This is a genomic window from Streptomyces bikiniensis, assembly GCF_000716625.1.
In the GTDB taxonomy this organism is placed as follows: Bacteria; Actinomycetota; Actinomycetes; order Streptomycetales; family Streptomycetaceae; genus Streptomyces; species Streptomyces bikiniensis.
In genome coordinates this window covers 57,672-114,542 of record NZ_JNXJ01000015.1, presented here as the reverse complement: position 1 = coordinate 114,542, position 56,871 = coordinate 57,672, and the positions used below count along the sequence as shown (strand labels likewise).

Annotated in this window: 49 protein-coding genes and 2 pseudogenes (2 of these 51 running past the window's edge); 27 read left to right on the top strand and 24 right to left on the bottom strand. The window is 74.9% G+C overall.

Going from position 1 to position 56,871, the window contains the following annotated elements; genetic code table 11:
- Positions 1–291, bottom strand: partial view of an RrF2 family transcriptional regulator gene (locus tag OO47_RS13830; protein ID WP_030213461.1) — the 5' portion only. Its footprint begins 165 nt before the window's first position; only the first 291 of its 456 coding nucleotides appear in the window; its start codon is at positions 289–291; the stop codon falls past the left edge of the window.
- Between the two features lie 483 nt (positions 292–774).
- On the opposite strand from OO47_RS13830, the gene OO47_RS13825 reads away from it, so the two are divergent.
- The 3 genes from OO47_RS13825 to OO47_RS13815 all read left to right on the top strand — a co-directional run bounded on the left by OO47_RS13825 (position 775) and on the right by OO47_RS13815 (position 4,636).
- The gene (locus tag OO47_RS13825; RefSeq protein WP_030213457.1) at positions 775–1,635 is read left to right on the top strand and encodes a glutathione S-transferase C-terminal domain-containing protein; all 861 of its coding nucleotides are present in this window, start codon (positions 775–777) and stop codon (positions 1,633–1,635) included.
- A gap of 145 nt (positions 1,636–1,780) precedes the next feature.
- The gene (locus OO47_RS13820; RefSeq protein WP_030213455.1) at positions 1,781–2,023 is read left to right on the top strand and encodes a DUF5133 domain-containing protein; all 243 of its coding nucleotides are present in this window, start codon (positions 1,781–1,783) and stop codon (positions 2,021–2,023) included.
- A gap of 225 nt (positions 2,024–2,248) precedes the next feature.
- Positions 2,249–4,636: an ATP-binding cassette domain-containing protein gene (locus OO47_RS13815; protein ID WP_030213452.1), complete on the top strand. Its 2,388-nt coding sequence runs from the start codon at positions 2,249–2,251 to the stop codon at positions 4,634–4,636.
- A gap of 77 nt (positions 4,637–4,713) precedes the next feature.
- Here the strand turns inward: OO47_RS13815 and OO47_RS13810 are convergent, their stop codons facing one another.
- A complete protein-coding gene (locus OO47_RS13810; RefSeq protein ID WP_030213448.1) occupies positions 4,714–6,243 on the bottom strand; it encodes a D-alanyl-D-alanine carboxypeptidase family protein in 1,530 nt (509 codons plus the stop codon).
- Positions 6,244–6,724: 481 nt separating this feature from the next.
- Here OO47_RS13810 and OO47_RS13805 point away from each other — a divergent pair, with 481 nt between their 5' ends.
- Positions 6,725–7,930 carry a cytochrome P450 family protein gene (locus OO47_RS13805; protein WP_030213445.1) on the top strand — a complete coding sequence of 402 codons (1,206 nt, stop codon included), beginning with the start codon at positions 6,725–6,727 and terminating at the stop codon, positions 7,928–7,930.
- 36 nt (positions 7,931–7,966) lie between these two features.
- On the opposite strand, the gene OO47_RS13800 is transcribed toward OO47_RS13805, so the two are convergent.
- The 5 genes from OO47_RS13800 to OO47_RS13780 form a co-directional block, all read right to left on the bottom strand.
- Entirely contained in the window at positions 7,967–8,212 is a 246-nt protein-coding gene (locus tag OO47_RS13800; protein WP_030213442.1) for a hypothetical protein, read from the bottom strand.
- A gap of 103 nt (positions 8,213–8,315) precedes the next feature.
- Positions 8,316–8,792: an NUDIX domain-containing protein gene (locus OO47_RS13795; protein WP_030213439.1), complete on the bottom strand. Its 477-nt coding sequence runs from the start codon at positions 8,790–8,792 to the stop codon at positions 8,316–8,318.
- Positions 8,793–8,924: 132 nt separating this feature from the next.
- Positions 8,925–10,160 carry an FAD-dependent oxidoreductase gene (locus OO47_RS13790; protein WP_030213432.1) on the bottom strand — a complete coding sequence of 412 codons (1,236 nt, stop codon included), beginning with the start codon at positions 10,158–10,160 and terminating at the stop codon, positions 8,925–8,927.
- Between the two features lie 26 nt (positions 10,161–10,186).
- Positions 10,187–11,656 carry an FAD-dependent oxidoreductase gene (locus OO47_RS13785; RefSeq protein ID WP_051715971.1) on the bottom strand — a complete coding sequence of 490 codons (1,470 nt, stop codon included), beginning with the start codon at positions 11,654–11,656 and terminating at the stop codon, positions 10,187–10,189.
- Positions 11,657–11,667: 11 nt separating this feature from the next.
- Positions 11,668–13,152, bottom strand: coding sequence for an FGGY family carbohydrate kinase (locus OO47_RS13780; RefSeq protein ID WP_030213428.1), 1,485 nt, complete (start codon positions 13,150–13,152; stop codon positions 11,668–11,670).
- 304 nt (positions 13,153–13,456) lie between these two features.
- Between OO47_RS13780 and OO47_RS13775 the strand changes: the two genes are divergently transcribed.
- Positions 13,457–14,431 carry a hypothetical protein gene (locus OO47_RS13775; protein ID WP_030213426.1) on the top strand — a complete coding sequence of 325 codons (975 nt, stop codon included), beginning with the start codon at positions 13,457–13,459 and terminating at the stop codon, positions 14,429–14,431.
- Between the two features lie 64 nt (positions 14,432–14,495).
- Positions 14,496–16,028, top strand: a complete 1,533-nt coding sequence (locus tag OO47_RS13770; RefSeq protein ID WP_030213424.1) for an amino acid permease — start codon at positions 14,496–14,498, stop codon at positions 16,026–16,028.
- A gap of 153 nt (positions 16,029–16,181) precedes the next feature.
- Here the strand turns inward: OO47_RS13770 and OO47_RS13765 are convergent, their stop codons facing one another.
- The gene (locus OO47_RS13765) at positions 16,182–16,937 is read right to left on the bottom strand and encodes a GntR family transcriptional regulator (RefSeq protein ID WP_030213422.1); all 756 of its coding nucleotides are present in this window, start codon (positions 16,935–16,937) and stop codon (positions 16,182–16,184) included.
- Positions 16,938–17,120: 183 nt separating this feature from the next.
- Here OO47_RS13765 and OO47_RS13760 point away from each other — a divergent pair, with 183 nt between their 5' ends.
- Positions 17,121–18,461, top strand: coding sequence for a DUF2252 domain-containing protein (locus OO47_RS13760; protein ID WP_030213416.1), 1,341 nt, complete (start codon positions 17,121–17,123; stop codon positions 18,459–18,461).
- 131 nt (positions 18,462–18,592) lie between these two features.
- Here OO47_RS13760 and OO47_RS13755 read toward each other — a convergent pair whose 3' ends face one another.
- From OO47_RS13755 to dhaK, 6 genes are all read right to left on the bottom strand, one after another.
- Positions 18,593–19,984, bottom strand: coding sequence for an NAD(P)/FAD-dependent oxidoreductase (locus OO47_RS13755; protein WP_030213414.1), 1,392 nt, complete (start codon positions 19,982–19,984; stop codon positions 18,593–18,595).
- A 68-nt stretch (positions 19,985–20,052) separates the two neighbouring features.
- Positions 20,053–20,592: a PadR family transcriptional regulator gene (locus tag OO47_RS13750; RefSeq protein WP_030213407.1), complete on the bottom strand. Its 540-nt coding sequence runs from the start codon at positions 20,590–20,592 to the stop codon at positions 20,053–20,055.
- A gap of 78 nt (positions 20,593–20,670) precedes the next feature.
- Positions 20,671–22,686, bottom strand: coding sequence for an NADPH-dependent 2,4-dienoyl-CoA reductase (locus OO47_RS13745; protein ID WP_030213405.1), 2,016 nt, complete (start codon positions 22,684–22,686; stop codon positions 20,671–20,673).
- Positions 22,687–22,892: 206 nt separating this feature from the next.
- Positions 22,893–23,312 (bottom strand): PTS-dependent dihydroxyacetone kinase phosphotransferase subunit DhaM, encoded by a 420-nt coding sequence (locus OO47_RS13740; protein WP_030213398.1) that lies wholly within the window; start codon positions 23,310–23,312, stop codon positions 22,893–22,895.
- A gap of 5 nt (positions 23,313–23,317) precedes the next feature.
- On the bottom strand, positions 23,318–23,941 hold the full coding sequence (dhaL, locus tag OO47_RS13735) for a dihydroxyacetone kinase subunit DhaL (protein WP_030213396.1): 624 nt from the start codon (positions 23,939–23,941) through the stop codon (positions 23,318–23,320).
- A gap of 46 nt (positions 23,942–23,987) precedes the next feature.
- Entirely contained in the window at positions 23,988–24,980 is a 993-nt protein-coding gene (dhaK, locus tag OO47_RS13730; RefSeq protein ID WP_030213395.1) for a dihydroxyacetone kinase subunit DhaK, read from the bottom strand.
- Between the two features lie 350 nt (positions 24,981–25,330).
- On the opposite strand from dhaK, the gene OO47_RS13725 reads away from it, so the two are divergent.
- The 4 genes from OO47_RS13725 (at position 25,331) to OO47_RS13710 (ending at position 27,757) form a co-directional block, all read left to right on the top strand.
- Positions 25,331–26,422 (top strand): MerR family transcriptional regulator, encoded by a 1,092-nt coding sequence (locus OO47_RS13725; protein ID WP_033209050.1) that lies wholly within the window; start codon positions 25,331–25,333, stop codon positions 26,420–26,422.
- Between the two features lie 20 nt (positions 26,423–26,442).
- Complete coding sequence (locus OO47_RS13720; protein ID WP_030213387.1) at positions 26,443–26,952, top strand: hypothetical protein; 510 nt, start codon at positions 26,443–26,445, stop codon at positions 26,950–26,952.
- 149 nt (positions 26,953–27,101) lie between these two features.
- Positions 27,102–27,380 (top strand): hypothetical protein, encoded by a 279-nt coding sequence (locus OO47_RS13715; RefSeq protein ID WP_234323166.1) that lies wholly within the window; start codon positions 27,102–27,104, stop codon positions 27,378–27,380.
- A 41-nt stretch (positions 27,381–27,421) separates the two neighbouring features.
- Positions 27,422–27,757: a YnfA family protein gene (locus OO47_RS13710; RefSeq protein ID WP_030213383.1), complete on the top strand. Its 336-nt coding sequence runs from the start codon at positions 27,422–27,424 to the stop codon at positions 27,755–27,757.
- Between the two features lie 174 nt (positions 27,758–27,931).
- On the opposite strand, the gene OO47_RS13705 is transcribed toward OO47_RS13710, so the two are convergent.
- Positions 27,932–28,564, bottom strand: coding sequence for a sigma-70 family RNA polymerase sigma factor (locus OO47_RS13705; RefSeq protein ID WP_033209048.1), 633 nt, complete (start codon positions 28,562–28,564; stop codon positions 27,932–27,934).
- A gap of 150 nt (positions 28,565–28,714) precedes the next feature.
- Positions 28,715–29,428, bottom strand: a complete 714-nt coding sequence (locus OO47_RS13700) for a hypothetical protein (protein ID WP_030213379.1) — start codon at positions 29,426–29,428, stop codon at positions 28,715–28,717.
- A 185-nt stretch (positions 29,429–29,613) separates the two neighbouring features.
- Between OO47_RS13700 and OO47_RS13695 the strand changes: the two genes are divergently transcribed.
- From OO47_RS13695 to OO47_RS33355, 8 genes and pseudogenes are all read left to right on the top strand, one after another.
- A complete protein-coding gene (locus OO47_RS13695) occupies positions 29,614–30,819 on the top strand; it encodes an AMP-binding protein (protein ID WP_078489640.1) in 1,206 nt (401 codons plus the stop codon).
- Positions 30,820–30,978: 159 nt separating this feature from the next.
- Entirely contained in the window at positions 30,979–31,416 is a 438-nt protein-coding gene (locus OO47_RS38590) for a hypothetical protein (protein ID WP_030213375.1), read from the top strand.
- 179 nt (positions 31,417–31,595) lie between these two features.
- A pseudogene (locus OO47_RS37750) lies at positions 31,596–32,020 on the top strand (hypothetical protein); the annotation flags it as partial.
- Positions 31,951–32,369: pseudogene (locus tag OO47_RS13685) on the top strand (ATP-binding cassette domain-containing protein); the annotation flags it as partial. The pseudogenes OO47_RS37750 and OO47_RS13685, both read left to right, overlap by 70 nt.
- A 400-nt stretch (positions 32,370–32,769) precedes the next feature.
- Positions 32,770–36,027: an RICIN domain-containing protein gene (locus OO47_RS13680; protein WP_030213366.1), complete on the top strand. Its 3,258-nt coding sequence runs from the start codon at positions 32,770–32,772 to the stop codon at positions 36,025–36,027.
- 109 nt (positions 36,028–36,136) lie between these two features.
- Complete coding sequence (locus OO47_RS37240) at positions 36,137–36,307, top strand: hypothetical protein (protein ID WP_167345334.1); 171 nt, start codon at positions 36,137–36,139, stop codon at positions 36,305–36,307.
- 39 nt (positions 36,308–36,346) lie between these two features.
- On the top strand, positions 36,347–37,186 hold the full coding sequence (locus OO47_RS13670) for a transposase family protein (RefSeq protein ID WP_030213360.1): 840 nt from the start codon (positions 36,347–36,349) through the stop codon (positions 37,184–37,186).
- A 166-nt stretch (positions 37,187–37,352) separates the two neighbouring features.
- Positions 37,353–37,532: a type 1 glutamine amidotransferase family protein gene (locus OO47_RS33355; RefSeq protein ID WP_030213359.1), complete on the top strand. Its 180-nt coding sequence runs from the start codon at positions 37,353–37,355 to the stop codon at positions 37,530–37,532.
- Positions 37,533–37,536: 4 nt separating this feature from the next.
- Here the strand turns inward: OO47_RS33355 and OO47_RS13660 are convergent, their stop codons facing one another.
- From OO47_RS13660 to OO47_RS13630, 7 genes are all read right to left on the bottom strand, one after another.
- The gene (locus tag OO47_RS13660) at positions 37,537–38,580 is read right to left on the bottom strand and encodes a Trm112 family protein (RefSeq protein WP_234323165.1); all 1,044 of its coding nucleotides are present in this window, start codon (positions 38,578–38,580) and stop codon (positions 37,537–37,539) included.
- 4 nt (positions 38,581–38,584) lie between these two features.
- Entirely contained in the window at positions 38,585–39,418 is an 834-nt protein-coding gene (locus OO47_RS13655; protein ID WP_078489639.1) for a class I SAM-dependent methyltransferase, read from the bottom strand.
- 113 nt (positions 39,419–39,531) lie between these two features.
- A complete protein-coding gene (locus OO47_RS13650; RefSeq protein ID WP_030213345.1) occupies positions 39,532–40,839 on the bottom strand; it encodes a condensation protein in 1,308 nt (435 codons plus the stop codon).
- 61 nt (positions 40,840–40,900) lie between these two features.
- On the bottom strand, positions 40,901–45,157 hold the full coding sequence (locus OO47_RS13645; protein WP_199812301.1) for an alpha-(1->3)-arabinofuranosyltransferase domain-containing protein: 4,257 nt from the start codon (positions 45,155–45,157) through the stop codon (positions 40,901–40,903).
- Positions 45,154–45,873: a class I SAM-dependent methyltransferase gene (locus tag OO47_RS13640; protein ID WP_030213340.1), complete on the bottom strand. Its 720-nt coding sequence runs from the start codon at positions 45,871–45,873 to the stop codon at positions 45,154–45,156. Before OO47_RS13640 ends, OO47_RS13645 begins: the two co-directional genes overlap by 4 nt.
- Positions 45,870–47,072: a glycosyltransferase family 4 protein gene (locus OO47_RS13635; RefSeq protein WP_030213338.1), complete on the bottom strand. Its 1,203-nt coding sequence runs from the start codon at positions 47,070–47,072 to the stop codon at positions 45,870–45,872. Before OO47_RS13635 ends, OO47_RS13640 begins: the two co-directional genes overlap by 4 nt.
- A gap of 293 nt (positions 47,073–47,365) precedes the next feature.
- A complete protein-coding gene (locus tag OO47_RS13630) occupies positions 47,366–48,319 on the bottom strand; it encodes a DUF3068 domain-containing protein (protein ID WP_030213333.1) in 954 nt (317 codons plus the stop codon).
- Between the two features lie 180 nt (positions 48,320–48,499).
- Here OO47_RS13630 and OO47_RS37235 point away from each other — a divergent pair, with 180 nt between their 5' ends.
- Together OO47_RS37235 and OO47_RS13625 are read left to right on the top strand one after the other, a co-directional pair.
- On the top strand, positions 48,500–48,652 hold the full coding sequence (locus OO47_RS37235; RefSeq protein ID WP_167345333.1) for a hypothetical protein: 153 nt from the start codon (positions 48,500–48,502) through the stop codon (positions 48,650–48,652).
- A complete protein-coding gene (locus tag OO47_RS13625) occupies positions 48,649–49,863 on the top strand; it encodes a PucR family transcriptional regulator (RefSeq protein WP_030213329.1) in 1,215 nt (404 codons plus the stop codon). The genes OO47_RS37235 and OO47_RS13625 overlap by 4 nt, the downstream gene beginning before the upstream one ends.
- Before the next feature lie 70 nt (positions 49,864–49,933).
- Here the strand turns inward: OO47_RS13625 and OO47_RS13620 are convergent, their stop codons facing one another.
- A complete protein-coding gene (locus OO47_RS13620; RefSeq protein ID WP_234323164.1) occupies positions 49,934–51,127 on the bottom strand; it encodes a PucR family transcriptional regulator in 1,194 nt (397 codons plus the stop codon).
- Positions 51,128–51,272: 145 nt separating this feature from the next.
- Here OO47_RS13620 and OO47_RS13615 point away from each other — a divergent pair, with 145 nt between their 5' ends.
- From OO47_RS13615 to OO47_RS13590, 6 genes are all read left to right on the top strand, one after another.
- Positions 51,273–52,760, top strand: a complete 1,488-nt coding sequence (locus OO47_RS13615) for a long-chain-fatty-acid--CoA ligase (protein WP_030213322.1) — start codon at positions 51,273–51,275, stop codon at positions 52,758–52,760.
- Positions 52,761–52,912: 152 nt separating this feature from the next.
- A complete protein-coding gene (locus OO47_RS13610) occupies positions 52,913–53,371 on the top strand; it encodes a DUF6325 family protein (protein WP_234323163.1) in 459 nt (152 codons plus the stop codon).
- Positions 53,372–53,408: 37 nt separating this feature from the next.
- Complete coding sequence (locus OO47_RS13605) at positions 53,409–53,717, top strand: SHOCT domain-containing protein (protein WP_030213316.1); 309 nt, start codon at positions 53,409–53,411, stop codon at positions 53,715–53,717.
- Between the two features lie 23 nt (positions 53,718–53,740).
- The gene (locus OO47_RS13600; protein ID WP_051715968.1) at positions 53,741–55,003 is read left to right on the top strand and encodes a DUF2254 family protein; all 1,263 of its coding nucleotides are present in this window, start codon (positions 53,741–53,743) and stop codon (positions 55,001–55,003) included.
- A 199-nt stretch (positions 55,004–55,202) separates the two neighbouring features.
- Entirely contained in the window at positions 55,203–56,036 is an 834-nt protein-coding gene (locus OO47_RS13595) for a class II glutamine amidotransferase (RefSeq protein WP_030213309.1), read from the top strand.
- 140 nt (positions 56,037–56,176) lie between these two features.
- Positions 56,177–56,871, top strand: partial view of a cation:proton antiporter gene (locus OO47_RS13590; RefSeq protein ID WP_033209043.1) — the 5' portion only. 517 nt of this gene lie beyond the right edge of the window; only the first 695 of its 1,212 coding nucleotides appear in the window; it begins with the start codon at positions 56,177–56,179; its stop codon lies off the right edge, out of view.

Below are 56,871 nucleotides of genomic sequence, written 5' to 3'. Positions count from 1 at the left end.
CTCCGGCGGCCGCTCCCCGCGCACCGAGACCAGCGGGCCGTCCACGCAGCGGATGACCTCCGCGACCGAGATCGTCTCGGCGGGCCTGGCCAGCCAGTACCCGCCGTTGCCGCCGCGCTGGCTCTGCACCAGGCCGCCCTTGCGCATGTCCCCGAGGATGCCCTCCAGGAACTTGTGCGAGATGCCCTGGTCCTCCGCGATGGCCTCGGCCTTCAGCGGGCCCGCGTCCCGGGCGGCGGCGAGCTGGAGGGCGGCACGCACCGCGTAGTCGGCCCTGGCTGAAATGCGCATGCGCGCATTATTCCGTACGGTCGTGACGGATCCGCCCGTCCGCGGGACGCGCCGTACCGCGGGCCGCACCGCCCGTCGCGGACGCGCCGTACCGCGCCGTGAGACGAGTCGTCCCGCACTCTTGACGCCGCCCGTGACCGGTCGGACACTCGGGGACGGGAAAACCGAGCGAACGGGTAGGAAACCATGGGGCGCACCGGCCGGAGGGACACCGCATCCGCCGCGCCCCTGCCGCGCTCCCTGCCCCTGACGTCCCGCCGCCACATCGACCTGCTGCGGGTCTGCAGCGCCGCGTAGCCGCCGCCTCCCGGGCGGCCCGCGCCACCGCCGCCCACCGGGCTCCTCGCCGCGGCCGTCCGTCTCCTCCTGCACGCACCCTCCGCCGCACCGGGCCCCGTTCGGCCCGCGCCGTCGCCGAGCCGCCGCGACCGGCGCCGCCGCCCGCCGCCCCGATCCGGCACCGAGCACCCTCCAGGGAGAAGCATGTCCGTCGTCCCGTCCTCGCTGCTGCCCGCCTCCGCCCTGCCCGCCTTCCGCGGTCGCATCGGCCGCGACGTGCGCAGCGGCCACTACGCCGTACCGCACCGCTACCGCCTCCACGTCGCCCCCTCCGGTCCCGGCTGTCTGGGCATCGCCCTCACCCACGGCCTGCTCGGACTCGACGACACCCTCCCGCTCACGGTCCTGCCCGACACCCCCGACGCGCCCGACGGCGGATACGCGGTCCTTCGCCCGCTGTACGAGGCCAGCGCCCACCTCTACGACGGCCCCGCCTCCGCACCCGTCCTCAGCGACGGCTGGACCGGCCGCATCGTCACCACCCACGTCCCCGACATCCTCCGGGACCTCGCCCTGCGCTTCCGCGGCGACGGCCCCGACCTGCTGCCGGAGGAGCACCGCGCCGAGATCGACGCCGTGGCCGAGCTGTGCGGGCGGAGCGTCAACCGGGCCGCCCAGCGGGCCGGCGAACTCGGACTGGACGACGGGGCCGCCCACCGCGAACCCCTCGGCGTCCTCTTCGCCGCGCTCGACTCCCTGGAGGACCGCCTCGCCCGCCGGCCGTACGTCCTCGGCGACGGACCGACCCTCGCCGACGTGCACGTCTGGATCACCCTCGTCCAGCTCGACACCGTCCACCGCTGGCACCTGGACGCCGCCGCCATGGACCGGGTCGCCGCCCACCCCGCCCTCTGGGCGTACGCCCAACGCCTCGCCGCGCGGCCCGAGTTCGCCCGCCACCTCGACATCGACGCCGTCCTGCGCCGCCACCGCGCCCACTGCCGGGGCCGCGAGGCGGCGGGCGCGGGGATCCGCATCGTCGACTGGTCGGCCGCCCCGCGCTGACGGCCCGGGAACGGGGTCCGGGGAGCACGCCCCCCGGACCCCGGCACCTCGGCGCCCTCCCCCGTCGTCACCCACCGTGTCCGCGCGGGTCGCGGGCGTGGCCGACGGCCGCCAGTATGGAGCGACGCAGGAACAGGAGGACGCCATGCTGCTGCCCGACAGGAACACGGTCGACCGGTTGCTCCGGCACTACCGCGCCCAGGAGCGGACCGTGCTCGCCCGGCCGTGCGACCTGTCGGCCCGCCGGCGCTTCGAGGACACGGCGTACACCCTCTGCGTCCTGATGGGGGAGCGCAGCGCCCGCGCGGCGGTCCGCGCCGCCGAGCGGTACGTGACCGGGAACCGCGCCCCGGCCCGGCCGGCCCTGGAGGGCCTGCCCGGAGCCTGAACCGCCCGGCCGCCCGACCCGCTCCCCGGCCCCGGACCTCCGCGCACCGCCGGGGGAGCCCTTGAGGACCACCGGAGGACCGCTCCGGCGCCACCGGAAGAGATCAGGAATCGAGAAGCGTCGGCACCGTGCCCCCCATTAGCGTGACAGCCACGGGCATCGCGGCCCCTCCCGGGCCGGACGCGATGACCACCCTTTCGGCCCCGCGCGACAGCTGGAGACACGATGAGCAAGGCCCCCAGGCCGGACGAGCAGACGTCCGCGCCGCACGCCGCCGACCGGCACGACCTGATCCGTGTGCACGGAGCGCGCGAGAACAACCTCAAGGACGTCAGCATCGAGATCCCGAAGCGCCGCCTCACGGTCTTCACCGGCGTCTCGGGCTCGGGCAAGAGCTCCCTCGTCTTCGACACGGTCGCCGCCGAGTCGCAGCGGCTGATCAATGAGACCTACAGCTCCTTCGTCCAGGGCTTCATGCCGACCCTGGCCCGGCCCGAGGTCGACGTCCTCGAAGGCCTCACCACCGCGATCATCGTGGACCAGCAGCGCCTCGGCGCCGACCCGCGCTCCACCGTCGGCACCGCCACCGACGCCAACGCGATGCTCCGCATCCTCTTCAGCCGGCTCGGCACGCCCCGCATCGGCCCGCCCAGCGCGTACTCCTTCAACGTCCCCTCCGTGCGGGCGAGCGGCGCGATCACCGTCGAGAAGGGCGCCAAGAAGGCCGTCAAGGCGACCTTCGAACGCACCGGCGGCATGTGTACGCGCTGCGAGGGCCGGGGCACGGTCTCCGACATCGACCTCACCCAGCTCTACGACGACTCCAAGTCCCTGGACGAGGGCGCGCTCACCATCCCCGGCTACACCACCGGCGGCTGGAACTACCGCCTCTACACCGAGTCCGGCCTCGTCGACCCGGCCAAGCCGATCCGCTCGTACACGAAGAAGGAGCTGGACGCCTTCCTCCACCACGAGCCGACCCGGATGAAGATCGCGGGCATCAACATGACCTACGAAGGTCTGGTCCCCCGCATCCAGAAGTCCTTCCTCGCCAAGGACAAGGAGGGCATGCAGCCCCACATCCGGGCGTTCGTGGAGCGGGCCGTCACCTTCACCACCTGCCCCGAGTGCGACGGCACCCGGCTCGCCGAGGGCGCCCGCGCCTCGAAGATCGGGAAGGTCAGCATCGCCGACGCCTGCGCGATGCAGATCAGCGACCTGGCCGCCTGGGTCCGCGGCCTGGACGAGCCCTCGGTGGCCCCGCTGCTCACCGCCCTCCAGCTGACCCTCGACTCGTTCGTGGAGATCGGCCTCGGCTACCTCTCCCTCGACCGCCCGGCGGGCACCCTCTCGGGCGGCGAGGCGCAGCGCGTCAAGATGATCCGCCACCTCGGCTCCTCGCTCACCGACGTCACCTACGTCTTCGACGAGCCCACCGTCGGCCTGCACCCCCACGACATCCGGCGGATGAACGACCTCCTGCTCCAGCTGCGCGACAAGGGGAACACGGTCCTCGTCGTCGAGCACAAGCCCGAGGCGATCGCCATCGCCGACCACGTCGTGGACCTCGGCCCCGGCGCCGGCACGGCCGGCGGCACCGTCTGCTTCGAGGGCACCGTCGAGGGACTGCGGGCCTCCGGCACCGTCACCGGCCGCCACCTGGACGACCGCGCCGCCCTCAAGGGCACGGTGCGCGAACCCACCGGGGCCCTGGAGATCCGCGGCGCCTCCGCGCACAACCTGCGCGACGTCGACGTGGACGTCCCCCTCGGGGTCCTCACCGTCGTCACCGGCGTCGCCGGCTCCGGCAAGAGCTCCCTCGTGCACGGCTCGCTCCCCGCCGGCGAGGAGGTGGTCTCCGTCGACCAGAGCCCCATCCGCGGCTCCCGACGCAGCAACCCCGCTACGTACACCGGTCTGCTCGACCCGATCCGCAAGGCCTTCGCCAAGGCCAACGGCGTCAAGCCGGCCCTCTTCAGCGCCAACTCCGAGGGCGCCTGCCCCACCTGCAACGGCGCCGGCGTCCTCTACACCGACCTCGGCATGATGGCCGGCACCTCCTCCACCTGCGAGGACTGCGAGGGCAAGCGGTTCCAGGCCTCCGTGCTCGAATACCTCCTCGGCGGCCGGGACATCAGCGAGGTCCTCGCGATGTCCGTGACCGAGGCCGAGGAGTTCTTCGCCTCCGGCGAGGCCGCCACCCCGGCCGCGCGGCGGATCCTCGCCCGGCTCACCGACGTCGGCCTCGGCTACCTGACCCTCGGCCAGCCGCTCACCACGCTCTCCGGAGGTGAGCGGCAGCGGCTGAAGCTGGCCACCCATATGGGAGAGAAGGGCGGGATCTACGTCCTGGACGAGCCGACCACCGGCCTCCACCTCGCCGACGTCGAGCAGCTCCTCGGCCTCCTCGACCGGTTGGTGGACTCCGGCAAGTCCGTCATCGTCGTGGAGCACCACCAGGCGGTCATGGCGCACGCCGACTGGATCATCGACCTCGGCCCCGGCGCCGGCCACGACGGCGGCCGGATCGTCTTCGAGGGCACGCCCGCCGACCTGGTCGCCGCCCGCTCCACCCTTACGGGGGAGCACCTCGCGGAGTACGTCGGGGCCTGACCGAGGGGCGGGGCGCGCGGCGCCGACCGGGCCGGGGCGAGCGGCCCTCGTTCCGGTGGCTCCCGCCCCGGCGGCCCTCACTCCTGCGCGGAGCCACCCGCGCCCGCCCGGCGCCGCCATCCCCACAGCCCGAGCGCCGCCGCGCAGGCCGCGCCGATCAGGCCCAGCGGGAGCCCGGCCGACGCGCCCGGGGAAGCCGCCGCAGACGCGTCCTTCCCGAGGGCGGCCGTTCCGGGGGCCTCCCCGACCGGGGCGCCCTGCGCGGGACCGTCCGGTCCCGACGAACCCGCTGCCGCGGCGCCCCGCACGGGAGAACCCGACGCCGGAGCACTCCGGTCCGGGGCGCCCCCGGCGGAAGCGCCCTTCGCAGGGGTGCCCTTCGCGGGGGATTCCCCGGGCCGGGCCTTCCCGGCGGGCCCGGCCCCCGCCGCCTCCGCCCGGGCCGCCGCCGCGGCCCCGTCCCGTCCGTCACGGGCCGCCGCCACGGCACGGGCGTCCGGCTCGGCCTCCGTCCGCTCCGGCAGCAGCGACCCCACCGGCCGGACGCGCCCGGCCGCCTCGAAGCCCCAGTCGAGCAGCGAACGCGCCTCCTCGTACACGGCGTACCCGCCGCCCTCCTGCGGGTTCATCACCGACACGACGAGGGTCCGGTCGCCCCGCTTGGCGGCGGAGACCAGCGTGTTGCCCGCGTTGCTCGTGTAGCCGTTCTTGATGCCGATGAGCCCCGGGTAGCGCTCCACCCCGTTCTCGCCGGTCAGGAGCCGGTTGGTGTTGGCGATGCCGTACGACCACGAGCCCGCCGGGAAGTCCGCGTACCGCGTCGAGCAGTACCGGGTGAACACGGGGTCCTGGAGCCCGGCCCGCCCGAAGACCGCCAGGTCGTACGCGGAGGACACCTGCCCCGGCGCGTCGTAACCGTCCGGGGAGACCACGTGGGTGTCGTCCGCCCCCAGGGAGCGGGCCTTCTCCTGCATCTTCCGGGCCATCGCGTCCCAGCCGCCGTTCATCGCGGCGAGCACGTGCACCGCGTCGTTCCCGGAGCTGAGGAAGACGCCGTTCCACAGGTCCGAGACCTTGTACGTGTACCCCTCCTTGATCCCGACCAGGCTGCTGCCCGCCCCGATGCCGGTCAGCTCGGAATCGGCCACGGTGTGCTGCTCGGACGGATCGTGGTGGGGGAGCGCGGTGAGGGCGAACAGCGTCTTGAGCGTGCTGGCCGGCGGCAGCTTCCGGTGCGCGTCCCGGGCGGCCAGCACCTCGCCCGTGGTCGCGTCCGCGACCACCCACGACAGCGCGGAGGCCGAGGGCAGCCGGGGCGCGCCCGCCAGCGGCTGCACCTGCACGCCCCGCCGGTCGAGCCGGGCCGGGTCGACGGAGCGGCGCGCGGGCGGGGCGGGCTCCCCGACGGCGGAGGCCGGGAGACCGGGCGAGAGGAAGGACGCGGAGGTGACGGAGGGGGCGAACGAGACGACGGAGGAGACGGAGGAGGCGGAGGAGACGGACGGGGCCGTGGGGGCGGGGGAGGCGACGGCCGCCGGAACGGGCAGCACGAACAGCAGGGCCGCGGAACCGGCGGCAGCGTGACGGACAGCTGACGTGACGATCATTCGGCCACCGTAGGGAGGAGGTGACGAACCCGCAGATCGAAGTGCGCCGACCGGGGGAGCGGGTGTGGCGTACGGCGGCGCGTCGTGCGCCGACCGGGTGGTCCCGGGCCGCCACCGGACGCCCGGGCTCCACCGGTGACGCACCCTCACACCCGTACCGGAGCACCCCCGTTCCGTACGGGAGCCCCCGCGTCCCGGCGCACCGCCGCCCCCGTCCGGCCGTCCGGCAGCCCGGCCGGACGGTCCGCCGCGCCGCCCAACCCCGTACGCGGGCGACGGCGTTGACCGTAGGATCCGACCACTCGCGTGCCGCACCGGCCCGTCTCCGCAGACAGGAGCTCCTTCCGTGGACACTGCCCGTACCGAGAACGCCGCCCGTACCGAGGACCCCGCCGACACCGCGAACGCCTCCCCTACCCCACCCAACGCGAACGCGCCGCACTCCACCGCCCCCGCTCCCGCCGACCGGGCGCCCCACCGCATGGACCCGGCGGGCGGCTGCCCGCACGCGGACAACGCGCGGCTGCTCGCCGGGGGCGCCGTGACCCCGGTGGTCCTGCCGGGCGAGGTCGAGGGCATGGCGGTCCTGGGCCACGACGCGCTGCGCGAGTTCCTCGCCCACCCCGACGTCGCCAAGGACGCCCGGCACTTCACCGCCCTCGCCGAGGGCCGCATACCCGAGGGCTGGCCGCTGCGGACCTTCGCCACCGTCCCCGGCATGACCACCGCGGACGGCGCCGACCACCGACGGCTGCGCACCCTGGTCAGCAGCGCCTTCACCGCCCGCCGGGTCGAGCAGCTCCGCCCGCGCGTCGAAGCGGTCACCGCCGGACTCCTCGACGGACTCGCCGGAGCCGCCGAGGCCGGGGACGGCGTCGCCGACCTGCGCCGGCACTACGCGCTGCCGCTGCCGCTCGGCGTCATCTGCGAACTCCTCGGCGTCGACCCGGCCCACCAGGACCGGCTGCACCACCTCTCCGGCCTGGTCGTCGCCACCGACACCGAGCCCGCGCGGGCCGTCGCCGCCAACCGGGAACTCGTCGAACTCCTGGCCTCCGTCGTCACCGCCAAGGCCGCCGCCCCCGGCGACGACCTCACCAGCGCGCTCATCGCCGCCCACGGCGAGGACGGCGACCGGCTCAGCGGGCCCGAGCTCATCGGCACACTCCTCCTGGTGATCGTCGCGGGCCACGAGACCACCCTGAACCTGATCACCAACGCCGTCCGGGCCCTCTGTGCCCACCGCGACCAGCTCGCCCTGGTGGTCGAGGGCAGCGCGACCTGGGCGGACGTGGTGGAGGAGACCCTGCGCTGGGACAGCCCGGTCAGCTACTTCCCGTTCCGCTACCCGACCCGGGACCTCACCGTCGACGGCACCCTCGTCCCCAAGGGCACCCCCGTCCTGGCCGGCTACTCGGCGGCGGGCCGCGACACGAGGGCCCACGGCCCGGACGCCGACCGCTTCGACATCACCCGCACCACGAGGGCGAAGCACCTCTCCCTCGGCCACGGTCCCCACTACTGCCTGGGCGCCCCGCTCGCCCGCCTGGAGGCCACGACCGCCCTGGAAGCGCTCTTCACCCGCTTCCCCGACCTGGACCAGGCCGTCCCGGAGGCGGACCTGACCCGCCACGCCGGCTTCGTCGGCAACAGTGTCCGCACCCTCCCGGTCCGCCTGGTCCGCTGACCTCCCGGCGCGACACCGGCCCGCCCGGCGGGGACCTCAGACCGCCCGCCCCCACGCCGGCGGGGAGAAGGTCCGCAGGGAGGAGACGACGCGCAGCAGCCGGTCCTCGTTCCCGGCGAGGCCGGCCGCGCGGAGCGCCTCGTCGGCCTCCGCCATCGGACGGGTGAGCATCGCCCCCGCGTACGGGGCGAGCCGCGGGTCCGCCAGCACGGCCCGGGTGGATTCGAGCAGCCGCAGATACGCCTGGGCCGCCGCGCGCTCGTCGGCGGTGATCGTGGTCATGTCGGGCTCCCTCTCGACAGTTCGGCTCCCGCCACCCTCTCGCACGCCTCTGACAATCCGGTTCAGCCCCGCCCGCCGAGGTGGGCCGCTCCGGCGGTCCGGTTCAGCCCCGTCCGCCGAGGTGGGCCGCCAGCCGTTCCAGGAAGACCTGCTGCCCCACGACGAGCAGCGGGGCCGCCGCCTCCGGGGCGAACCAGCCGACCCGGTCGATCTCCGGGAACTCCTCCAGACGGCCGGAGCGGGGCGGCCACTCCAGGGTGAAGGTGCCCGGCACGATCCGCTCCGGATCCAGGTCGCCCTCGACGGCCCAGGCGGTGACGAGCTTTCCGTTGCGCTGGCGGCTCTCCCCGAGGTCGATCCAGTCGCCCTCGGGGGCGGCGAGGCCCAGCTCCTCCCGGAACTCCCGGCGGGCCGCCGCGTCGGGCGCCTCGTCCGGCTCGTACTCCCCCTTGGGGAGGGACCAGGCGCCCTCCTCGCGGGACGCCCAGAGGGGCCCGCCCATATGGCCGATGAGAACCTCGGCGCCACCGTCCGCCGTCCGGCGGAACACCAGGAGACCCGCGCTGCGTTTGACCGGCATGGCGCCCAGTGTGGCCGAAGGCCCCCGTCCGCGCAGCCCGCAGGGGAGCCCCCGAAGGTGTGCCCCGGCGCACGCCCGCCGACGCCTCACGCCTCCGGCCGAGGCCCCGCGCCCCACTCCTCCTCCGGCGTCTCAGGCCTCCGCCCCGACCGTCACGGGCCCGCCGGCCGGGTCCACCCCGCGCGTCCAGCCGGGGCCGAGACGTACGGAACGCCAGGGCACGAGCGTGGCGGGCAGCCGCTCCCGGCGCAGCGGCGCGCCGTCCTGCGCGACGGTCAGGACCGGCCGTACGAGACGGCTCTCCGCCCGTACGAGGAGGGGCGCGGCCCCCGGGCCGAGGAGGCCGGGCGCCACCCACCGCAGCGGCCCCACCGTCGTGACCGGCACCGTACCCGTGGTTCGGGGAAGGCCGCCGAGGTGGTCGAGCACCGCGTCGGCCACCGCCCGCCCCTCGGCGGCGGCCACCGGGGCGGGCTCCCCGCCGTGCAGCAGGTCGCCGGCCGCGAAGACCCCCGGAGCGGCGGTACGGAGGGCGCCGTCCGTCACCGGGCCCCGCGTGCCCGGCGCGAGCGGCAGCCCGCGGGCACGGGCGAGCTCGTGGTCCGGGACCCAGTCGCCGGTGAGGACCACCGTGTCGCACCGCAGGACGGACGTTCGGCCGTCCCGCCCCCGGACCGCCACCCCGGTCGGCCGGCCGCGTCCGAGCAGCTCCGTCACGACGGTGCCGGTGAGCAGCGGCACGGGCCCGAACCCGGTCGGTACGAAGGGGAGTCCGGTGACGACCGCCGTCACCGCCACCCCGGCCGACCGCAGCGTCCGCACCGCGCTCCGGGCCACCGGATCGCCGCCGACGACCACCGCCCGCCGCCCCACGTACTCCCGCCCCACGAGCTCCCGGCCCGCATGCCCCTTCCGGCCCCCGAACAGCTCGACCGTCCGCTGGAGTTCCCCCGTGGTCAGCACCCCGGCGGGCCGGGTCCCCGGGAGGAGCCGGGCGCTGCGGGGCCGTTCGCGCGCCCCGGTGGCGAGGACCACCGCCCGCGCCCCGATCCGTTCGAGCCCGGCCGGGGAGGTGACGTCCAGGGCGAGCGGTCCGGCCCAGCCCGTGGCCGAGGCGCCGGTACGGACGACGGCTCCGGCCCGCAGCGCCTCCCGCACCGCGCGCCGCGCGTAGCCCGGTCCGTCCAGGGGCCGTCCCCGCGCGTCCGCGCCGAACCCCGGGCGCGCGCAGTGGCGCGGGGCCCCGCCCGCGGCCGGCTCCCGTTCCAGGACCTCGACGCGGCCCGCGCCCGCCGCCGCGAGCCGGGCGGCCGCGGCGAGCCCGGCGGGCCCGGCGCCCACGACGAGCACGTCGACCGTACGGTCCACCGTCCGCTCGCCCCCCTCCGTACGGTTCACCGGCCGTCTCCTCCGTCCTTGCGCGTCGGGGGGCCCGCCTCCTCGAACAGCGCCCGCACCTCCGCGCCGCAGAAGTTCCCCTGGCAGCGGCCGCCCCGGGCGCGGGTCCTGCGCCGCAGCCCGTCGAGGCCGCCCGGCGGGATCGTGGAGGCGAGCGCGGCCCGGATCTCGCCCCGGGTGACCCGCTCGCAGTGGCAGACGACCGCCCCGAAATCGGGGTTCCGGGCGATGAGTTCCGCGTCCCGGTACGGGCGGGGGAAGGCCTCCCCGAGGTTCGGCACGCGGACCGGGGCGAGCGGCCGTTCCGGTCCGGGGTCGAGCCCGCAGTCGGTCAGGAGGCCGAGCACGTGCTCGGCGATCGCCAGGGAGGCGCTGAGCCCGGTGGAGCGGATCCCGCCCACCGTGACGTACCGCAGGGCGGGGTGCGCGGCGATCCGGTAGTCCTCCTGTCCGGTGGCGGCCCGCAGCCCCGCGTAGACGGCCGTGACCTCCTCGTCGAGCAGCGCGGGCAGGACCCGGCCGCCCTGTTCGAGGAGCCCCGCGATCCCCTCCGCCGTGGTGCCGGTCGCCGTCTTGTCGTCCAGGTCCTCGGCGGTGGGCCCGAGCATGACGTTCCCGTACACGGTGGGGGAGACGAGCACGCCCTTGCCGAGCGGTCCCGGCACGGGGAGCAGGACGTGCCGGACCAGGGCGCGGGCGAACTTGTCGAAGACGAGCAGCTGGCCCCGGCGCGGGGTGACGGTGAAGTCCTCGCGTCCGACCAGGGCGTCGAAGGCGTCGGCGTACAGCCCGCAGGCGTTGACGAGGAGCCGGGTCCGGAGCGTGCCGCGCCGGGTGGTGAGCCGGTGGTGCGGATCGCCCGGACGCACTTCCTCCACCCGGCAGTTCAGGTGCAGGTCCACTCCGGAGCGGACGGCCTGCGTGGCGTACGCGAGGACGGTCGTCCACGGGCAGACGATCGACTCGCCCGGCACGTCGAGCGCGGCGAGCGCCCCGGGCCCCAAGTGGGGCTCGCGCGAGGCCAGCTCGCCGGCGCCGATGATCCGGGTGCCGTGGTGTCCGTTGCGCCCGGCCTTCCCGGCGAGGCCGGGGAGCGCGTCGCGCTGCTGCTCGTCCCGGGCGACGAGCAGGGCGCCGAGCGGCTCCACGGGGACACCGGTCTCCCGCGCGTACGCGGTGAGCAGCCGGTGGCCCTCGCGGACGAGCCGCGCCTCCAGGGTGCCGGGAACGGCGTCGAAACCGGTGTGCAGAATGGCCGTGTTGGCCTTCGAGGTGCCGTCGCCCACGTCGTTCGCGGCCTCCACGAGGGCGATCCGCAGCGGGTGGCGGGCGAGCGCGCGGGCGATCGCGGTCCCGACGACCCCGGCGCCGACGACCACGACGTCGTACGCGGCGTCCCCGCCGGAGGGGAGCGGCCCCGCCCGGGTGACCTCCCCGGGGGCCGCCGCCCGCGCGCTCCCTGTCACTGGCACGACCCTCACTCGCCCCCGGCCCCGGTACCGGCCCCGCCCCCGTCCGTCTCCGCCCCCGGTCGTTCCAGCAGCGCCGCGACCTCCGCGCGGAACCGGGCGAGGCGCGTCCCCGCCTCGTCGGCGGAGATCCGGGGTTCGTACACCACCGACGGCTTCCACTCCGGTACGGCCTCCCGGAGCGCGAGCCCCGGGAAGCGGCCGAGACGGGCGACCGCGCCGACCCCGAGGGCCGTGGCGTCGGGCAGGGCGGAGACCTCGACCGGCCGTTGCAGCAGGTCCGCCTGGGTCTGCATGAGCAGTGCGCTCCGGGTCAGGCCGCCGTCGGCGCGCAGCGAGGTCAGCGGCGCGCCCCGGTCGGCCGCCGCGGCCGAGGCCAGCTCCACGACCTGGGCGGCGATGCCCTCGCACAGGGCCCGGACCAGGTGCCCGGGCCCCGTGTCCAGGCCGAGGCCGGTGAGCGAGCCGCGCACGTCGCCCCGCCACCAGGGCGCGGCGAGCCCCGCGAACGCGGGGACGAACGTGACGCCGCCGCTGTCCGGGACCGCGCCGCCGACCGCGTCGAGCTCCCCGGCCCCGCCGATCACCCCGAGGTCGGTGAGCCAGCGCACGGCCGAGGCCACCGTGTACACCTGGCCGTCCAGGCAGTGGGTGACGCGCCCGCCGAGCCGCCAGGCGACGCAGCTCACCAGGCCCGAGGCCGCCCGCGACGACCCCGGACCGGTCTGCGCGAGCAGGAAGGCCCCCGTGCCGTACGTGCACTTGGCGGCGGCCGGGTCGTCGGCGCTCTGCGCGAGCAGCGCCGCCTGCTGGTCCACCAGGAGCCCGGTGAGGGGGAGCGGCGGGCCGAAGGCGCTCGTGGTGCCCACGGGCTCGTCGCAGTCCACGACCCGGGGCAGCGGCTCGTCGCCGAGCCCGTACAGGTCGAGGGCGGTCCGCGACCAGGCGGCCGTGCCGAGGTCGAGGAGCCCGGTGCGCCCGGCGGTCGCCGCGTCGGTGGCGAAGGCGCCGGTGAGCCGGTGCACGAGCCAGGCGTCGCTGGTGGTGACGGCGCCCGCGCCGGTGGCGTGGCGGCGGATCCAGGCCATCTTCGGCGCGGCGAAGTACGGGTCCACCGGGAGGCCGGTCAGGCGGCGCAACTCCTCCGCGTGCGGGGCGAGTTCCGCGCAGATCCCGGCCGCCCTGCGGTCCTGCCAGACGAGCGCGTCGGTGAGCGGTCCGCCGGTGGCGGGGTCCCAGGCGAGCACGGTCTCGCCCTGGTTGGCGAGGCCCACGGCCACGACCGGGACGCCCGCGTCGGCGAGCGCCGCCCGTCCGGCGTCGACCACGGAGTCGTACAGCTCGCGCGGGTCGACCTCGACCAGGCCGCCCGGCAGGTACCGGGGCCGGACCGGGACCGTGCCGCTGCCGAGGACACCGCGTTCCGGACAGAGGACGAGGGCCTTCGTGCCCGACGTGCCCTGGTCGACGGCGAGTACCGGGCCGCCCGTCATCCTGCCGCTCCCGTCCGTGGTCCCGTTCGGTGATCGTCCGGTCACCGAAAAGGGCCAGGGTGCCGCCGCCGGGGAGCCGCGTCAAGCCGCGCCGGCCGACCCCGTCAGGTCCACCGTGCTACCTGACGGTAAGTCAAATTCAGTCGTTGGCTGAATAGTTGCTGTCGAAGAAGAAAGTGGACCGGTCAAGTCCAGAGCGCTCTATAGTGATCGCCGATCAACGGGCTGTACACCCCCCGAGGGAGTGACCACCCCTTACCACCCACCGAGGAACCATGCCACCCACACCACGCCCCGCCCCCTGATGGCCGGCCGAGGCTTCCGGCCCGTCTACCATCCGGCGGGCCACGACCACGCCCTGCGCCACGCCCTCCAGGACTTACGCACCGGCCGCTGGGCCGCCATGGCGCGGCTGCTCGACGAGACCTCCGACTGGAACGCCTGGACCCGGCGCACCCAGGTCCTCGCCGCCGTCGCCGCCGGCACCGACGTCGTCCGCACCTGGCGCGCCGAGCAGCCCGGGAGCCCCGCCGCGGCCGTGATGCACAGCCGCGTCGCCGTCGAGCGGGCCGTACGCGCCCACCGCTCCGGCCACGCCCGCGCCGGACAGCTCTGCCAGGAGGCCAGGACCGCCTGCCACGAGGCCGGCGACCACTCGCCCGCCGACCCGGTGCCCTGGGTGGGACTGCTCGCCCTCGCCGCCCTCGACGGCCCCCAGCGCCTCCCCGAGCACCGGGCCGCCCCGCCGGCCCCCATGCTGCCGTCCGGCCCCTGGGGCCTGCTCGCCGAGTCGGAGAAGCGCCACCCGCACAACCGCGAGGCGCACCACCGCATGCTCCAGTTCGTCTACGCCCGGCGCACCGGACCGCTCTCCGAAGCCGTCAACTACTCCCACTGGGCCGTCTCCTCGGCGCCCGTCGGCTCCGCCCTGCACGCCCTCCCGCTCTACGTGCGCGTCGAGCGCTACCGGCGCGAGCGCGGCCACGAGCGCGCCCTCGACCTCCACTGGGTCGCCGAGGACGCCGTGCGCGAGGCCCGGCAGGCCCTGGACACCTGGTTCTTCTTCTGCGCGGTCGACGAGGCCTCCCTGCTCGACCTCAACCACCTGGCGCACGCCCTCTTCGGCGCCCTCCGCTTCGCCGACGCGGCCCGGGTCTTCGAGGCGCTCGGCCCGTACTACACGACGCTGCCGTGGGCCTACCGGACCGCCCGTCCGGACGACCGCGCCCTCGCCGAAGAGGTCTTCCTGCGGGCCCGCGACCGCTGTCTCGGCGACTGAGGCCCCGGCCCGCCCCCGCCGCCTCTCCCCGTACCTTCCGCCCGCCCCCGTCCCCGGAGGAACCATGTCCCGCACCGACGCCCCGACCGACGCGATACGCAAGCCACCGCCCGTCCAGGACGAGGAGGAGCGGCTGAGAGAACTCGGCTACCAGCCCGTCCTCGCCCGCCGCATGGGCGGCTTCGGCAACTTCGCGATCAGCTTCTCGGTGATCTCGATCCTCTCCGGCTGCATGACCCTCTACGGCTTCGGCCTGGGGACCGGCGGTCCCGCCGTCATGCTCTGGGGCTGGGCCGGCGTCGGCCTCTTCGTCCTCTGCGTGGGCCTCGCCCTCGCCGAGGTCACCAGCGCCTACCCGACCTCCGGCGCCCTCTACTACATGGCCGACCGGCTCGGCGGACGCCGCTGGGGCTGGTACACCGGCTGGCTGAACCTCCTCGGCCTGCTCGGCGCCATCGCCGGCATCGACTACGGCGCCGCCCTCTTCACCGGGGCCTTCCTCAACCTCCAGTGGGGCTTCCAGCCCACCGCCGGCTCCACCTTCCTCATCTTCCTGGCGATCCTGCTGCTCCACGCCGTCCTCAACCTCTTCGGCGTCCGCCTGGTCAGCGTGCTCAACTCCATCAGCGTGTGGTGGCACCTGGCCGGCGTCGCGGTCATCGTCGGCGCCCTCGCGATCATCCCGGAGCGCCACCAGTCCGCCGAGTTCGTCTTCACCGAGTTCGTCAACGACACCGGCTGGGCCAACCCCTTCTACGTCGCCGCCATCGGCCTGCTCCTGGCCCAGTACACCTTCAGCGGCTACGACGCCTCCGCCCACCTCTCCGAGGAGACCTCGAACGCCTCCGTCGCCGCCGCCAAGGGCATCGTGCGGGCCATCTGGGTCTCCTGGCTCGCCGGCTTCGCCCTGCTCACGGGACTGACCTTCGCGATCCAGGACTACGCCGCCACGCAGAACAGCGCCACCGGCGTCCCGCCCGCCCAGATCCTCCTGGACGCGCTCGGCACCGGCGGGGCCACCGCCCTGCTGCTCGTCGTGATCGTCGCCCAGCTCTTCTGCGGCAACGCCGAGGTGGCGGCGGCGAGCCGGATGGTCTTCGCCTTCAGCCGGGACAACGCCCTGCCGGGCTCGGCGCTCTGGCGGAAGGTCAGCACCCGCACCCAGACCCCCGTACCGGCCGTCTGGCTCTCGGTCGGCGTGGCCGCGCTCATCGCCGTGCCCTCGCTGTACTCGGCCACCGCCTACGGAGCCGTGACCGCCATCAACGTCATCGGCATCACGCCCGCCTACGCCATCCCGGTCTACCTGCGGCTGCGCGCCGGGAAGCGGTTCACCCCCGGCCCGTGGAACCTGGGCCGCTGGAGCAGGCCGATCGGCTGGACCGCCGTCGTCTGGGTGGCGTTCGTGACCGTCCTCTTCTGCCTGCCGCAGAAGTCGCCGGTGACGGTCGACACCATGAACTACGCCGTCATCGCCCTCGCCGTCGTCCTCGTCCTGGCCAGCGTCTGGTGGTACGTCGCCCGCCGCTCGTACGGCACGCCGACCGCGTACGGCACGGCGCGCGAGGAGGCGGACATCGCGGAGGGGATCGTCTAGGGCCTGTCCGGTCACGATCCGCCGGACAGGCCCTGGGGCGCGTCCGGTCGTACGGGAATCTCCGGACGCGCCCTGGGACCCCGTACGGAGTGCTCCCGTACGGAAACGCCCGGGTCGGCCCGTCGCCGCCCGGGCGCCCCCGTGCCCGGGTCCTCAGGCGCTGAACTCGTAGGTCCAGGCCGCCGAGCGGGCCGTGACATCGATGTCCGTGATCTCCAGGGCGCGCCCGTGCTGGTCGCTGACCACCCGGTGGACGAGCAGCCGGGGCGCGCCGCCGGCCGCCGTCCCGGGACCGGTCGGCACGCCCACCGACTCCCGGTGGACGACCCGCAGCCCCGCCTGGTGCATCCAGTGGTAGAGGAGCCGCAGATCGGGCTGCTGCCGGCAGTCCCGGCCCCGCCGGTAGCGGGCCAGCTGGGGGATCTCGGCGAGCGCCGACCGGGAGAACCACGACACCGCCCGCTGGAGCGCCGAGCCCCGCGGGTCGAGCACCACGTGCCGGTGGACGAGCGTCGGCTCGCCGGGGGCGAGCAGGAGGCGCGGGGCGAGCGGGACGGGCGGCGGCTCCCAGGCGAGCGAGGCCCGCACCAGCGTCCCCGCCGCGCGGGGCCCGCCGGGGAAGGTCGGCCGGTGGACCCTGGGGGCGGGGACCTCGGCGCGCGGCTCGGTCCCCGGTCCGGCGGCGAAGGTGCCGCGCCGGTCGGTGACGACGAGCCCCTCCTCGCGGAGGAGCTGGAGAGCGCTGCGCACGGTCTGCCGGTTGACGTGGTGGCGCTGGGACAGCGAACGCTCCGAAGGGAGCCGGCTGCCGGGGGAGATGCGCCGCTGGGCGAGATCCTCACGCAGGGCGGCGGCGACCCGGAGGTAGAGCGGCGCTTCCGCCGCCGCTCCGGAATCGGGCTCGGCCATGATCAACCCTCTCTTTGCTCAGCGTGACCGCATGGGCCGTATGGGTGATCAATTCCTATCATTGGTCTAAACCATTTTGCCAGTCCTGTCGGAAAGAGTGGCCGAAACGCGCGTTGCGCCTTGTAATGAGGTTCCAGGTGACGGGGCCGAGTCCGCCCCGGCGGAAGAGGCGGGTGAGGCCGGATGACGACGCCGTCGGAACGCGCCGCACGGGGCAGGGCGGCCCGCAAACGCGTCCCCCGGTCCTCCCACGGCCGCTGGATACCCAGCTCCCAGCGCCCCGACCCGCTGGAGGTCCTGGAGCGCCAGGCCCGGGACCGGCTGCCCGACCTCGTCCCTCTCCGGTACGGCAGGATGGCGGCCTCCCCCTTCGCGTTCCTGCGCGGCGCCGCGGCCGTCATGGCCGCCGACCTCGGCGCCCAGTCCGACACCGGCCTCACCGTCCAGCTCTGCGGCGACGCCCACCTCCTCAACTTCGGCGTCTACGCCTCACCCGAACGGACGCTCCTCTTCGACGTGAACGACTTCGACGAGACCCTCCCCGGCCCCTTCGAATGGGACGTGAAGCGGCTCGCCGCGAGCATCACCGTCGCCGCCCTCCAGAACGGCGGCACCGGGCCCAAGGCCCGCCGCGCCGCCCTCGTCGCCGTCGAGTCCTACCGCGCCTCCATGCGCCGCCTCGCCGGCCTCGGGGAACTCGCCGTCTGGTACGAGCGCATCGCCGCCGACGACCTCCTGGCCCTGGTCCACCGGAGCGACCGCGCCCGCCTGGAGAACCGGCTCGCCCGCGCCCGCCGCCGCACCAGCCTCCAGGCCTTCACCAAGCTCACCGAGGCGGACGGGACCGGGCACCGGCACCTCGTCGAGGACCCGCCGCTCCTCGAACGCACCACGGACATCGACCGGATCACCCTCGGCAAGGTCTTCAGCGACTACCGCAGCTCCCTCGCCGAGGAGCGGCGGCTGCTCCTCGACCGCTACCGCTTCCTCGACGCGGCCCGCAAGGTCGTCGGGGTCGGCAGCGTCGGCACCCGCTGCTTCGTCCTCCTCCTGGAGGGCCGGGACGAGGGCGACCCGCTCATCCTCCAGATCAAGGAGGCCGGTCCCTCCGTCCTGGAGGAGTACCTGGCGCCGACCGCCTACCCCCACCAGGGGCAGCGGGTCGTCTGCGGACAGCGGCTCATCCAGGCCGCCAGCGACATCTTCCTCGGCTGGATGACCGGCCCCGAGCAGCGCCACTTCTACTGGCGCCAACTGCGCGACATGAAGGGCTCCGCCGAGGTGGAGACCATGTCCCCGGCCATGCTGAGGGACTACGCGCGGCTCTGCGGCCGGGCCCTGGCCCGCGCCCACGCCCGCTCCGGCGACCGCGTCGCCATCGCCGCCTACCTCGGCGGCTCGGACGTCTTCGACCGCGCCGTCGCCGACTTCGCGCTCGCCTACGCCCACCAGAACGCCGACGACTACGCGGCGCTCGGCGCGGCCATCGCCGCCGGCGTGATCACGGCGGCCCCGGGTGCCTGAAGCGGCGGCCGGAGACGTGTGAAGCGGCGGCCCCGGGCGCCCGGACCGACCGGTGATTCCGGGCGCCCGGGACCGGTCGGCGGCTTCCACCGCCTGCCGGTCCCGGCCGCCCGGAGCCTCGCCCGGAAGGGCTATGCCTCGCGCCGCAGCGGCGGCTCGGCCGGCGTCTCGACGGGCGGTCCGAAGAGCACCGCCCGCGCCACCGACGGAGAGAACAGGGAGGTCAGGGGCGCGGTCAGGTTGAACACCGCGCGGAACGCCGCCCCCACGGCCGGATCGCCCGCCGCCCGCTGCTGCACCCGGCCCAGGTACCAGCCGACCGCGCGGTCCAGCGGACCCGGGCTCGCCGCGTCCCCCGTGGCCCCGGGCATCTTCTTGTCGGCGCCCGCCGAGATGTCCCAGGCCTGCCGCGAGGCGTCCAGGAGCGCCCGCTGCACCACCCGGGTCGTCGGCGTCCGCCCCGGGTCGGCGAGGGCCCGGCGCAGCGCGACCGCGCTGAGCGCGGCGACCGCCATGCCCTGCCCGTAGATCGGGTTGAAGGCGCACAGCGCGTCGCCGGTGGCGAGGAATCCGGCCGGCCGGCGCCCCGGACGGTCGTACCGGCGCCGGACGTTGGCGGTCTTCCGGAAGCCGTACACCGGGGACTCCGGCTCCGCCCGGGCCAGCCAGTCGCCGATCACCGGGTGCGGCAGCCGCTTGGCGTACTCCTCGAACGCGCCCTCCTCGACGGGCGGTTCGTCGCCGCGCAGCCCGGAGAGGGTGACCAGGTGCCGCCCGTCGCCGAGCGGCAGCACCACACCGCCGTACACCTGCGAGGGGTTCGGTACGACGTAGTAGCCGAGCGCGTCCGTGTCCGGGCCGCCGACCGGGGACCCGTAGACCCGGGTGGCGTACGCCAGGCCCGTCTCGAGGGTCTCCTCGTGCGGCGCCTCCGCACCGATGCCCGCCAGCCAGTCCGCGGCCTTCGTGGACCGCCCGGAGGCGTCCACCACGAGATCGGCCGCCAGGGTGCGGGTCTCCTTGTCCACCCCCGCGCCGCGCTCCCGCAGCCGTACGCCCCGCACGCGCGAGGAGTCCCCGGTCAGACCTACGGTCTCGACGCCCTCGACCAGTTCGACCCGCGGATCCGCGAGCACCCGCTGCCGCACCAGCCACTCCAGTTGCGCGCGGGGGCCGGTGAAGAAGTGCGCGGTCGCGGCCGAGCGGCGGAACCACCTGCCGTTCTGCCACTGGACCATGTCCCGCGGAATGCCCACCTTCGGCGCGCCGAGCTTCCCCAGCTCGTCCGTGAAGCCGGGCAGCAGCTCGTCGAGCGCCTGCTGCCCGCCCTCGATGAGCACGTGGAGGTGCCGGCCCTGCGGCACGCCGGGCCTCGCCTCCGGCCCCTCGGGGAGGCGGTCGCGCTCGACGACCGTCACCTTCTCCGCGTGCTCGGCGAGGACCCGCGCGGCAAGCAGCCCGGCGAGGCTTCCTCCGATGACCACCGCGTGACGTGTCGTGCGGTGCCCCAAGTCGTCGGCCATACCCGCCCTTTCGTTCGTGGAACCGGCGGCCCCCAGTATCGCCCGGCACCGGCCCCCGCCCGCCGGGGCTACTCCCCCCGATCCAGTTCCGCAAGGGCGCCGGTCAGCCATTCCACCCAGAACCGCTCCAGGTCGATCCCGCCCCGCAGGACGAGGTGGCGCAGCCGGTCCGGCTCGGCCCTCCGCCGCTCCGCCGGGAAGTCCCGGTCCTCGATCGCGAGGTACTCCTCCAACTGCTCGCGGTGCAGCGCGAGATGGCGTTCCAGCTCGGCCCGGAGCCCCGACGCGCCGACCATCGCGGCCGCCCGCATCCGCAGCAGCAGGGCGGACCGCATCGGCTTGGGGTCCTCGGGCCTGGCGACCCAGTCGCTCAGCTCGGCGCGGCCCGCGGGCAGCACCTCGTACTCCTTCCGCTGTCCCCGGACGGGCACCGGGGCGGGCAGGGCGCGGATGTGGCCCGCCTGCTCCAGCCTTCCCAGCTCGCGGTAGATCTGCTGGTGCGTGGCCGACCAGAAGTAGCCGATCGACTTGTCGAAGCGACGCGTCAGTTCGAGCCCGGAGGACGGCTTCTCGAGCAGGGCGGTGAGGATGGCGTGCGGGAGGGACATGCTCGCATCCTAGGTTCGGGGCCCGCCGTGATCACCGCGTCCGCGGCGGTCGCGGGAACGGTGGTCACGGCGGTGCGGTCACAGGGTGGCGGCGAGGCGGGTGCCCTGGTCGATGGCCCGCTTGGCGTCCAGCTCGGCGGCGACGTCCGCGCCGCCGATGAGGTGCGCCGTGCGACCGGCCGCCACCAGCTCCTCGTACAGGTCCCGCCGCGGCTCCTGGCCCGCGCAGAGCACGACCGTGTCGACCGGGAGCACCTGCGACTCGCCGCCGATCGTGACGTGCAGGCCCTCGTCGTCGATCCGGTCGTACGTCACGCCCGCCACCATGGCCACGCCGCGGTGCTTGAGCTCGGTGCGGTGGATCCACCCGGTGGTCTTGCCGAGACCGGCGCCGACCTTGGTCTCCTTGCGCTGGAGCAGGTGCACCCGGCGCGGGGGAGCGGCCCGCTCGGGCGTCCGCAGCCCGCCCCGGTTCTCGTACGAGGTGTCGACGCCCCACTGGCGGAAGTACGTCTCGGGGTCCTGGCTCGCGCCCTCCCCGCCGTCCGTGAGGAACTCCGCGACGTCGAAGCCGATGCCGCCGGCGCCGATGACCGCGACCCGCTCGCCGACCGGCGCGCCGTCCCGCAGCACGTCCAGGTAGCTGACGACGCTCGGGTGGTCCACGCCCTCGATGGCGGGGGTGCGCGGGGAGACGCCGGTGGCGACCACGACCTCGTCGTAGCCGTCGAGGTCGGCCGCCGCGACCGGGGTGTTCAGGCGCACCTCGACCCCGCGCTCGGCGAGCTGGACGCGGAAGTACCGCAGGGTCTCCTCGAACTCGTCCTTGCCCGGTACCCGCTTGGCGACGTTGAGCTGGCCGCCGATCTCGGCGGCGGCGTCGAAGAGGGTGACCGCGTGGCCGCGCTCGGCCGCCGACACCGCGCAGGCGAGCCCGGCCGGGCCCGCGCCGACGACCGCGATCCGCTTGGCGCGGCGGGTGGGGGAGAGGACCAGCTCGGTCTCGTGGCAGGCGCGCGGGTTCACCAGGCAGGAGGTGATCTTCAGGCTGAAGGTGTGGTCCAGACAGGCCTGGTTGCAGCCGATGCAGGTGTTGATGGTGTCGGCGCGGCCGGCCGTGGCCTTGGCGACGAAGTCCGGGTCGGCGAGGAACGGGCGGGCCAGGGAGACCAGATCGGCGCGTCCGTCGGCGAGGATCTCCTCGGCGACCTCGGGGGTGTTGATGCGGTTGCTGGTGACGAGCGGGACGGAGACCTCGCCCATCAGCCTCTTCGTCACCCAGGTGTAGGCGCCGCGCGGCACGGAGGTGGCGATGGTGGGGATGCGCGCCTCGTGCCAGCCGATGCCGGTGTTGATGATCGTGGCGCCCGCCGCCTCGATCTCCTTGGCGAGCCGGACGACCTCCTCCAGGGTGGAGCCGCCGGGGACGAGGTCCAGCATCGAGAGGCGGTAGACCAGGATGAAGTCCTCGCCGACGCGCTCGCGGATCCGACGGACGATCTCCAGCGGGAAGCGGACGCGGTTCTCGTACGGGCCGCCCCAGCGGTCGGTGCGGTGGTTGGTCGCGGCGGCGACGAACTCGTTGATGAGGTAGCCCTCGGAGCCCATCACCTCGACGCCGTCGTACCCGGCCTCCTTGGCGAGCCCGGCGCAGCGGACGTAGTCCTCGACCGTCTGCTCCACCTCGGCGTCGGTCAGCTCGTTCGGCACGAAGGGGCTGATGGGGGCCTTGAGGGGGCTGGGCGCGACCAGGGCGGGGTGGTACGCGTACCGGCCGAAGTGCAGGATCTGCATCGCGATCCGGCCGCCCTCCCGGTGCACGGCGTCGGTGATGACCCGGTGGTCGGCGACCTCCTCGGCGGTGGTGAGCTTGGCCCCGCCGTCCCAGGGGCGCCCGGCCTCGTTGGGCGCGATGCCGCCGGTGACGATCAGGCCGACGCCGCCGCGGGCGCGCTCGGCGTAGAAGGCGGCCATGCGCTCGAACCCGTGCTCGGCCTCCTCCAGGCCGACGTGCATGGAGCCCATGATCACCCGGTTGGGCAGGGTGGTGAACCCGAGGTCGAGCGGGCTCAGCAGATGCGGGTACGGGGTCATGCGGGCGCCTCCTCGCGCAGGGTCGTCACTTCCTGTTGTAGGGGACCCGGCGGCGGTTCTGCAACTAGTTGCAGAAGAATCGGGGCGTGACGTCCACTACTCGGTGACCACTGGTGGTGCCAGAAGGCCGGAGACACCGGCGGTACCGGAAGGGCCGGAGACGCCGGCGGTGTCAGAAGGCCGGAGAGGGGCCGCGTCCGCCGCCCTCACGCCTTCCGATAGGAGTACGCCTCAGAGGCCGCCGCCACCACCGCGTCGAGGTCCCCGCCCGCGCTCGCCGTCACCACCGCCGCGACCGCGCCCTCCACGAAGGGCGCGTCCACCAGGCGGGAGTTTCCGGGCAGCTCGTCGCCCTCGGCCAGCAGCGCCTTCACGGTGAGCACGGCACTGCCCAGGTCGGCCAGGAGCGCCACCCCGGCGCCCCGGTCGACGGCCCTCGCCGCCGCGCCGATCAGCTCGGAACTCGTCCCCAGACCGCCGTCCGGGGTCCCGCCCGCGGGTAGTACCGGGGGCGGCCCCTCACCGCCTCCGGCGAGTCCCAGGGCCAGCTCGGCCACCGCCGCCGCGACCGCCGCGCTGTGCGAGACGAGCACGACGCCGACGGGCCCCGCCCCTTCCGCTCCCACCGGGCTCACCCCTCCTCCCCTTCCTCGGCCGCCGTGTCGGCGAGCGCCGCGAACAGCAGGGCCGACGAGGTCGCCCCCGGGTCCCGGTGCCCGACCGACCGCTCGCCCAGATAGCTCGCCCTGCCCTTGCGCGCCCGCAGGGGTACGGTCGCGAGGGCGCCCTCCTCGGCGGCGGCGCGGGCCGCCGCGAACGACTCCCGCAGCGCCTCCGCGGCCGGTACGAGCGCGTCCAGCATCGTCTTGTCGCCCACCTGGGCCCCGCCCAGCCGCGCCACGGCCTCCACGCCGGCGCCGAACGCCTCCGCCAGCCGCTCCCGCCCGACCCGCTCCTCGTCGCCCAGCGCCTTCCCCGCGCTCCGCAGCAGCGTCCCGTACAGCGGTCCGGACGCGCCGCCCACCGTGGAGATCAGCTGCCGTCCGGCAGTGGTGAGCACCGCGCCGGGCGTTCCCGGCGGCTCCTTCGCCAGGGTCTCGGCCACGGCGGCGAACCCCCGCTTCAGATTGGCGCCGTGGTCGGCGTCGCCGATCGCCGAGTCGAGGTCGGTGAGCCGGTCCGCCTCGCGGTCGACGTCCTCGGCCGCCGCCGTCAGCCAGCGCGCCAGGAACTCCGCGCCGTAGGTCTCCGTCATGCCGTCTCCCACTTCCGCACCGTCATCCGTCGCTCCACCCTCCGTCTCACATGCCCCAGCGCAGGGCGGGGGTCCGCACGGGCGCGTCCCACAGGCGCAGCAGCTCCTCGTCCGCCTCGCACAGGGTCACCGAACAGCCCGCCATGTCGAGCGAGGTCACGTGGTTCCCCACCAGTGTCCGGGCCACCGGAACCCCGCGCTCGGTGAGCACCCGCTGCACCTCCGCGTGGAAGCCGTACAGCTCCAGGAGCGGGGTCGCGCCCATCCCGTTCACCAGGGCGAGGACCGGCCCGGACGGGCGCAGGTCCTCCAGGACGGCGTCGACGGCGAAGTCCGCGATCTCCCGCGAGGTCATCATGGCCCGTCGTTCGCGGCCCGGTTCGCCGTGGATGCCGACGCCCAGCTCCAGTTCCCCGTCCGGAAGGTCGAAGGTGGGGCCGCCCTTGGCGGGGGTGGTGCAGGCGCTCAGGGCCACCCCGAAGGACCGGGACCGCTCGTTCACCCGGCGGGCGACCGACTCCACCCGCTCCAGCGGAGCCCCCTCCTCGGCGGCGGCCCCGGCGATCTTCTCCACGAACAGCGTGGCCCCGGTGCCGCGCCGCCCCGCCGTGTAGAGGCTGTCGGTCACCGCCACGTCGTCGTCCACGAGGACCCTGGCGACCTGGATCCCCTCGTCCTCGGCCAGCTCCGCCGCCATCTCGAAGTTCAGTACGTCCCCGGTGTAGTTCTTGACGACGAACAGCACCCCGGCACCGCTGTCGACCGCGGCGGCGGCCCGCACCATCTGGTCGGGCACGGGAGACGTGAAGATTTCGCCCGGACAAGCGGCGGCGAGCATCCCGGGCCCCACGAACCCCGCGTGCAACGGCTCGTGCCCGGACCCGCCACCGGACACCAGCGCCACCTTCCCCGCCACGGGCGCGTCCCGCCGCACCACGACCCGCCGCTCCACGTCCACGGTCAACTCGGGATGCGCGGCGGCCATGCCGCGCAACGCGTCGGCGACGACGGTCTCCGGAACGTTGATCAACATCCTCATGGGTACCTCCGGTGAGACGGGCGGACAAGCCACTGGTCAGGGTTTCCACAGGCCGGGACGGGCGAAGCGAAGGGGCGGCCCCCGCGGGCCGCGACGGCGGAAGACGGTCCCGTGCGGCACCGGCGCCGACTCCGCGCCACCTCTCCTGACGCCGCGTCGGCCGGGTGCCCGGCTGATCGGCTCTGCGGAGGCGCGGCATGGCGAAATCATCCGCGCCCGGCCGCGCATGCGCACGGGTGCGTACGCGGCCGTGGCGTGTCGGCGTCCGGCGACGCTGCCGGCCGTGGTGCGACGGTGACGCCCCGCCCCGATGTTGACCTTCGAGTGGGTCGAAGCCCCATGATGGCCAGGTGCCGAATTCCGAGCTGATGCCCATCGGAGCCTTCGCCCGGCGCACCGGACTGACCTCCAGCGCGCTGCGGTTCTACGCCGACTCCGGGCTGCTGCCCCCCGCCGAGGTGGACCCTGCCACGGGTTACCGCTCCTACGACGCCGACCAGCTGGAACGGGCGATCGCACTGCGCCGGCTCCGTGAGATCGCCATGCCCCTCGCCGCGGTCGAGGCGGTCCTCGACGCCGGGCCCGACGAAGCGGCACGCCTGCTCGACGAGCACGTCGCCAGGATCGAGGGAGACGCGGCGGCGGCACGGCGGAAGGCCGCCGTCATCAGGTCCGCGCTCGGCGGCAGCGCGCCCGGCCTCCTGATCGCCGCGCTGAAGGGCCCCGTGCTGGCGGACGCGGTCGACCAGGTCCTGACCGCGACGGCGACCGCGACCGCGACCGCGCGCGAGCCGGGGGCGGCGGTCCTCACCGGTCTGCACGTCGAGGCGGGTGACGGGGCGATCGCCCTCACGGCGACCGACCGGTACCGGCTCTCCACCCGGACCCTGGTGCCGGTCCGGCCGGCGGACCGGACCTGGGCGGGCACGGTCGACGGCGACGACCTCCGGGCCGCGGCCGCCGAGGTCCGGCGCAGCGCGCTGGTCCGCGTCGAAGCGGTGCCGTACGGGATCCGGCTGCGCATGCCCGGGCGGGAGGACCGGCACTGCCGGGCGCTGCCCGGGGAGTTCCCCGACCACCGGCTGATGCTCGCCTCCCTGGACGGGGCCACCACCCGCGCGACGATCCCGAAGGACCTGCTGCTGCGGGCCCTGGAAGAGCACCCCGGCGAGCGCGTCGCCCTGCACGTCACCGCTCGCGGCGTGAACCTCCGGTCCCCGGACGACGAGCACCCCGGGATCACGCTCCCCGCCACCGTGACGGGCGAGGACCTGCGGGTCCTGTTCGGGACGACCACGCTCTACCCCGCCGTGAGCACGGCGATCGGCCCCGACGTGATGCTCGACCTGCGGGGGTGCGACCGGCCCGTCACGATCCGCTCCGCCGACCGCGGCGACCTCACCACCCTGGCCATGCCCGTCGCACCCGACCACTCATCCTGACGACGACCACGAGGAACCCCATGACCACCGCACCCGCCGCTCCCGACCCGACCATGGAAGCCATCGGCCGGGCCGTGGCCGAAGGACAGAAGGGCGACGTCCTCTCCGCCCGCCGCAAGCTCCTGGACCTGTGGACGGCGATCGGCGTCACCGGGGACCCGCTGCACCGCTGTTCGCTCGCCCACTACCTGGCGGACCTCTACGAGGACCCCGCCCAGGCCCTCGCCTGGAACATCCGGGCCCTGGACGCCGCCGACGCCACGACCGAACAGCGCGCCCAGGAGCACCACGCGGGCCTCCACATCGCCGGGTTCTACCCCTCCCTCCACCTCAACCTGGCCGACGACTACCGCCGCCTCGGCTCCTTCGACGCGGCAGCCGAGCACCTCGACGCGGCCGGAGAACACGCGCCTCACCTCCCCCGGGACGCGTACGGGGACTCCCTGCGCACCGCGCTCCACGAGGTGGCGGAGGCCGTCTCCCGGCGGGACACCGGCAGACGGCCCTCCGCGCCCGGCCCCACCGCGTGACGCGCCGCGGCCCTTCTCCGCTCCGTGCGGAGGTTCCGCCTCGACCTTCGAGTCGACCGGAAGGTCTGCGGTCGTGACGTGACCTCCACGCGGATCTCCCGGCTCGCCGAGCGGCCGAACAGGAGGGGGAGCGGTGGCGCACGGCACCGGTGGCCTGCTCACTGACCGGGGAGGGCCTGCACGAGCGCACCGCCCGGTGGCACGAGGCGGTCGACGGCGCCGCACGTGCCGAGATGCCCGCGGGCCTGCGACTGACCCTGCCCGCCGACCGGACCGTACGCATCGCCGGACCGGCCGCCGCGGAGCAGCGGTGCTGCCCGTTCTTCGACTTCCGCCTCCACCTCGACGGCCCCGTCCTCCACCTGGAGGTCCGCGCCCCCGCCGAGGGCCGTACGCTGCTCGCCGGCCTCTTCGGCCCCACCGGCTGACCACCTCCCTCGAACCGCTCCCGCACCAGAAGGCCCACCACGTGCTCGTCGCCCGCTCCCTCGCCCTGTTCACCGTCGCCGCCCTGTTCGAGATCGGAGGCGCCTGGCTGGTCTGGCAGGGCATCCGCGAACACAAGGGCTGGATCTGGATCGGTGCCGGCGTCGTGGCGCTCGGCCTGTACGGAGTGGTCGCCACCCTCCAGAACGACGACAACTTCGGACGTGTCCTCGCCGCGTACGGCGGGATCTTCGTCGCCGGCTCGATCCTCTGGGGCATGGCCGCCGACGGCTACCGCCCCGACCGCTTCGACGTCGTCGGTGCCCTGGTCTGTCTCGCCGGCATGGCCGTCATCATGTACGCCCCGCGCGGCCACTGAGCCCCGGGCCGGCCGGCGCGGAGGAACCCACTCCGCCGGCACCGGCACGATCCCGCCGGGGTGCTTCCACAGCAGGCAGCCCGCCACCAGGCCCGGAACCCTGTGCGGATCCTCCGCGAACGGGCCGCGTCCCGACTCCGGGCAGGCAATCCGTCCTTGGCGGGCGAGACGGCGTCAGCCGGACACCAGCGCCCCGGGAGGCGGGTCGGCCGCGGTGAGCAGGGCCGTCAGGTCGCCCCGCGCGCGGGCCACCCGGGAGCGGACGGTGCCGATGGGACAGCCGATGGTCTCGGCCGCCTCCGCGTATCCCAGGCCGAGTAACTGGGTGAGCAGGAACGCCTCGCGCCGGTCGGGGGTCAGGAGCGCGAGCAGCTCCGCCAGCGCGACCCCCTCGTCGAAGCCGGGCACGCCGGTCGGCTGGCTCCGCTCGGCGGCCGTCTGCCAGTCGTGACGGTCCGACAGGCGGGGGCGGGAGGCCGTGCGCCGGAGGTCGTCCACCACCGTCCGGCGGGCGATCGACAGGAGCCAGGTCCGCGCGGACGAACGCCCCTCGAACCGGGGCAGCGCCGTCAGCGCGCGGACGAACACGTCCTGCGTCAGGTCGTCGGCCGCCTGCGGATCGGCGCTGAGACGGGTCACGTAGCGCCGCACGTCGTGGTGGAGGGCGCGGACGAAGTGGTCGGTCTTGTCCGGGTCGCCGCCCCGGGCGTCCAGGGCGAGGCCGGTCGTGACGGCGTCGGATTCGGGGCTGTGCCGGGGCGTCTTGCGCGCGCCGGGGCGCCACGGGGTGGGCGGGGCAGGGTTCATCGCCACAGGTCCTCACGGGTGAAGGAACGGTCCCGCACACGGCGGGGCCGGTGAAAGGGGTACGGCCCACCCGCCGGAAGGGGGGCGGGACCGGTGCCCGGGGACGACGGCCGTAGGTACGAGCCGTCGGCGGCCCCGGGGAGCCGGCTGTCAGACGACAGCGGTTCCGGCCGGAGGACCCCGTGAGGTGAGGGAGTGGGCGAGCAGCCGCCCCCGGAGGACGTGCGCGCCGAAATCCCGCGGCAGACGCGCGCGGGGGCGGCGGGGCACCGGTACGAACAGGGCGAACAGCAGGCGCAGGGGCACCCGCAGCCGGTGGGCGAGGGCGCGCAGCAGCCGGAAGGCCGCCCGTTCCGCGTGGGCGAGCCAGAGGCCGCAGAGGAGCGCGGCCAGGAGGTGGGCGGCGAGCATGCCCGTACCGGACGCGCTCACCATGTCGTGCCAAGCCGCCCCCGACACGCCGTGCGCGGTCATGTCGTGGGCGGTCATGTCGTGCCCGGCTGTGCCGTGGGCGGTCATGTCGTGCCCGGCTGTGCCGTGCGCGGTCATGTCATGCCCGGCCATGTTGTGCCCGGTCGTGCCGTGTCCGGTCGGTAGCGGCGGGCGGGTGTTCGGCTGCGTCAGGGCGAAGACGGTGTGCAGCAGAGCCTGGACGGCCACGGACACTCCGGTGACGGCCGGCAGGGACCGTTCCCGCGCGGTCAGCGGCCAGGCCGCCGCGACCGTTCCCGCGAACGCCGACAGCACGCCCCACCAAGGCAGGGCCGCCCCCGACATCAGGACGTGGCCGACGGCCGCGAGCAGGACGCACGCGACCGCGAACAGCGCGGCCCGTACGGCTCGGGAGCATCGGCCTGGGCTCATCGCGGCTCATCCTCGCACCCGGACGCGCGGCCCGGAACACCACCGGCGCCCTTGAACCCCCGTACGGACACGCGCCGTTCCCGATTCCCGGGAACTCCCGGGGACGCGCGTCCGACCATCTGCCGTGGAACCGATCCACCGCGACGCGCACGGCGCCCCCACCGCCCCGACCCCTGGAGCACCGCATGACCGTTCCCCCGCGCGACCTGCTGCCCGCCGGACTCCGCCGGTCCTGGGCGGTCGACGGCACCTGCCCCGACCTCGTCCTCTACAGCCTCTTCAGGGCCCGGCAGATCGCCGACCCCCACCACACCGCCGTCCTCGACGCCAAGGGCAAGCTCTGCTACACCGCCCTCGACCGCAAGGTCCGGTGTCTGGCCGTCGGCCTGCGCGGTCTGGGCGTCGGCCCGAGCGACGTGGTCGGCGTCCAGCTCCCGGACAACCGCAACGCCGTCATCGCCGACCTGGCCCTGGCCGCCCTCGGCGCCGTCGCCCTCCCCTTCCCCGTGGACCGCGGCGTTCCCGGGGCCGAGTCCTTGCTGCGCCGGTCCGGGGCCGTCGCCGCCATCGCCTCCGCCGAGCACCGCGACGTCCGCCACGCGGCCGGCCTCCAGAACCTCGTACGGTCACTGCCGGCCCTGCGCCACGTCGTCGCGGCCGGCCCCGGTGAGGTGCCCGAAGGGGCGGTCGCCTGGTCGGGGCTGCTGCGCAGCGACCCGGAGGCGTTCGTTCCGGCCCGCCCCGACCCGGACGGCGCGGCCCGCATCCTGGTCTCGTACGGCTCCGAGACCGACCCCGGCTCCGAGCCCGACCCCGGGCCCGCCCCCGAGTACGAGCCCCGGATGGTCGCGTACTCGCACAACGCGCTGGCGGGCGGCCGGGGCGACCCCCTCGCCTCGCTCGTCCCCGACCGGACGCCGCCGCGCTGTCTCCTCCTCGTGCCCCTGTCCTCGGCGTTCGGCGCCGGCGGCACCCCGGTCGTCCTCGCCCGGCACGGCGGCACCCTCGTCCTGCTCGACCGCTTCACCCCCGGCACCGCCCTCGCGGCCGTACGGGAGCACCGCCCGACCCACGTCCTGGGCACTCCGGCGTCGATCCGCGCGATGCTGGAACACCTCGACCCCGCGGACGAACGGCTTCCGGCGGCCACCGCCCTCGTCCTCGGCGGAGCGCCGCTCGACGCGGCCACCGCGACGGCCGCGGCCGAAGCCTTCGGCTGCCCGGCGGTCCGCCTGTACGACTCCGCCGACGGCGTCGACTGCCCTACCGGGCCGGCCCGTACGGTGCCGTCCGCGGACGGCGCGGCCGTGGTCGCCGGCCTGCCGGACCCGCGCGTCGCCGGGCTCCGGGACACCGGCGGGGACCGCGCGGAGCCCGCCCGGGTCGGCTGACACCGTGCCGGGTGCGGGACCGTGCCGCCCCGTACCCGGCTCCGTACGCGGTCGCCGGGCGGCGCGGTCGCCGGGCGGTCAGGACCCGCCCATGGCCTTCCGGAGCTCGGCCGCCGCGCCCCGGTAGACCGCCAGCAGGTCGAGGTCGTCCCCCGGTAGTTGACGATCGCCACCTGCTTCGCGCCGGAGCCGGGCAGCACGGTCCCGGTGGACACGTGGGCGTTGTCCAGGACCAGGTCGGGCTTCCCGGCGGACAGTTCGGCGAGCCGCGCCGGGGTCACCGGATCCGGCCCGTACGTCCCCGCCGGGTCGGTCCCGGCCAGTTTCGCCGCCCACGTGGTGAAGACCTGGGAGACCACCACCGGGCTCTTCCCGTCCGGCCAGGCCGCCCGCAGGTCCTTGTTCAGCTTCGCGTACTCGGTGTCGAACGCGGCCTTCCACCGCCCGGCCGCCTCCCGGGTGCCGAAGAGCCCGGCCAGCCTGTCCACCTCGGCCCTGACCTTGTCGGGGTCGTTGTCGAGGTCCACCTCCACCAGCTTCGCCGAGGAGCCCGCCGCCTCCTTGATCTTCGCCGCGTACGGCTCGAAGGGCGCGTAGAGCACGAAGTCGGCCTTCGCCACGGCGACCAGGTCGGAGGGCTTGGGATCGTGGTCGGGGGCGTGGTGGACGGAGCGCGGGACGATGACGGTCACGTTCTCGGCGCCCGCCGCCCTGGCGAAGGCGCCCTCCCACGTGGTGGTCACGACGACCACGGGCTTCCGCCCGCTCCCGGCACCGCCACCGCCCCCGCCCTCCTCGGCTTCCCGGTGCTCGCGGCCGGCGGCCTGCTGTGCGCGGCCGGCCTCCGCCTCGGCGGGCGCCGCGTCACCCGCACCGCCTACCGGCCCGGCCCTTGGCGGGCCGCCGAGTGGGCCGTCGCCGGCTGCGGGGTCCTCTCGGCCGTGCTCCCCTTCAGCAACGCGGGCTTCGACGCGGCCGAACCCAACCCCTCCGTCTACCCGCTGAGCCGGCCCACCCTGCCCCCGGTGCCGGCCGCCGCGATCCTTCTGGCGGGAGCCGCGGGATTCCTGTCCCCGCCCCCGGCCCAGCCCGTCCGGCCGTGCCGGCGCAGCGCACCGAGGAAACCGAGCGATCACCTTCGACCAGGTCACCGTCCGGTACGAGGACACGGCCGCACCCGTCCTGCGGGACGTGGACCTGACCGTGGAGGAGGGCGAACCCTGCCTCGTCGTCGGCCACACCGGCGTCGGCGGGTCGACCCTCCTCGGCGCGGTCAACGGACTCGTCCCGCACTTCACCGGCGGCACCCTGTGCGGACGCGTGACCGTGGACGGCCGGGACACCGCCGAACATCCGCCGCGCGAACTCGCCGACGTCGTCGGCGTCGTCGGACAGGGCCTCCTCGACGGCCTCGTCACCGACACCGTCGAGGAGGAACCGGCCTACATCATGGAGCAGTTGGCGGCCCCCCGGCCGCCATGCGCAAGCGGGTGGAGGAGACCCTCGACCAGCGGCGCGTCCCGCTGACCTCCGCGCCCGCGGGCACCGGCGCGTACACGGTGTCCCTCCCGGCCGACGAGGGTGTGGTCCTGCCGGGCACGTACATGCTCTTCGCCCTGGGCACCCCCTGGGTGTCCAGGGGGTGCCCAGCACCGCCCGCTGCATCACCGTCACCGACCCCGCGGCGGGATGACGGCAGAACCGCGTGACGGCCGAACGGCAGGACGGCCGAACGGCGGCTATGGGCGGCTTGATCACTCTTCGTTCACCTCGGGCTAAAACCCGGTCACTTTACGGCGCTAGAGTGCTCGTTCCCAGGTTCGAGGACTTCCGTCCGGTTCAGGTGCGGGACCGCCTGGCCAGCCGGGGTGCTCGCGCCGAGCCGGGCCCCGCGGCCCGGGCGGCAGGCCGGGGTCCCACCTGCCGTTCCGAGAGAGAGTGCCTCCTCCCATGTTCGACAGAGATCGCCGCAGCATGCGGCTGGTCTTCGCAGCCGTGGCCGCGCTCACGGCCGCGCTCGTCGCCTCCGTCCTCCCCGGGGCGGCCGTCGCCGCGCCGGGACCGCCCAACCGGCTCGGGCCGGTCCAGATACAGAACGCCATGAACGGCCTCGCCGTGGACGCCGAGGCCGGGGACATGGAGGAGGGCCGCGAGATCCTCCAGTTCACGTACGGCGGCCGGCACGGGCAGCAGTGGTGGTTCGAGGCCGCGACCGGCTCCTCGTACTACCTGAAGAGCAACGTCAACGGCGCCTACTGCATCGGCCTCGACGGCACGCTCGCGGTCCTGAAGCTGTGCGGCGGCGACGGTACGACCTGGGAGTTCGACCAGGTCCAGGCCGATACCTACCTGCTGAAGACGCCCGGCGGCGAGCAGTACCTCACGTCTCCCACCACGGCGGGCGGCAGGTCCAACAGCGGCGTCCAGCTCGCCCTCGGCAGCCGTGCCGAAGCCGGCACCGGCCGCGGCCACTGGCACCTGACCGACCTGGTGCTGGAGGAGCACACCCCGCCGGCCGACCCACGGCTCGACCAGGCGACGTTCCTCACCAGCCACAACGCCTTCAACTCCTACGGCGACGGCTACTCCTTCCCCAACCAGTCCCGCAGCATGGCCACCCAGCTGGACGAGGGCGTCCGCGGCATGATGCTGGACGTCTACGACGACGGAGCCACCGTCGAGGACCCGCTGCGCATGTGCCACGGCACGTGCTCGATCGGCGGCGACCGGCGCTTCGAGTACGGCCTCGGCGACATCGTGAAGTTCCTCCAGAAGGACACCGACGCCGTCGGCACCGTCTTCCTGGAGGACTACGTCGCCGACCGGGCGAAGATGGCCCGCGAGATGAGCGCCGTACCCGGCCTGAAGGAACTGGTCTTCGACCCCGTGGCGCAGGGGGTGGCCACCCACGGCTGGCCGACCCTGTCCCAGATGCGCGGGCTGGGCAAGCGGCTGCTGATCTTCTCCGACAAGGGCGACGTCCCCGAGGTCGGCGTCCGCGCCCAGCGCGACTGGACGGTCGAGAACTACTGGAGCATGGGCGGCCTCGCGGGCAACAAGGACTGCTACACCCGCTGGGACGAGATCCCGCTCACGCGGCAGGAGCCCGGCTTCACCCCGCTGTTCGTGATGAACCAGTTCCGCGACGCCCCCACCGTCATCACCGCCGCCATCGACAACGGCGACTCCCTGGTCGACCGGGCGCTGAACATCTGCGGCCCGGCCGCCCGCAAGACCCCCAACTACGTCGCCGTCGACTTCTACGAGCTGCCCCTCGGCGGCTCCACCCACCGCGCCATCGAGACCATCGGCCGCCACCGGTACACCTCCGAGGCCGCCGCGAACCCGAACCCGCCCTCCCAGCTCCTGAGCGCCTACAACCGCAAGGCGCAGCTGCCCGGCATGCCGAACTGGTCGGCCGCCGGCTACCGCGGCGGCAGCCCGCTGCCCGGCGAGGCGCAGCACACCGGTGACGAGGCCTGCCGCATCACCCCGGAAGAGCTCGACGGCACCTACGGCGTCAAGCCGGACGACGAGGCCGACGACTCCGCCGGCCTCCAGCGGGCCGTCGACGACATCCGCACCCGGTGCGGGGGCGCCGCTCAGTTCGAGCGGCTGTCGCTGATCACCCTGCCCGCCGGCAAGCTGAACGTCAGCCGCCAGATCTCCGTGGACGCCAGCTACCTGACCATCCGCGGCCAGGGCAGCGACCCGGCCCGGCCCGGGGGCACACGGATCGTGTTCCGCCCCGACGACGACACCAAGTACGACACCCTGACCTCGGACGGCAGCCGCTGGGACCAGGACGCCATGTCCTACGGGACGGGCGCGGACACCGGCAAGGGCGGCTGGATGTGGCCCGGCCGCGGCCTGTTCCGCGTCTCGACCCGCGAGGTCGCCCCCCGGTACGCGGACGAGCTGGCCGCCGCCCCCGCCAACCGCAAGGACCTCTTCGAGGGCTCGGTCAACCAGCACTGGGCCTCGGGCGTGAAGCTGCGGACCTCCGCGGCCGCGCCGGGCTTCTCCGCGAAGGAGGGCGACCGGGTCGTCCACCTCGACGCCAAGGCCGACCCGGCCCGCTTCCCGGTCGGCGGGCACGTGTGGGTGGGCGCTGCCAACAGCCGTAAGTTCTACGCCCTCCAGAGCGCCACGGACGAGGGCCGGTACGAGAACCTGCACATGCGCCAGCAGGTCTTCCGCATCAGCTCCGTCGATGCGGCGAACCGTACGCTGACCCTGGACAAGCCGCTGGAGTTCGACCTCCCGGTGGACTCCACCTCGGACGGCTCCGCCGCGATCGACGGCACCGTCTACCCCAGCAAGGTCACCCCGCTGAAGATGGTGGTCGGCGTCGGGTTCGAGAACTTCTCCTTCACCCAGGACATGCCCGGGACGACCCCCGAGCAGGCCCGGCACAACTACGGCAACCTGGCCCCCGCGTACGCCATGCACGGCCTGGTCTTCAAGTGGGCCGCCGACTCCTGGGCCCGCAGCGTCCGCGCGGAGATGACCGGATCGCACCCGATCGTCACCGAGGTCGCCAAGAACCTCCAGTTCGAGCGCAACCACCTCGACGGCGCCTGGAACAAGGGCAAGGGCGGCAACGGCTACTTCCGCGGCAGCCGCGTCTGGGACTCCCTCTACGCCCTCAACACCACCCGCAACCTGCGCCACTTCACCCTCCAGTGGTCGGCCTCGGGCAACGTGGTCTACGGCAACGACTTCGATTCCGACCTGAACCTCCACGGCGGCTGGGAGCGCCGCAACCTCTTCGAGAACAACACCGTCCGCGTGCCGTACGAGCACTACTCGGGCAACTGCACCGCCCGCTGCGGCGGCGAGGGCGGCGACGTCGAGAGCGGGACCTGGTACCCGATCTGGTGGGCCGCCGGGGCCAAGGCGCTCAAGTGGTCCGGCTCCTCCGGCCCGCAGAACGTCTTCCACAACAACACCCTGTCCAAGCAGCTCACCCCGGGCGGCCCGTACACGGACTACCTGCCGTACGGGAAGACGGGCGCGGGCGCCCAGCCGGTCCACCAGTTCGGCTCCGCGCCGGGCGACCCGTCCCGCTTCCAGCACCTGACCCAGGGCGGCAGCCCGATCGCCGACTGGAACGGCCGCGAGGAGGACGACTTCTCGGCGGGCGCGGGCGTGGACTCCACCCACACCGCACCGCTCACCTCCGTGTTCCTCAGGAACGCGGGGTAGCGGCAACCCGCTGAACGCGCGGCCCGGGCAGTCCGTCTGCCCGGGCCGTCGCGTTCGACACGGGTGCGTCCGCACCCGGAGGCTGCTGCATCGAACCGCCGATGGTCCGGTGCAGGTCAGGGCAGTGGACGAGGAGCTGGGACTGGAGATGGGGTTGCGCGGGAAGCTGGAGCCGCTGCGGGCGAAGTCGACCAAGCTCGCCGACCGTGGATGGTTGCACAAGCGGCCCGACGGACGGTTCGCCGCACGCCGCTCACGCTATCGGGACCGGGAGCGGTAGGGCGTAACCGGCCCTACTCCGGCAGCAGTTGAGTTCGGTGTGAAGAAAAACAACGCTCACGCCGAGGGCCCTGACGGCCTTGTTCACACCGCCCGCCTGCCGCTGTCGGGCGCCACCCTGAACCATCTCGCCACCCTGATACGCGGCCACTGCAAGAAGATCGGCTCACGGTGGCGGGCGCTGCCCGCGGGAAAGATCGCGGGGATCGTGCCGGCGGTGCTGCGCTGTGACCGGCGGCCCGGCGATCCGGCCGGCGGAAACGGGGTGCACCGCACCACCGTCGCCCGCTGGGTCCGCGAGGTCGTCGGACTGCTCGCCGCCCGGGCCCCGCGCCTGGACCGCGCGCTGAAGAGAATCACCCGACCGGGTGGCGGAGTCGTACTGCTGGACGGCTCGCTGATACGCACCCGCCACCGCACCGGAGCCGAGAACCGGAAGAACTGCTCCGGCAAGCACAGATGCCATGGCCTGCTCGTGATCGCGCTCACCGACGACAACGGCCGGCTGCTCTGGGTCTCGGCCGCCCGGCCCGGTCGGACCTCGGGGATCACCGCCTGCCGGCACGACAGACTCACCGCCCATCTCCGCGCGGCCGGGCTCGGCGCGATCGCCGACCTGGGCTTCGTCGGCCTCGACGACAGCGGCCCGGACACCGACCCGGCGGTGATCCCCGGCTGCGAGGCCGCCCGCAGCCAGCCCCTGACCCGCGGCCGGAAACTGTCCCACAAGGCACTGGCCGCGGTCCGGGCACCGGTCGAGCACGGCTTCGCGCACCTGAAGAACCGGCGCGTGCTCGGCAAGGTCCGCACCGACCCGAAATGGGCGACCGCACTGGTGAGGGCCCTGCTGGTCCTGACGAACCACGAAGTCGCACGCTGATCGACGATCTTGCCGGAAGTCATACGCCCCCGACCGGCGCTAGCACCCCGAAGTCCTGCACACCAGCCCCGTGACCTGCAACTTCACGATGCACATAACTGATGGGGGGACGGCCCTGCACCACCCGCCACAGGGTCGAGGGCGACCTCCGGCGGCAGGGGGTCCCGTGAAGAACGCCCGTGTCGCCGACGACGGGGACCTCGTCACCGCTGGCGGCATCACCTCCGGTCTCGAACCGGCCCTCCGGCCGGTCCGCCGTGAACTCGGAGCGGGCGCCGCGACGGCCCTGGAGGAGATGCCGGAGTACGAGGCGCGCGGCACCGCCCGGGTGCCGTCCACGGGCTGACGGTTCAGGCCTCCGCCGCGCCCGTGTACCGCTCGTGCTCCTCGGCGGAGACGCGCAGGCCGGAGGAGGGGAGGAGCTGCGGAATGCCGTCCACGATCGGGTAGCTGAGGCGCAGCCGGGGGTTATAGAGCACGTCCCGGCCGGCGGGGAGCGTGAGAGGCCCCGCCGGGGGCGGGGCGTCGTGGCGGGGCATGGCGAGCAGTACCGAGAGGGCCAGCGCCGTCCCCGCCACGCGCAGGAACAGCGGCAGCGGGTCCTCCGGAAGCCGCTCCCCGAAGACCGGCGTCCCCGCCACCGCCGTGAACAGGGCCGTCACCGTCGTGCAGACCGGCACGAGCAGGGACGCGCGGCACCGCTGGAGCGCGGTCTGCGACATGACGAGCCCGGCGCCGGCGGTGAACAGCAGCAGGTACGGATAGGGCGAACCGAGCAGGGCCCGCGCCACCTCGCCCGCCCCGCCGCCCGTGAGCCTGCCCGCCGCCCCTTTGACCGCGAGCGAGCTGACGCCGTACAGCAGCCCCACGGCCACGCCGTACCCGATGCCGTTGGTCGGCACCCGGTGGCGCCGGCGCGCCCGCCGCTCCACCTGCGCGTAGAGCGCCACCCCCGTCACGAGCGTGGGGACGGACACCAGCAGGACCAGGCCCCAGGGCGCCTCCCCGCCCACGACCTCGTCCTCCTCGCGCACCGACGCCACGACCATGAGCAGCGCCACGAGCACCGCGCCGAGCGCGCGGCGCTCCCGGCCCGTGGGCCGCTCGCCGAGGACGGCGGACGAGAGCAGCAGGAGCAGGACGAGACCGGAGACGAAGATGCCCTGCGCCGCGGCGATCGGCAGCGTCCGGTAGACGACCAGCTGGGCGCCGAACCCGGCGGCCAGCGCCACCGCGCCGACCAGCCACGACGGGCTGGTCACCAGCGTGACGACCACCCGCACCGGCCGCCCGGCGGAGAGCGCGGGCAGCGCCCCCAGCGCCCGCTTCTCCAGGACGAAGCCGACGCTGTAGAGGAGGTTGGCGACCAGCGCCGCGCCCACGCCCCACCACACGGGCCTACCTCCGCCGGGCGTGCGCGAGCAGGATGGACGCCGCCGAGGGCACCGCGCACGCGGCCCGGTCGATCAGGCGCAGCCCGCGCGGCACGCCGTGGAACGGCGCGGCGGAGACGCGCACGTCCTCGAAACCGGCCGACCGCAGGAACGAGCGCAGCGCCCGCGCCGTGAACAGGCGCAGATGCCCCACCACTTCCGTGCCGGGGCGCCCGTGGACGCCCCGGAGGCTCACCTCCGAGAACACCGGCTGCCGGCCGGCCAGCAGCAGCGCGCGGTTGTACCAGGCCGCGAGGTTGGGGGTGGAAAGCATCAGGTGGCCGCCCGGGCGCAGGACGCGCCGCAGCTCGTCCATGGCCCGGTCGGGGTCGACCAGGTGCTCGATGACCTCGCTGAACAGCACGGCGTCCGCGCACCCGTCGGTGAACGGCAGCCCGCCGCCGTCCACTTCGCCGCGCACGACGTGGGACATCCGCGGCCGGGCGCGGCGCAGCGCGTCGTGGGACCAGTCGACCCCCACGATCCGGTGCCCGGCGAGGATCGGCCCCGCGACGGCGGCCGCGGTGCCGTCACCGCAGCCGACGTCGAGGACGAGCGCGCCGGGCCGGTCGAGCGCGGCGGCCAGCAGCCGGGCCTGCCGCCGGCTCCGGGCGTCGCCGGAGGCCACGGGGACGGCGGGGTTCTCGTAGAAGTCCCGCAGCCCCGCGGGACCGCCCGCGCCGGTGCCGGTGCCGGTGCCGGCGAGGGTGCCGGTGCCTGAGGCCGTACCCGCGCCCGCGCCCGTACCTGTACTCGTGCCCGTACTCGCACCTGCGCCCGTACCCGTACTCGCGCCCATACCCGTACCTGCGTCCGTACTTGTGCCCCCGCCCGTACTCGTACCTCCGCCCTCACCCGTACCTGCGCCCTCACCCGTATCCGTACCGATACCGGTGTCCACGTCCGGGCCGTTCACAGCGCCTCCGTGTCGGTCGTCGCGAGCCGGTCGGCGAACATCCGGCCCAGCAGGCGGCCGTCCTCGTCGCCCAGGAGGGTCCGGGACCAGCGCAGCACCAGGTGGAGCCGCCCGCCGGTGGACGCCGTGGTGAACGTCAGGCCGCGCGGCATCGCCGCCGGCGCCGACACCCAGACCGCCCCGGCCCGGCCCGCCTCGCCGAAGTCCAGCGGGTAGGGGATCCGGCCGAGGTTGCTGAGCAGCGTGGTCGAGATCCACGGGGCCGCGAGGCGCCGTACGCCCCGCGTCAGGGCCGCCCGGGCGGCGACCGGGAGGACCGGCGAGGCGAGCAGCGCGGCACCGCGCCCCAGGGGCGGCCGCGCGACCGCCTTGAGGGCGCGGGTGCGCTCGGCCGTGAGCCGCAGCAGGGCGCCGACGTCCGTCCCGGGGCCCAGCTCGGCGGGCGCGAAGCCGACGTCCACCAGCCGGGTGCCGTTGCCGATCGGCATCGCGGGCCCTCGGGTCCGGTCGTCGACGGGCATGGTGATGCGCAGCGGCCGCTCGGGCGCCCCCTGCCGGCGGTTCCAGTCCGCGACCGTCAGCGCCGTGGCCACCATCAGCTGGTCGTTGACGGTGTGCGGGGCGCCCGGGGCGCGCCGGGGCACGGGCAGTTCGGTGACCAGCAGCGCGTTCCCGGGGGCGCCCCCGGGGTTCCCCGGCGCGACCCGCGCCACCGTCGCCCGCGACCCCGCCGGCCGCGGGACGGGGCTCCCGGCCGGCGGGCGGGCCGGTGCGGCGACCGGCGGCGCGGCGGAACCGCTGTAGATCTCCGCGGCGGTCGCCACGATCCGCAGACAGGCGGGCCCGTCGAGCGCCGTGTGGTGCACGGCGAGGAGCAGGACGCAGCCGTCGGTCCCCGGCTCCTCGACCACTTCGAGGCGCAGCGGCGGCGCGGACCGCAGCGACGGGGGCTCGGCCAGGGCCCGCTCCCGGGCACGGACGAGGGCCCCGGGCGCGCTCGGCGGGAAGAGCACCACATCGGTGCCGGGGCGGTCCGTCAGCTCCCACTCGTAGCGGCGGGCGAACGGCCCCCGCCCGCGCTCCCGCATCAGCGCCCGCGGATGCCTGGACAGCGCCCGGCCGAACGCCTCGCGCAGACGCTCCGGCCGGACCCGGCCCGGCAGGTGGATCTCGATGTGCACGGTGTTCGGCTCGCGCGCGTCGGCGCAGTGCCGGGCGATCTCGTCCGCGACCGCGAACGGCACGCGCGGCGGTTCGCGGTCCGGGGTCGGTCCGAAGACCTCCGTCCGCCGTCCGGTGGCCATCAGCGTCCCCCCTCCCCGTCCGGGGCCGGTCCGAAGACCTCAGCCCGCTGTCCGGCGGCCATCAGCGCCCCCCTTCCCCGGGGCGCCCCGGCCGGCCGGGCGGCCACGGGCCGCCGGCGTCCCGGCCCGCGGGTCCAGGGGCCTCCCGCTCCTCCCGCTCGCCGGACGGTGGTCGGGGCGCCGTTCCCACCCGGTGGGCGCCGGTCCGGGCGGTGCGCTCACCCCGTACGGTCACGAGCGCCGCGAACAGGGCGACCAGGGCGAGGACCTGGGCGGTGGCGCCGTAGGCCCCCCGGCCCAGGGCGGTCGGTTCCCCGCTGCCCGTCAGGGCGGCGATCCCGGCCCCGGTCATCGCCGCGAGGGCGAGGGGGCCGAGCACGGCCGGACGCAGCCGGGCGACCACGGCGAGCACGGGCACGACCAGCGCGAGCGGCCCCGCGATCACCACGCCCACCAGGGTCGGCACGACCGTGCCGAGCAGCAGGCCGGGCCCGGGCGGTTCCGCCTCCGCCCCGCTCTCCACCGGTACGGAGCGGCCCCGGCGCCCGACGAACGCGAGCCCGGCGAGCAGCACGAGCAGCGCCCCGGCGACGGCCAGCCCCGTGTCGTACAGGCGGGAGGGCTCGTACACCAGCGTCACCGAGCCGCCCGCGCCGGCGGGGACGAGCCAGGCCTGCTGCCAGCCGTCGACGCGCAGCGGCCGCAGCTCCCGCCCGTCGAGCTCGGCCTTCCAGCCCGCGTTGTGGTTCTCGTGGAGCTGGAGGTACGCGGCCTCGCCGGCGCCCACCCGCAGGACGCGCCGGTCGCCGCCGCCCGACACGGCCTCCACGGTCCGCGGGGCGGTGGCGGCGGCCCGCGGCTCGCCGGCCTTCAGGTCGACGCGGGTGACCGCGAGGGGGCCGGTGTCACCGGCCTCGACGGTGTGGGTGCCGCGCTCCAGGGGGACCCGCCCGCCCTCGGTGCACAGCGAGACGGCGATCGGGCGGCGCTCCGTCAGGTCCCGCACCCGGCCCTCGGCCCGAGTCTCCAGGAAACGGCCGTCGACCGACAGGACCGGGCCCTTCCCGCACGGCAGCGCGAACCTCTTCGCCGGGTCCGGCTGCGGCGCCCGGAACTTCTCCAGCGCCGGTACGTGCAGCTCGCTCAGGCCCACCGGGAGCTGCAACTGCGCGTCCGCCACCGGGTTGTGCAGGGTCAGCGGCGCGACGCGGGAGATCGTGATGTCCATCCGGTCGGTCACCATGGGGGCGAACCGCGCGACCCCGTTGTCGTCGACCGACGCGATCGCGGCGCCGTCGGGGGAGCTGATCCGGATCTGCTCCGGCCGGCTCGCGAGCCCGCCGGACGCGACGAGGACGATCTCGCCGACGGAGGTCTTCCCCGGCCAGGACAGCCGGAGCACGGGCCGGTCGCCGGCGACCCACGCCGTGGTCAGGTCGCCGTCCGTCAGGTTGCGCGGGCTCAGGTTCGTGCCGAGCCGCGCGGTCGAGTCCGCGCCCACCACGATCTTGTCCCGCCTGCCGGTGAGTTCGAACAGCAGGTCGTCGAGCTCCTTGCCCGGTACGGGCAGGGCGGTGGCCCGGACGGTGTGGTCGCCGGGGCCGACCGCCGTGAACTCCCGGTGCAGGCCCACCTCGGCGGGCGCGACGGACAGGCCGCCGGGATCGCTGCCGCGGTTGAGCGAGTACGCCGCCGGTCCGGTGGTCCCGCTCGGCGCGTCGGTCGGCAGGCGCAGCATCCGGGTGACCTGCACGCCGGGCACGGAGACCTCGGAGAACCCGGCCCCGGTCAGCCCCGGACGGCCCTGCTGGGACGCGAGGATCGTCACCTTCAGCCAGGTCGCCTCCCCCTCCGGCGCGGCGACCCGCTGGGTGCCGCCGTCGGGGCGGAGCGGGCTGACCCGGCTGCCCCGGTCGGTCTCGACCCGCACCACGGTGGGCGCGGCGCGCACCTCGCCGCTGGGCAGCGGGGTGAGGTCGAGGGACCCGGGGATCGCGGTCGGGCCGGTGAAGGCGATCCGCAGCCACTCGCCGCGGGGCGAGCCGGGGGACCCCTCGGCCCAGGCGGTGTCCGGGTTGCCGTCGAAGGCGTTGACGGGGTCGTACTGGGGGAGGTGGAAGAGCCAGTTGCCCACCGAGGAGGCCGTCACCGACTCCGCGCCCCGCAGGACGGCGGTGGTCTGGTGGCGGTCGCCGGAGACGGGCAGGATCTGGCGCGGCTCCGCCCCCGGGTCCTGGACCGCCGACTCGGCGTTGCGCTCCTCGACGGCGTACGTGTGGGACGTGCCGGAGTTCACCAGGCCGAACCGGGTGTCGGCGCGGCGCAGTCCGTCGCCGGCCGCGTAGAGCGCGGGGGCGTCCGTGCCGGGATGGGCGTCGCCGGCCAGGACCACCGGCCGGCCGGTCACGGCGCCCGACGCCGACAGGGGCAGCAGGGACTCGGGTCCGCCGCTGACCACCGCCAGGCCGGACACGGGCGTCGTCCGGGCCGGTCCGGGCCGCGGCGTGCCCGCCGGGGGCGCGTAGATCTCGACCGCGCGCTGGCGCGGGTAGAGGCCCTCGACCTGCAGGGGCGTGCCCTCGGGGATGCGGCCGTCGGTCAGGAGCGGGCCGAAGCCGGTGACCCGGCGGTATCCGGAGGCCTCCAGGGTCCGCTTCACCGTCGCCGTGGGCACGTGCCCGAGCTGGTCCGGGTCGAGGTCGTTGCGCACGACGACGTGGTACAGGCCCGCCCGGGCCAGGTACGCGGCGAGCCCGGGGACCTCGCCGCCGGACGCCAGGGCCTGCTCGACGGCGTCCAGGGCGCGCCGGTTGCCGGGGGTGCCGAACGGCACGTAGTCGCGCTGCGCCCAGGGGGACTTCGCGAGGACGTCCAGGGGCTGGTCGATCGGCGAGCCCCACGTGTAGATGCCGTGCGCGGTCGCCGGGACGACGAGGGCGCGGTCCTCGGGCGCGTGCTCGGCCAGCCAGTCGGCGGTCGCCTCCCAGTGCGAGGGCAGCTTCCGGAACGCCCCCGGCTGCAGGATCGTCCCGTTGAGGTACGGCCAGGCGAGGCCGGGCAGGACGAGGACGGCGACCACGGCGGGCCCGAGCCGGCGGGCCCGGGCGGGCAGCGGGCGGGGGAGGCCCGAGGCGGCCAGGTGCGCGAGGCCGAGGGCCAGCGCGAGGGCGAGGCCCGTCTGGAACTTGTAGACGTTCCGGAACGGCACCAGCGGCCCGTTCAGCCACTCCTGCACCGTCGCGTGGAAGGGGCCGCCGAACGCGCCCCCGTACCCGGCGAGCGCGATCAGGGCGGTGACGGTGACGGTCAGCACCAGCCAGCGCCGCTCCGGCAGGTCCCGGCGGGCGAGGCCCGCGAGACCGAGCGCCGCGGCGAGCGCCGAGCAGGCCACCACGAGGGCGGAGGCGGCGACGGTCCAGCCGGCCGGCAGCCACGGCTCGCCGAAGTTCAGATAGCCCACCCAGTTCCCCGCGCCGCGCAGCACCTCGGTCGCCGACATCGTCGCCGTGGTCGTCTGGGACGTCTCCACGTACGGCATGAAGTTCTCGCCGTACACCCCCAGGAGCAGCAGCGGGACGATCCACCAGGCCGTCGCGAGGACCACGCACGGCGTCCACCAGGCGATCAGGGCCCGCTTGCGGCGCCCCGGGGGCCGGGACAGCAGGTACAGGCCGACGGGCAGCAGCGACGCCAGCGTGGACGCGGCGTTCACCCCCCCCATCAGCGGGATCAGCAGCGCGGAGCGCGCCGCGGCCAGCCGTGGACTCGTCTCCGGGCGGGTGAGCGGCAGCAGCACCCACGGCAGCATCGCGCCGGGCAGGGCGGCGGCGGAGGTGGAGCCGACGACGATGGTGAACGTCGGCCACAGCGCGTAGACGGCCGCGCCGAGGAGCCGAGGCGCGGGCGCGCCGACGCCGAGCCGCTCGGCCAGCCGCAGGGCGCCCCAGAACGCGGTGGTGACCACGATCGAGAGCCAGAGCCGTTCGGCCAGCCAGACCGGCAGCCGCGCCAGGTCCGCGGCGGCGTGGAACGGCAGCATCGGGATCACGTAGCCGATGTACTGGTCGGCGATGCCGCCGAAACCGGCCCGGTCGTGCCACAACTGGCCCAGGTCGTTCAGGAACTTCCACGGGTCGGTGACGACGCCCAGCTTGGTGTCGAACGTCATCCGGCCCGGCGAGACGGCCAGGAAGGCGAGGAGGACCGCCGCCCAGAAGCCGAGCGGCCAGCGCCGGGACGCCTTCGGCGGCGGCGACGGCGCCGTCCCGGTCTCGGGGCCGGGCGGGGCCGGCGGACGGGCGTGGAGCGTGGTGGTCATGGGCACCGCCGAAGTAGGAGGAGGAGGTTCCACGTCGCGAACTCGCGGAGCACCGGCACCCGGGTGACGGCCCCGGGGAACACCGGCCAGTAGCGCGAGCGCGCGGAGACGATCTCGACGTCGCCCCGTTCCCTGACGTGGCGCAGGGTGGGGCCGACGCCGATCGCGAACAGGTTCTCGCCCAGCCGGTGCTTGGCCGTCCGGCCGGTGCGCCGCTCGTAGCGGGCCCGCGCCCGCTCGGCGCCCAGGTAGTGCCAGGGCGCCCACTCGTGGCCGCCCCACGGCGAGAGCCAGTTGGTGAACGAGACGTAGATCAGGCCGCCGGAGCGGGTGACCCGGACCAACTCGCTGAGGAACGTGGCGGGGTCGCGCACGTGCTCCAGGACGTTGGACGAGAAGCAGACGTCGGCCGCGCCGTCGGCCAGCGGCAGCAGATAGCCGTCCGCGACGACGGCCCCGGCCCTCCGGTCGGGCGCCAGTTCGGCGGGGTCGGGCTCGAACAGGTAGCCGTGGGCGCCCCGGCGGCGGAACTCCCGCGTGAAGTAGCCGCGCCCGCCGCCGACGTCCAGGACGATCCTGCCGTCCAGCCGGACGTGGCGCTCGATCTGGTCGGCGGCGTCCCTCGCCAGGAGTTCGTACGCGGTGTGCGGATCGTCCTGCTCGCGCAGGAAGGCCCGGAAGAGCGCCAGCGAGCGGCGGAACGACGGGTCCCTCACCTGCGCGCGCCTTCCGCCGGCCCGCCCCGGCCCCGCGGCCGGGAGCGTTCGACCGCTTCCGACGCGATGGCGCGGAACCGGCGCACGGTACTGCTCCACCGGAACGCGGCGGCGTGCCGGGCCGCGGCCTCGCCCATGTCCTCCCGGCGCGCGGTGTCGAGCGCCAGCGTGCACCAGGCGGCGGCGAAGGAGGACTCCCCGCGCGCCAGGACGCCGGTGACGCCGTCCCGGACGGAGTCGCGCAGCCCGGGCACGTCGAACCCGAGGGTCGGCGTGCCGCGCGCGCCCGCCTCGGTCACGACGAGTCCCCAGCCCTCGACGGCGGCGGGGTGCAGGAGCAGCCAGGCCTCGCACAGCAGCCGGTGCTTCTCCTCCTCGGAGACCTGTCCGGTGAACTCGACGCCGGCGCCCGCCAGTCGTTCGAGGCGGTCGCGTTCCGGCCCGTCGCCGACGACGACGAGCCGGCCGCCGGTCACCGGGCGGACCCGTTCCCACAGGCGCAGCAGGAGGTCGATGCGCTTGTAGTCGACGAGCCGGCCGAGGGCGACGAACAGCGGCGTCGCCGACCTCGGGGTCCGCGGCGCGGGCTCGTGGACGCCGTTGTGCACGACGCGGATGCGCTCGGGCGGCACCCCGATCGCGCGCAGCGCCTCCTCGGTGGAGGGGGACACGGCGACCAGGAGGTTGCCCCGGTGGGCCCGGGCGAGCGCCCAGTGCTCGAGCAGCCGGCCCGCGCGGGCGACGGGCCGGGGGAAGCGCATCCCCCACAGGTCGGTGTGCACGTGGTTGACCAGGCACACGGTCGGGCCGTCGTGCCACAGCGGCGCCAGGTAGGGCATGCCGTTGCACACCTCGACGAGCAGGTCGCACGACCCGACGTGCCGGGCGAAGGCGGACCGGGCGCCGGCGAAGTGCCCGAACGGGCCCCCGGCGGACACGACCCGGTAGGAGCGCGGTGCGGCGGTGCCCCCGCACAGCAGGGTCACGTCGTGGCCGAACCCGGTCAGCCCGGAGGCGATCCGGTCGATGAGGACTTCCGAGCCGCCCGCGGCGGGGTTGCCCAGGCCCCGGTGGGCGAGGAAGGCGATGCGCCGGGGCGGTTCGCTCCGCCGGGGACGCGTCTGGACGGGCCCGACCAGGGGCTGGGGGAGCGGTGGCGGAACGGGCGTGAGCCGTGGGGCGGGGACGTGCTGGGGCATGTGCGCTCCAACTCGTTCGGGTGGGGAGAAAGGGAGGAGGACGGAGGGCGGGGTGGGGCGACGGGGGGACGGGGCGGTGCGAAGAAGGACGAGGCGAAGGAGGGCGAGGCGAAGGAAGGCGAGGCGAAGAAGGACGAGGCGGAGGGTGAGGGTGAGGGTGGGGCAGGGGAGACCGGGGTGGGGTCGTGCTTGGTTGGGGACGCCAGTCTTCGGCAGGTGATCGACGCGAGGCTACTCACCGGTATGACAAGTTGGGGGCCGCTCAGACGGGCCAATGCATCGCCAAGTGAGCGTCACGGGCGCGCAGTCGGGACAATTCGCCCCCGCGCCACCAGGAGACCGCCGACCAGCGCGAGTACTCCGCCGAGGATCCCCGCCCCCAGCGGAAGGGTGCCGCCGAGCAGCCTCAGCCGGCCGCCGTCCGCCGACGCGAGCCGCACCTGCTGCCGCTGCGTGGCCTCGGTGAACGCGATCCTCCCGCTGGACAGCAGCACCACGGCGTCCTTGTCGGACCCCGGGGCGCGCAGGGTCTTCCGGGGGCCCGTCGCCGCGTACAGGATCCGCCCGGTGGGCCGGTCCACGACCAGCTCGATCGCGCTGTTGGCGTACCACTCCTCGGCGAGCACCTGCGGCCGGTCCGGGAGGCCCACCAGCCTGCCCGGCACCTGGCGCACGCCGGTACGGGTGGCGGGGACGCTGCCGGTGAAGCGCAGGCCACGGTGCCCCTGCACCGTGCCGGGGCCCGTGTGGCGGAGCAGGACGACGGCGCCGAGCGTGCCGTCCCACCAGCGGTAGTCGCGCTTCTCGACGTCGAAGGGGAACTTCAGATAGGCCTCGCCGTCGAAGACGGGCGACTCGCCGCAGCAGTGCGCCGGCTCGTTCGTGCGCCGGTCCGTCACCCACCGCTCCAGGGTCCACTGGAGGGAGTCGCGCGTGTCGGTGGCGGGCAGCGTGGCGTCGGTGTCCACCGACGTGGACACGTCCCACACGGCCTTACCGCTCCGCACGCCCTCGGCGACGTCGCCGCGGACCTGCCGCGTGATGGTGATCCGCCGGTCGTTCAGCGTTTCGAGCCGCGTGGTGTCGAAATAGCTGCCGCTGCCCTCGAAGACGGTCGTCGTGTCGACGTCGAGCGGGGTGCGCTTGGCCTGCGGCAGGACCTGGGCCACCAGCAACGGGGCCAGGACCAGCAGGAACACCCCCGCTCCGAGCAGGATCAGGGACAGTGGTGAAGCGGTACGGCGCATCCGGGACTCCTGTGGGACAACTCGCACGGAGACGCACGGACCTCAGGACCCGGTCAAGCCCTTGTGGCCGGAGACGCTAGGCAGCACTTGACGGAATGTCAATGTGCTGTCAAAACTGTCGGTCGGCGGTGGGGGCCGGCCGGGATGGGGCGTCTCCGATCGAGGAGCTGACCCGACGCAATGAGCAGACTGATCGCCGCAACAGGAACCGTCGTGATCGCCGCGGTGCTCGCCGTGGGCGCCGCCTTCGGGATCGTCGCCGTCCTCGACGCCGTGCCCGAGCAGCCGAACGTGCCGCTGGTCACCTATGACACGGCTCCGGCGAGCCGATGACCCGACTCGTCTGGGGCGACGTGCCCCCATCGAAGGTGGACCGGTTCGCGGCCATCGTGCTGTCCGAGTCGGCGGACCTGGCGGGGGAGATCCTCCGCGCGATCCGCTCCGAATTCCCCGGACAGCGCCCCGCGAAGGAGGAGACCGGCGAACCGAAGTCCCTCGTCGGCATCCGGCGGGCCATCGAGGGCTTCGTCCAGCAGCTCCTGTCCGGGGAGGCCGACCCGCGCGTACCCGACGAGGTCTTCCGGGAGTTCGGCCGGGCGGAGGGTCTGAAAGGACGCAGCCACGATTCGCTCCAGGCCGTCTACCGCCTCGGCGTCCGGCTCGCCTGGCGGCGGTTCGCCGAGGTCGGCCAGCAGGTGGACATCGCCGCCCCCGCCATGTACGAACTCGCCGAGGCCGGCTTCAAGTACCTGGACGGCCTGGTCGAGGAGTCGGTACGCGGCTACGCCGAGGCGGCGGCCCGGCAGGAGGGGGAGCGCCTGCGCCTGCAGCGGAGGCTGATCGACCGGCTCCTTTCGGGCCGGCACACCGACCCCGCCCAGGCCCTCGGGGAGCGCGCCGCCCGCATCGGCTGGGAGCTGCCGGCCACCGTCGCGGTGGGCGTCCTGATCCGGCCCGCGCGCGAGGCCGTCGCCCCCGCGCTCGGCCGGGGCGTCCTCCTCGACATGGAGAGCGAGCAGCCCCGCGTGGTCGTCCCGGACCCGGACGTCGCCGGCCGCGCCGACCACGTCCGCCGGGCCACGGCCGGATGGTCCGGGGCGATCGGGCCGACGGTGCCGCTCGCCGCGGCGGTGGAGTCCCTGCGCTGGGCGGAGACCGCCGTCCGGCTGGTCGAGGACGGCCTCCTGCCCCACGACGGGCTGCACCACTGCACGGACCGCGTCGAGGAACTGCTCCTGCTTCCCTCCCGGGAGCTCGTCGACGCGGCGGCCGCGCGCTGCCTGACCCCCCTGAACGGCGTCGCCCCCGCCCAGGCGCGGCGCCTCGCCGACACGCTGCTCGCCTGGATCGAGACCTCCGGCGGAGCACCGGAGGTCGCCCATCGCCTCGGCGTGCACCCCCAGACGGCCCGCTACCGCCTGCGGCAGATCCGCGAACTCTGGGGCGACGCGCTCGACGACCCCGACCACCGCTTCGAACTCCTCCTGGTCCTCCGCTCCCGCCGCCTGCGCGGCGAACCCTCCGACACCGGCGAACAGGAGTAGACGAGGGCGCCCGGTGCGGGGAGGGGGCGGCGGGAGGAACGCCGGGTGCGGGGAGGCCGGCGGGCTCGCGTCAGCCCGTGTCCGCCGGTCGCCCCGCCGGTCCCTCCCCCCGGTCGCGGACCGCCAGGAGTGCCGCGCCGATGGCCGCCGTCGCGCGTGGGTCGGAGAGGGAGCGGCCCGTCAGGTCCTCGATCCGCCGGAGGCGGTAGCGGACGGTGTTGGGGTGGACGAAGAGGCCCCGGGCCGCGGCGTCGGCCGAGCCGCCCGAGGCGAACCAGTGCTCCAGGGTGCGCAGCAGGCGGGACCGCTCCGCGGTCGGCAGGTCGAGGACCGGCCGGAGCGTCACCTCCACCAGCCGGGCCGCCTCGTCGGGCGCCGCGGCGACGACCATCGCCAGCGGGTCGTCGTCGAACCGGGCCACGCCGGGACCGGTCCCCGGCAGCCCGGACAGGGCCAGACGGGCGAAGCGCAGGTTCTGCGGAACGCTCCGCAGCGAGGGGAAGCAGGGGCTGAACCCCACCCGGGCGCGGCTCCGCCGCAGGACGCGGAGGCAGGTGCCCTCCGCCGTGGCGGTGGGCAGCGCGATCAGGGCGAGCTGCCGGTCCGGCAGCAGCCTCCAGGCCGAGGGCAGTTCCGCCCGGAGCAGCGCCGCCTCCACGCCCGCGAGGGGCTCCTCGCCCGGAGCGCCGGCCTCCGCGACGGCGACGGCGTACGGCCCCTGCTCGGGCAGCCCCAGCTCCCGCGCGGCCTCCCACAGGGTGTGGTCGGTGATGACGCCGGTGAACAGCGCCTCCGCCAGGGCGGAGCGCCGCGCCTGGCCCCGCGAGGTCAGCTCGGCGGCCGTCTCCCGGTAGGCGACCGCCACCGCCTCCGCGTACAGGCCGAACAGTGCCCAGAAGTCCGCGGACTCCGTCACGAGGAGGTCGTCCGAGACCTCGGGACGCGTGCGCGCCTCCGCGAGGATCTCCGTCCACAGGAGCTCCGAGCCGATGCGGTACGCGCGCAGGGTGTCGGCCAGCGGGACGCCCTGCTCCGCCCTGGCGCGCCCGGTCTCGCGGGCCGCCTCCGCGTCCGGGGCGTCCTTCCGGCGCAGGTGCGTCAGCACGAAGTCCGCGTTGGCGGCGCAGGAGCGCCGCACCGCGTCCGGGGAGACCAGCGACTCGTCCTCGTAGGCGTCGACCTCCGAGCGGATGCGGAGCGCCATGCGCCCGGCCAGCTCGGGAAGCCTCGCGTGGAGCGCCGCCGCCACGCCCGAAACGTCCATGCCCGCAGCCTAACCCCGCCGTTTTGTCGCCGGGGACAATCCGGGGACCCGAGCGCTGTCGGCCGGGCCATAGGACATGCGCGCGGACGGAGACAAGATGTCCGCGATGTAAACATCTGATGGCTTCGTGTGACGGAGGCGGGTCATGGCCAATCTGGCAGGGTTCCTCGAGGAGACGGCGCGACGGCATCCCGAGCGCCCCGCGCTGCGCCTGGGGGAGCGGGTCATCGACTACGCGGAACTGGACGACCGCAGCGCACGCGCCGCCGCCCTCCTCAGGGCCGGGGGCGTACGGCAGGGCGACCGGGTCGCCCTGATGCTGCCCAACGTCCCCGAGTTCGTCGTCCTGTACTACGGAATCCTCCGCGCCGGAGCGGTGGTCGTCCCGATGAACCCGCTCCTGAAGACCCGGGAGGCCGAGTTCCACCTCGCCGACTCCGGGGCGGTACGGCTCTTCGAGTGGCACCAGACGCCGGGCGAGGGCGCCAAGGGGGCCGCCGCCGCGGGGGTCCGGCACACCGCCGTCGAGCCCGCCGCGTTCGCCGAGGCGCTTGCCGGGCACGAGCCGCTGCCCGGCGTCGCCGACGCGGACGGCGAGGACATGGCCGTCCTGCTGTACACCTCCGGCACCACCGGCCGCCCCAAGGGCGCCGTCCTCACCCACGCGGGCCTGCGGCACAACACCGAGGTCAACGGCGTCGAGATCCAGCGGATGACGCCCGAGGACGTGGTGGTGGGCTGCCTGCCGCTGTTCCACATCTTCGGGCAGATCTGCACCATGAGCGCGGCCGTCCGCAGCGGCGCCTCCCTCGTCCTGATCCCCCGGTTCGAGCCGGGGGCCGTCCTGGACGCCGTCGCCCGCGAGCGGGCCACCGTCTTCGAGGGCGTCCCGACCATGTACGCGGCGCTGCTCCAGCACCCGTCCGGGGCGGACGTCTCGACCCTGCGGATGTGCATCTCCGGCGGCGCCTCGCTGCCGGTGGAGGTCCTGCACGGCTTCGAGCGGCGGTTCGGCTGCCCGGTCCTGGAGGGCTTCGGCATGTCCGAGACCAGCCCGGTCGTCACCTTCAACCACCCCGGCCGCCCGCGCAAGGCCGGCTCCATCGGCACCCCCATCCGGGACGTGGAGGTGCGGCTCCTCGACGACAGGGGGCAGGACGTGGCCCCCGGCGCGATCGGCGAGCTGGCCGTCCGGGGCCCCAACGTGATGAAGGGCTACTGGAACCGCCCCGAGGAGACGGCGGCCGCCGTGCCCGACGGCTGGCTGCGCACCGGCGACCTGGCCCGCGCGGACGAGGACGGCTACCTGTACGTCGTCGACCGCAAGAAGGACATGATCATCCGCGGCGGCTACAACGTCTACCCGCGCGAGATCGAGGAGGTCCTGCACGAGCACCCCGCCGTCGCCCTGGCCGCCGTGGTCGGCGTCCCGCACCCCGAGCTGGGCGAGGAGGTCGCCGCCGCGGTCGTGCTCCGCCCCGCCGCGCGGGCCACGCCCGAGGAGCTGCGGGAGTACGTCAAGGAGCGGGTGGCGGCCTACAAGTACCCGCGCCGGGTGTGGCTCGCGGACACGCTGCCGCTGGGACCGAGCGGCAAGATCCTCAAGAGGGAGATCGTCCTGCCGGCGGAGTGAGGGACGCGCGCCCGAGGCCGTCGGCCCACGGTCGGCGGCACGCGGGTGCGTGCGCGGGCCCCCGGTGTTGGAATGGAGGACGACACGCCACCGGCCGGCACGAAGAAGCCGCCGGCCGCCGGAGGCGGGAAACCGCCCGACGAGGAGCCGCCATGAGTGCCGACGACGTCGACGACGTTTCCGAGATGGGGCCCGTCGACTACCTGGTCCTGGAGTTCCCCGGCGACCGCATGACCGGGGAGGGACTGTCCCGCCTGCTCGACCTGGTCGACCGCCACATCATCCGCGTCCTCGACCTGGCCTTCCTCCGCAAGGACGCGGACGGCACCGTCACCGTCCTGGAGATCGCGGACCTGGACGGCGACGGAGAACTGGACCTCGCCGTCTTCGGCGGCGCCTCCTCCGGACTCCTGGACGAGGACGACCTGCGGGAGGCCGCCGCCGCCCTTCGACCGGACAGTTCGGCGGGCGTCGTCGTCTACGAGAACCTCTGGGCCGCGCCCCTGGCGACGGCGCTGCGGCGCAACGGCGCCCGCGTGGTCGCCGGCGGGAGGATCCCCCCGGAGGACCTCCTCGCGTCCCTGGAGGCCGCCGAAGCCGCCGCCTCCTGACGGCCCCCGCCACCACCCGACGACAAGGACCTCCGCCATGCCCGGACTTCTGCGCGGCGTCGCCCGCACCGCGGTCATCTCCGGTACGGCCACCGCCGTGTCCAACCGCGTCTCGCGCCGCCAGGCCGGCCGCTGGGCGCAACAGGACGAGGCACGCGCCTCCTGGCCGACCCACGAGCAGCCCCACGAGCAGACCCGTGAGCAGCCCTACGCGCCGCCGCCCCCGGCCGCCGTACCGATGGACGCCAAGATCTCCCAGCTCCACGAACTCGGCCGGCTCAGGGACCAGGGAGTGCTCACCGGGGAGGAGTTCGAGGAGCAGAAGCGCCGCATCCTCGCATCCTGAACCGTACGCCCGGAGGAGGCCGGATGCCCGACCGCATCGACGGCTCCGACCGCCCGGGCGGCCCCGCCCGCCCCGGGAAGCGCCGCCGCCGGGCCACACGGATCCGGCGGCCCCCGCGCGCCGTGCGCAGGGACCTGTCCCAGCTGCTGTGCGCGGTCGCCGGCCTGGGACTGGGGCTGCCGGCGCCCCTGATCACCGGAGGACCGCGGGTGGACGCGGGCCGGGTGGTCAGCGTGCTGTTCACCCTGGGCTTCGGCGTGATCAGCCTGGTGAGCGTCATCTACTCGGTGCTCTTCCTGGTCGTGCAGTTCTCCGCGAGCACCTTCACCCCGCGCCTCGGCCTGTTCCGCGACGAACCGGTCGTCTGGCGGACGTTCGCCTTCACCATCGGCCTGTTCGTCTTCTGCATCACCTCGGGCCTGGCCATCGGCTCCCGGGAGAGCGTCTCCACCCTCGTCCCCTCCGCGGCCGTGCTCCTCACCCTGGTCGCGCTCGCCCTGATGCGCACGCTCCAGATGAAGGCGTTCGACTCGATCCAGCTCGGACACTCGCTCACCGCGATCACCGTCCGCGCCCGCCGCCTGTACGACACCCTGTACCCCGACCCGTACGACCCGACCGGGGCAGTCCCCCCGCCCCCGGTGGCCGACGCGGGCGCGGACGTGCGCTGGACGGGGCCGCCGGCCGTCCTGCAGAACGTCGACGTACCCGCCCTCCTGGGCGCCGCCCGGGCACGCGACTCCGCGGTCGCCCTCCGCGTCGCCCCCGGTACGACCCTGTCGGAAGGCACGGTCGTCGCCCGGGTGACCGGGGACGGCGTGCCCGCGTCCGTACTCCTCGGAGCGCTGACGACGGGTGTCGAGCGCACCTTCGACCAGGACCCCGAACTGCCCTTCCGGCTCCTCGCCGACATCGCCCTGCGCGCCCTGTCCCCGGCGGTGAACGACCCGGCCACGGCGGTGGAGGCCCTGGACCACCTGGAGGCCCTGCTGGTCCGCCTCGCCGGCCGGGACCTGGACGTCGGCCGGTTCCACGACTCCACCGGGCGGGCCCGGGTGAGCGTCCCGGTCCCGGGCTGGGACCGCTACGTCCGCACCGCCGTCGACGACGTGCTCTTCGCCGCCGCCGGGTCCCCGATGACCCTGCGCAGAACGCGCGACCTCCTGCGCACGCTGGCGGAGCGGGCCCCGGGCGACCGGCGCGCCGTCGTGCTCGACCGGCTCCGGTGGGTCGAGCGGACCGGCGGCGAGGCGTACCCGCTCGTCTGGACGGACGGGGCCGGATGACGGACGGGGGCCGGGACGGACGGGGCCGGCCGGGCTCGACGGGGCCGCGACCGGGCCGGACGGGGCCGTGACCGGGCTTGACGGGCCCTTGGTGCGCGCACGCGTGGCGCTCCCGGACGAGGGAGCCGAGAATGGGAAGGCCGTACGGGATCTTCCCGGCGTCGTTCCCCGACCGCAGCAGGGACCCAGGTGATGACGCATGTGCCGATGGCTCGCGTACTCGGGCACGCCCGTTCTGCTCGACACCATCCTGTACAAGCCGGAGCACTCCCTGATCGACCAGAGCCTGCACTCCAGGCTCGGCGTGGAGACCACCAACGGCGACGGATTCGGCGTCGGCTGGTACTCGGAAGGCACCGACTCCCCGGCGCTCTTCCGGGAGATCGGTCCCGCCTGGAGCAACCGCAACCTGCGGGAACTGGCCGACCACGTCCGCTCGCCGCTGTTCTTCGCCCACATCCGGGCGTCGACCGGGACGGCGGTGCAGCAGTCGAACTGCCACCCGTTCCGGCACGGCCGCTGGATGTTCATGCACAACGGCGCCGTCGCGGAGTTCCACCGCGTGCGCCGCGCCCTCACGCTGCTCGTCGACCCGGGCCTGTACGCGGACCTCGAAGGGACGACGGACTCCGAGGTGATGTTCTACCTGGCCCTCACCTTCGGCCTCGACCGCGACCCGCCCGCCGCGATCGCCCGGATGGCGGGGACGGTGGAGCGCGTCGGCCGTGAGCACGGCGTGGAGTTCCCCCTCCAGATGACGCTGGCCGTCAGCGACGGCGAACGCCTCTGGGCCTTCCGCTACTCCAGCGAGCGCGCCTCCCGGTCCCTGTTCTACAGCAGCCGGGTGGAGACGCTGCGCAGACTGCACCCCGACGTCACGTTCCTGCAGGGCGCCTCCGAGGGGACGCGCCTCATCGTGTCCGAGCCCCTCGGCGACCTGCCCGGCGCCTGGAACGAAGTGCCGGAGGGCAGCTACGGCGTCGTCCAGCCGGAGGGCGACGAAATGCGCCCCTTCGCCCCGGCGGCCGTGTGACCGGCCCGCGCGGCGGTCCCGGGGAGGAGGCGCCGGACCCGGACGACCGCCCGGCCCGCCCGGTCCGCTCCCTCCGGCCGAACGGGTGGGCCCGGAGCGGCCTCACCGTCGATCCGCGTACCGCGTGCTAGACACCGGAGGTGTCCTCCGCCACCACCCTCCTCCTGATCATGTCCGCCGCGGTCCTCGCACCCCTGCTCGCGGACGGCCTCGCCCGCCGGGTCCGCGTCCCCCTGGTCATCTTCGAGATCGTCCTGGGCATCGTCATCGGACCGGACGTCCTCGGATGGGCCCGCTCGGACGAGGTGATCGACGTCCTGTCCCAACTCGGCCTGTCGATGCTCATCTTCCTCGCCGGCTACGAGATCGAGTTCGCGAACGTCCGCGGCGGCCTCCTGCGCCGCTCGCTGGGCGCGTGGCTGATCTCCCTGGCCGCCGGACTGGGCCTCGCGCTGCTGCTGAGCGGCGGGGACGTCTCCACGGGCTTCGTCGTCGGCACGGCGCTGACCAGCACCGCCCTGGGCACCGTCCTTCCCGTGCTGAAGGACAGGGGGGAACTGAAGGGTCGCTTCGGGGACGTGACGATGGCGTTCGGGGCGGTGGGGGAGTTCGGACCCGTGATCGCCATGGCGCTGCTCCTGAGCGGCCGCAGACCGGCGGAGTCCGCGGCCCTCCTCGTGGCGTTCGGGGCGATCACCGCCGGGGCGGTGGTCCTGGCGATGCGCCCGCCGCCCGCGTGGCTCCCGCGCCTGATGACCAGGACGCTGCACAGCAGCGGGCAGTTCGCCGTCCGCTTCGTCGTGCTGCTGCTCGCGGCGATGCTGGGCCTGTCGCA

Bases quoted from the DNA above. Each gene is read 5' to 3' on its own strand.
- OO47_RS37235 (WP_167345333.1), top strand. From the start codon at position 48,500: ATGAGCAGACTGATCGCCGCAACAGGAACCGTCGTGATCGCCGCGGTG.
- OO47_RS13610 (WP_234323163.1), top strand. From the start codon at position 52,913: ATGAGTGCCGACGACGTCGACGACGTTTCCGAGATGGGGCCCGTCGAC.
- OO47_RS13775 (WP_030213426.1), top strand. From the start codon at position 13,457: ATGGCCGGCCGAGGCTTCCGGCCCGTCTACCATCCGGCGGGCCACGAC.
- OO47_RS13765 (WP_030213422.1), bottom strand. From the start codon at position 16,937: ATGGCCGAGCCCGATTCCGGAGCGGCGGCGGAAGCGCCGCTCTACCTC.
- OO47_RS13795 (WP_030213439.1), bottom strand. From the start codon at position 8,792: ATGCCGGTCAAACGCAGCGCGGGTCTCCTGGTGTTCCGCCGGACGGCG.
- OO47_RS13700 (WP_030213379.1), bottom strand. From the start codon at position 29,428: ATGAGCCCAGGCCGATGCTCCCGAGCCGTACGGGCCGCGCTGTTCGCG.
- OO47_RS13705 (WP_033209048.1), bottom strand. From the start codon at position 28,564: ATGAACCCTGCCCCGCCCACCCCGTGGCGCCCCGGCGCGCGCAAGACG.
- OO47_RS13805 (WP_030213445.1), top strand. From the start codon at position 6,725: ATGGACCCGGCGGGCGGCTGCCCGCACGCGGACAACGCGCGGCTGCTC.
- OO47_RS13760 (WP_030213416.1), top strand. From the start codon at position 17,121: ATGACGACGCCGTCGGAACGCGCCGCACGGGGCAGGGCGGCCCGCAAA.
- OO47_RS13645 (WP_199812301.1), bottom strand. From the start codon at position 45,157: ATGACCACCACGCTCCACGCCCGTCCGCCGGCCCCGCCCGGCCCCGAG.
- OO47_RS13755 (WP_030213414.1), bottom strand. From the start codon at position 19,984: ATGGCCGACGACTTGGGGCACCGCACGACACGTCACGCGGTGGTCATC.
- OO47_RS13680 (WP_030213366.1), top strand. From the start codon at position 32,770: ATGTTCGACAGAGATCGCCGCAGCATGCGGCTGGTCTTCGCAGCCGTG.
- OO47_RS13750 (WP_030213407.1), bottom strand. From the start codon at position 20,592: ATGTCCCTCCCGCACGCCATCCTCACCGCCCTGCTCGAGAAGCCGTCC.
- OO47_RS13605 (WP_030213316.1), top strand. From the start codon at position 53,409: ATGCCCGGACTTCTGCGCGGCGTCGCCCGCACCGCGGTCATCTCCGGT.
- OO47_RS13820 (WP_030213455.1), top strand. From the start codon at position 1,781: ATGCTGCTGCCCGACAGGAACACGGTCGACCGGTTGCTCCGGCACTAC.
- OO47_RS13635 (WP_030213338.1), bottom strand. From the start codon at position 47,072: ATGCCCCAGCACGTCCCCGCCCCACGGCTCACGCCCGTTCCGCCACCG.
- OO47_RS13780 (WP_030213428.1), bottom strand. From the start codon at position 13,152: ATGACGGGCGGCCCGGTACTCGCCGTCGACCAGGGCACGTCGGGCACG.
- OO47_RS13800 (WP_030213442.1), bottom strand. From the start codon at position 8,212: ATGACCACGATCACCGCCGACGAGCGCGCGGCGGCCCAGGCGTATCTG.
- OO47_RS13650 (WP_030213345.1), bottom strand. From the start codon at position 40,839: ATGGCCACCGGACGGCGGACGGAGGTCTTCGGACCGACCCCGGACCGC.
- OO47_RS13615 (WP_030213322.1), top strand. From the start codon at position 51,273: ATGGCCAATCTGGCAGGGTTCCTCGAGGAGACGGCGCGACGGCATCCC.
- OO47_RS13695 (WP_078489640.1), top strand. From the start codon at position 29,614: ATGACCGTTCCCCCGCGCGACCTGCTGCCCGCCGGACTCCGCCGGTCC.
- OO47_RS13720 (WP_030213387.1), top strand. From the start codon at position 26,443: ATGACCACCGCACCCGCCGCTCCCGACCCGACCATGGAAGCCATCGGC.
- OO47_RS13815 (WP_030213452.1), top strand. From the start codon at position 2,249: ATGAGCAAGGCCCCCAGGCCGGACGAGCAGACGTCCGCGCCGCACGCC.
- OO47_RS13825 (WP_030213457.1), top strand. From the start codon at position 775: ATGTCCGTCGTCCCGTCCTCGCTGCTGCCCGCCTCCGCCCTGCCCGCC.
- dhaK (WP_030213395.1), bottom strand. From the start codon at position 24,980: ATGAGGATGTTGATCAACGTTCCGGAGACCGTCGTCGCCGACGCGTTG.
- OO47_RS13745 (WP_030213405.1), bottom strand. From the start codon at position 22,686: ATGACCCCGTACCCGCATCTGCTGAGCCCGCTCGACCTCGGGTTCACC.
- OO47_RS13655 (WP_078489639.1), bottom strand. From the start codon at position 39,418: ATGGGCGCGAGTACGGGTACGGGCGCAGGTGCGAGTACGGGCACGAGT.
- OO47_RS13595 (WP_030213309.1), top strand. From the start codon at position 55,203: ATGTGCCGATGGCTCGCGTACTCGGGCACGCCCGTTCTGCTCGACACC.
- OO47_RS13620 (WP_234323164.1), bottom strand. From the start codon at position 51,127: ATGGACGTTTCGGGCGTGGCGGCGGCGCTCCACGCGAGGCTTCCCGAG.
- dhaL (WP_030213396.1), bottom strand. From the start codon at position 23,941: ATGACGGAGACCTACGGCGCGGAGTTCCTGGCGCGCTGGCTGACGGCG.
- OO47_RS13625 (WP_030213329.1), top strand. From the start codon at position 48,649: ATGACCCGACTCGTCTGGGGCGACGTGCCCCCATCGAAGGTGGACCGG.
- OO47_RS13810 (WP_030213448.1), bottom strand. From the start codon at position 6,243: ATGATCGTCACGTCAGCTGTCCGTCACGCTGCCGCCGGTTCCGCGGCC.
- OO47_RS13600 (WP_051715968.1), top strand. From the start codon at position 53,741: ATGCCCGACCGCATCGACGGCTCCGACCGCCCGGGCGGCCCCGCCCGC.
- OO47_RS13630 (WP_030213333.1), bottom strand. From the start codon at position 48,319: ATGCGCCGTACCGCTTCACCACTGTCCCTGATCCTGCTCGGAGCGGGG.
- OO47_RS13770 (WP_030213424.1), top strand. From the start codon at position 14,496: ATGTCCCGCACCGACGCCCCGACCGACGCGATACGCAAGCCACCGCCC.